Raw genomic sequence first — 56,222 nt, 5'->3', positions numbered from 1 at the left:
GGAGGGGGTGCGCGATGAAGTACCCGCTGCTGGCTCTGATCAAGCTGTACCAGTGGACGATCAGCCCGCTTCTGGGGCCTGTCTGCCGCTACTACCCGTCGTGTTCCCACTATGGATATACGGCGATCGACCGGCACGGTGCGATCAAGGGAACAGCGCTGACCGCATGGCGCATCCTGCGATGCAATCCGTGGTCACCCGGCGGCGTGGATCACGTACCGCCACGCAAACGTCCGCGTTGGCACGAACTGCTGCGCAGCTGTGTGCGTGGCGGCAAGGGCGGGGACTCCGCCGCCGATGTGCCTTCCGGGGGGTCGGTCTCCGAACCCCTGAGCCCGGCCACAGAGACCTCGCCCAAAGCTCAAGGAGCCTGATTAGTGGACACGATTGCCAGTCTGTTCAGCTTTATCACCACACCTGTTTCGTGGGTCATCGTCCAGTTCCACAAGCTGTACGGAGCGCTGTTCGGCGATGACACGGGGTGGGCCTGGGGCCTGTCCATCGTGTCCCTGGTCGTCCTGATCCGGATCTGCCTGATCCCGCTGTTCGTCAAGCAGATCAAGTCGACCCGGAACATGCAGGTGCTCCAGCCGAAGATGAAGGCGATCCAGGAGCGCTACAAGAACGACAAGCAGCGTCAGTCCGAAGAGATGATGAAGCTGTACAAGGAGACGGGTACCAACCCGCTCTCCTCGTGTCTTCCCATCCTGGCGCAGTCCCCGTTCTTCTTCGCCCTCTACCACGTGCTCTCGGCCATCGCCTCGGGCAAGACGATCGGCGTCATCGACCAGCCGCTGCTGGACAGCGCCCGTCAGGCGCACATCTTCGGCGCTCCGCTGGCCGCGAAGTTCATGGACAGCGAAGAGAAGGTCCAGGCGCTCGGCGCCTCGCTGACCGACGTCCGCGTCGTGACCGCGATCATGATCGTGATGATGTCCGCCTCGCAGTTCTTCACGCAGCGCCAGCTGATGACGAAGAACGTCGACCTCACGGTCAAGACCCCGTACATGCAGCAGCAGAAGATGCTGATGTACATCTTCCCGGTCATCTTCGCCGTCATGGGCATCAACTTCCCCGTCGGTGTCCTCGTCTACTGGCTCACCACGAACGTCTGGACCATGGGTCAGCAGATGTACGTGATCAACCAGAACCCGACACCGGGCAGCAAGGCGCAGGACCAGTACCTGGGCCGGCTGCTGAAGAGCGTGACCTCTCATGGCGAGGTGCGCGGCAGGACGCGGCGCAACACCGTGAAGCGGATCGTTGCCAAGGGGACCGACCGCAACGACATCGAGCGCAAGTTCATCACCGGTCTGGCCAAGCTGGGTCTCGCCGCCCAGGACGACGGTACGGTCGCGAAGAGCGAAGCCGCTGTCCTCGAGGCCGAGGGCGGTACTGCGGCCAAGCGGCAGCAGCCCAAGCGCCAGACCAAGGCGAAGCGTCACACCACTGCCACGCATCCCGGCACGGCGAAGGACTCCGGCTCGGAATCCAAGACGTCGCTGGAGAAGCGGGACGCATCGCAGGACGACAAGCCGAAGCCGGCGGGCAAGCCCGCCGCGTCCGGCTCCTCACGCCAAGCCAAGTCCGGACAGCGCAAGGGCCCGCAGCGGCCCAAGCACCCGTCCAAGAAGTAAGAAGGAGTCCATCCGTGACGGAAGGCACCACCACCACGGCCGCTGAGGGCAGCGACACTCTGACCCGCCTCGAGCAGGAGGGGGAGATCGCGGCTGATTACCTCGAAGGCCTGCTCGACATCGCCGACCTCGACGGCGATATCGACATGGATGTGGAAGCGGACCGGGCCGCAGTCTCGATCATCAGCGACTCGGCGCGTGACCTGCAGAAGCTTGTGGGCCGCGACGGTGAGGTGCTGGAGGCGCTTCAGGAGCTGACGCGCCTGGCCGTTCACCGTGAGACCGGTGACCGTAGCCGTCTGATGCTGGACATCGCCGGTTTCCGTGCCAAGAAGCGTGAGGTTCTGGCCGCGCTGGGTGCCAAGGCCGCGGATGAGGTCAAGAGCTCGGGCGAGCCGGTGAAGCTGGAGCCGATGACGCCGTTCGAACGCAAGGTCGTGCATGACGCGATCGCGGCAGCAGGTCTGCGCAGCGAGTCCGAGGGCGAGGAGCCGCAGCGCTTCGTCGTCGTTCTCCCGGCCTGACCGGATCCTTGTACGATCGGCCCCGTCTGTTCGCAGGCGGGGCCGATCTTTGTCAGCCTGATAGTCAGCGTGCTAGTGCGGTACGGAAGGACGGTCCCCGTGACGGAGGAAGCAGAGCTCCCTCAGGCGCCCAAGGAGGCGCAGGCGGTATTCGGTGAGTTCTTTCCAGAGGCTGTCAGGTACGCGGAGCTGCTCGCGGACGCGGGCGTCAAGCGAGGACTGATCGGTCCCCGCGAGGTGCCCCGCCTGTGGGAGCGCCACCTGCTGAACTGTGCGGTGCTCTCTGAGGTGGTTCCCGCAGGTGTCACAGTGTGCGATGTGGGCTCGGGGGCCGGCCTTCCCGGCATCCCGTTGGCACTGGTACGCCCCGACCTGAAGATCACGCTGCTCGAGCCGCTGCTGCGCCGAACGAACTTCCTTCAGGAGGTCGTCGAGCTTCTCGGGCTGGATCATGTGACGGTCGTCCGCGGCCGGGCCGAAGAGGTGCTGGGGACGCTACAGCCCGTTCACGTGGTGACGGCCAGGGCCGTGGCCCCGCTGGACCGGCTGGCCGGATGGGGAGTGCCTCTGCTCCGCCCGTACGGAGAGATGCTCGCGCTCAAGGGAGGCACGGCCGAGGAGGAGATCCAGGGAGCTCGTGCCGCCCTGAGCAAGCTGGGAGTGGTGGAGACCGAGGTACTCCACGTCGGTGAAGGCCTGGTCGATCCTGCGTCCACAGTGGTGCGCGTGGTGGTCGGGGAGAGTCCGGGCGGTGTGAGGTTCGCCGCAAAGCGAGCCAAGGCTGCCAGGGTGGGCCGGACGCGACGGCGCCGATGAGTGAGGGGTGGGCCCGCCACCCTTTATTCATTTTCATGCACGTGAGGGTTCTTTGTGCTGATGCTCCATGCAAGCAGCGATATGCGCCGCCTGCGGAGTGTCGGGACCCTGCCGCTGTACTGCAGGGGCATCGTGTTTCACGTGAAACGTCGCTCTCTGCTGCAGGGAATCATCGGCCGCGGTCGTGCGGCTGCCGCGCCGCGCGACCGCAAGCCCGCACGGGCTACCGAGTTGTCCACAGAACCGGATTCATCCACAGAACAGTCGGCCTCGCTGGTTCGTGACCCCGAAAGCATGGCAGGCTCTGTTCATTGCGAGCCTGAAGTCGAGGAGAGTGAATCCTTGCGGTCCGACGCCAACATCGCGGGACCGATGACCGATCCGGTCCCCGGTCCCCGTACCGAGTCCCTGGGGGAAGGTGTTTCACGTGAAACACCGCCACCGATGGACGACACACCTATTGGTCGTGCCGCTCAGCTGGCGGTCGAGGCCCTCGGCCGCGCCGGTGAGGGGCTCCCACGACCCGACCGGACGCGCGTCATGGTCGTGGCCAACCAGAAAGGCGGCGTGGGCAAGACGACCTCGACGGTCAACCTTGCCGCCTCGCTTGCACTGCACGGTGCGCGTGTCCTGGTGGTGGACCTCGACCCGCAGGGAAATGCCTCCACGGCTCTGGGGATCGACCATCACGCGGAAGTCCCCTCCATCTACGACGTCCTGGTGGAGGGCATGCCACTCTCCGAGGTGGTCCAGCCGGTGCCGGACGTCGAAGGTCTCTTCTGTGCGCCGGCGACCATCGATCTCGCCGGTGCGGAGATCGAGCTGGTGTCGTTGGTCGCGAGGGAGAGCCGACTGCAGCGGGCGATCCAGGCGTATGACCAGCCACTGGACTACATCCTCATCGACTGCCCGCCCTCGCTCGGTCTGCTGACGGTCAATGCCCTCGTGGCTGGAGCAGAGGTGCTCATTCCGATCCAGTGCGAGTACTACGCACTGGAGGGCCTCGGTCAGCTGCTTCGCAACGTCGACCTGGTCCGGGGGCACCTGAACCCTGACCTTCACGTTTCGACGATCCTGCTCACCATGTACGACGGCCGAACCAGGCTTGCTTCACAGGTGGCGGAGGAGGTGCGCAGCCACTTCGGCAAGGAGGTGCTGCGCACCAGCATCCCGCGCTCCGTGCGCATCTCGGAGGCCCCGAGCTACGGGCAGACCGTCTTGACGTACGATCCGGGCTCCAGCGGGTCCCTGTCCTACCTCGAGGCGGCCCGTGAGATCGCGCTGAGAGGCGTCGGAGTGCATTACGAGGCCCAGCACGCTCCGGCGGGCGAGCCTGCCCACACGGGCGTACAGAACAATCAGCAGAGCCATTCGGAGGGCATGCAGTGAGCGAGCGTCGTAGAGGGCTGGGACGTGGGCTCGGTGCTCTGATTCCCGCAGCTCCGCAGGAGAAGCAGATCGCGGGCTCAGCATCCGGTACGCAGGCGGTGGGTGCGCCCCCCGTCATGACGGCCGAGCGTGGGGTGGCGGCTGCGAAATTGACCGCGCTCCCCTCCGGAGCGGTGGTACCGGAGCCGAGTTCGCCAGTCGGGGACCTGGAACCCGCCACCGGACAGACCGATGCCGCCGGGGCGTACTTCGCTGAGATCCCCCTCGCATGGATCACGCCCAACCCCAGGCAGCCTCGCGAGGTTTTCGACGAGGACGCTCTGGCAGAGCTGGTCACCTCCATCAAGGAGGTCGGTCTCCTCCAGCCCGTCGTCGTGCGCAAGGTTGCCGAGGACCGCTTCGAGCTCATCATGGGTGAGCGCCGTTGGAGGGCATGCGGCGAAGCCGGTCTGGAGCGCATCCCGGCCATCGTTCGTGCGACCGATGACGAGAAGCTGCTCCTCGACGCACTCCTGGAGAACCTGCACCGGGCTCAGCTGAATCCCTTGGAGGAGGCGGCGGCGTACGACCAGCTGCTGAAGGACTTCAAGTGCACTCATGATCAGCTGGCCGACCGGATCGGCCGGTCCCGTCCCCAGGTGTCGAACACGCTGCGTCTGCTGCGGCTGTCTCCGCCGGTGCAGCGCAGGGTCGCGGCGGGGGTCATCTCGGCCGGTCATGCGAGGGCCCTGCTGTCTGTGGACGACTCCGAGGAACAGGATCGGCTGGCTCACCGCATCGTGGCCGAAGGGCTGTCGGTGCGTGCGGTCGAGGAGATCGTGAATCTTCTCGGATCCGAGCCCACGAGTTCCGCCAAGCCTCGTGGGCCCAGGGCCGGCGGCAGGGTCGCACCAGCTCTGACTGATCTTGCCTCGCGCCTTTCCGACCGGTTCGAGACGCGAGTAAAGGTCGATCTCGGGCAGAAGAAGGGAAAGATCGTCGTCGAGTTCGCCTCGATGGAGGATCTGGACCGCATTCTCGGCAGCCTTGCTCCTGGGGAGGGACGCGTGCTGGAACAGAGCATCGAGGAAGAGCAGGCTGAGGCCGACGAGGCCTGACACTGCTGGACGGCAAGGGGCGGGTCGAGTTCCGGGAAGTTCTCCGAAACTCGGCCCGCCCTTTGCCGTCTCTCGGTGTCCCCATCACCTCTGGGTGGATACGATGCGATCTGGTATGGCGTATCCACCACCGTGATCCACCGCAGAGGAGGCGGGGGCCGTGCGATCAGTGAATCGCAGCCACCTGGTATCAGTCGGGTTGGGGCTTGGTGCTGTCGGGGGGTTCGTCGGCAGCCTGTTCCGAGAACGGAGTGCGCTGGCAGCCGCACGCGATGCGGCGGGCGAAGGAAGTGAGGAACCGCCTACATGGGGCGTCGGCTCGTACCGCTCACACTGGACAACCTTCCGGATCTCCCCAGACGTTGCCGCTCGTGTGTCTTCTGGGAACTTGACCCGGTCAGCGGGGAAGCTGCGATAAAGGCGGGCAGGCCCGAACTTGAGAAGGAAGCCTGGATCTCCGCCGTGCTACTGGAGTGGGGCTCCTGCGGGCGGGTCGTCTACGTGGACGATGTCGCCGCCGGCTTCGTTCTCTATGCACCACCTGCGTACGTTCCCCGGGCCATGGCCTTCCCCACCAGTCCCGTATCCCCCGATGCCGTGCAGTTGATGACCTCGTTGATTGTGCCGGGTTTCCAGGGGCAGGGGTTGGGCCGTGTGATGGTGCAGACAGTCGCCAAGGACCTGCTTCGACGCGGCGTCAGGGCGATCGAGGCTTTCGGCGACGCGCGGTGGAAGGAGCCGGCCTGTGTCCTGCCGGCGGATCACTTGCTCGCGGTCGGCTTCAAGACGGTGCGCCCTCACCCCATGTATCCGCGGCTGAGGCTTGAGCTGCGCACGACGCTCTCCTGGAAGGAAGATGTCGAGCTGGCATTGGACCGGCTGCTGGGTGCAGTGCAGAAGGAGCCGGCGCTGCGGCCTCTCTGACTCCTGCGGATGATGGCTGCGGAGCATGAAAAACGGGCCCATCCCGAAGGATGGGCCCGTTTCACGTGAAACAGTCAGTCGCTACTTCTGCCCGATGAAGTTCTCGAGGTCGCGAAGAATGGCGGCCTTCGGCTTGGCGCCGACGATGGTCTTGGCAACCTCGCCGCCCTGGTACACGTTGAGCGTCGGGATCGACATCACGCCGTACTTCGCCGCCGTGGCCGGGTTCTCGTCGATGTTGAGCTTGACGATCTCGATCTCGTCGCCGTGCTCAGCCGCGATGGCCTCCAGCGAAGGCGCGATCTGGCGGCACGGGCCGCACCAGGCAGCCCAGAAGTCCACCAGTACGGGCTTCTCGTTCTTCAGGACGTCCTCATCGAAGGAGTCGTCGGTCACGTTCTTCAGGGCGCCGGCCACGGCGGCCTCCTTAACTATGCAGGGGTGTGGGGTTCAGGGGGAGCAGTCAGACTGCCGGGGTCTTCTCCGGCTCGGCGAGCTGCTGGTCGGAGAGCGCGGCCAGGAATCGCTCTGCGTCGAGAGCTGCCGAGCAACCGGTCCCGGCGGCCGTGATGGCCTGTCGGTAGGTGTGGTCGACGACGTCGCCGGCGCCGAAGACACCCTTCAGGTTGGTGCGCGTCGAGGGGGCCTCGACCTTGAGGTAGCCCTCGTCATCCAGGTCGAGCTGGCCCTTGAAGAGCTCGGTGCGGGGGTCGTGGCCGACAGCGATGAACAGGCCGGTCACGGGAAGCTCGGAGGTCTCGCCCGTCTTGGTGTTGCGCAGGGTGAGACTGGAGAGCTTCTGATCGCCGTGGACCGTGGCGACCTCGCTGTCCCATGCGAACTTGATCTTCGGGTCGGCGAAGGCACGCTCCTGCATCGCCTTTGAGGCTCGCAGGGAGTCGCGGCGGTGAACGATGGTGACGGACTTGGCGAACCGGGAGAGGAAGGTCGCCTCCTCCATGGCGGTGTCGCCGCCACCGATCACGGCGATGTCCTGGTCCTTGAAGAAGAAGCCGTCGCAGGTGGCACACCAGGAGACACCACGTCCGGAGAGCGCGTCCTCGTTCGGCAGGCCCAGCTTGCGGTGCTGGGATCCCGTGGTGACGATGACAGCCTTGGCGCGGTGGACCGTGCCCGCGGTGTCCGTAACGGTCTTGATCTCTCCGGAGAGGTCGACGGAGATCACGTCGTCGGGGATGAGCTCTGCACCGAAGCGCTCCGCCTGGGCGCGCATGTTGTCCATGAGCTCGGGGCCCATGATTCCGTCCTGGAAGCCCGGGAAGTTCTCCACGTCGGTGGTGTTCATCAACGCACCACCGGCGGTGACGGCACCCTCGAACACCAGCGGCTTCAGCGACGCACGAGCGGTGTACAGGGCGGCGGTGTAACCAGCCGGCCCGGAGCCGATGATGATCACATTACGGACGTCGCTCACGGGTTCTTCCTCGTCTCTGCGGACTGCCTGCTACCTACTGGGGTCGGTTCCACGACTCTCACCCCACCCAACGGATCCTAAGGGGCATGCATTCCCGATATGCCGGTCCGGCTCCCGGCAAGGCCCTCAGGGGCGTGTGTAGGAGTCGGTGAGCAGGAGTTGTCCCTTTGCCACAGGCGTGGAATCCACGCAGGCCGCGTCGACGACATAGGCCTGGACACGACCGGAATCGGTCGCGTGGGGCAGCACGACCAAGAAAGCGGCTGTTCCTTCATAGGTGCCCTCCTCCACAGCCAAGGCGGGCGCGTTCCGGCCGATTCCCTGCGTGACGCAGGGGGGAACATCCACGATCGGGGTGCGGAGGGGAGTGTGAGGGGACACTCCGTCGGGAGACGGTTCCCCGGGGGACGACTTGGTGTCCACCGAGGGTTTGCCCGAGTCGTAGCCTGGAGTCTCGGAAGCCTTTGTCTCACTCAAGAGCGTATGGACGCGGCCTTCGAGCGTGCCGTGCGAAAAGTCCCCTTGGCTCTTCTTCGCAGCACTGACCCCACGGTCGGCCATCGAGCCAGCCGAGTCCTGGGACGGCTGGAGAGACTGGAGCAGGAAAACGCTCATGCCTACGGCCGCCGCCCCGAAGGCGGTGCCGAGGATCACCGTGCGGCGCCGACGGCGGGACGGACTCCGACCGGGGCCGGTGGCACCGCGTGGACGGCCGGCTGGCCTGGGCGAGCCCGCGCTATCCGCCGGCAGATCATATGTTTCACGTGAAACAGGAATTGCCGAGTCTGGCAGCCTGGCGGCAGACACGGCCTCCGACGCCAGCGCCGCATCGATTCGGGCAGCGACGTCTTCAGGCATGGGGTCGCTCAGCGGCACTGCCGTACCCAGCAGCGAGCGGACCTCTTCCAGGGAGGCGTAGACGTCGTCGCAGTCTTCACAAGCGTCGATGTGGCGGCGGAGTACTGCCTCGCGGGATGGGGCGAGGAGGCCTTCGGTGAGGTCCGAGATCTCCGAGACGTCCGGGTGCTGAGTCGTGTCGGCTGTGGATGTCATACGAGCCCACCTCCACCCTTCACCGTTGCAGTGTCGCTGTCGCCTAGGTCTCTCGGTCCTGACGCCGGTGGGACGGATGGCTCCGGCGTCCGGTTCCTTTCCATGGAGCTGTCCTTGCTGTCCCCTCTGTTGTTGCGTAGATGAGTCAGCAAGGGGAGCAGTCTGGCCCGGCCTCGCGCGCAGCGGCTCTTCACGGTGCCGGTCGGCACGTCGAGGATGCGCGCCGCTTCGGCAACGGGGTAGGCCTGCATATCCACGAGGACGAGAGCGGCGCGCTGTTCGGCGGGCAAAGTGGCCAGTGCGGCCAGGAGCTCGCGGTGCAGATCCTGCCGTTCAGCGGGAGCCTCAGCGGATTCGTGCGGTTCCATGAGCTGATCGAGCCGATCGGTGTCGTCGACCGGCGCGGTCTTGCGTGAGGCCGCCTTGCGGGCGCGGTCAAGGCAGGCATTGACGGTGATCCTGTGCAGCCACGTGGTGACGGCGGACTGGCCTCGGAAAGTGTGGGCAGCGCGGAAGGCGGAGACAAGGGCGTCCTGCACAGCGTCTGCCGCCTCCTCGCGGTCTCCGAGGGTACGCAGGGCCACAGCCCAAAGCCGGTCACGGTGCCGCCGCACGAGCTCACCGAACGCGTCCGGGTCACCTGCGACGTGTTGGGACAGGAGGTCCTGGTCGTTGATGTCAGCAAATCTGGCGTTGTCCAACGGTGAGCCCCCTCCCCTGGTGCTGTCAGCTCGTGATCTTGATGTCCGAGATCTTGCCCCTGTAGTTACCGTCGTCGCTCAGAGGCAGCTTGGTCAGCCAGACCAGAACGTACCGCGCCTGGACCGGCTTGTCGGGCTTGAGGGACACCTTTGTTCCGGATCCCTTCGCGACCTCGGTGAAACCGTCCGGCAGAGCAGGAACGGATGACGCCTTGGTCGTCCTCAGTTCTGCGGAGGTACTGCCACCGAGGAAGGACACCTCGACGTTGCCGACCTGCTGGACTTCGCCGAGGTCGAGAACGACTCCGACGCCTTCCTTGAGCCGTCCGAAGTCGGCGCTGTAGTAGCCGTCCGTGTTCCAGTAGGAGCTCGAGTCCCCGTCGTAGATGTTCTTTATCGAGGCGGGCTTCTCGGAGCCGTCCATGCCGAGCGGGTCGTAATCCTGAGCCCCTGCGACAGCGACGGGCTTGTCGGATTCGACGGCGTTGTTGTCGTCGCCCCCGTTATCGGCGGTCTGTGTCGGGGTCGGCTCCCCGGAGTCGTTGCCCCGGTTGATGACGGTCTCCGCCAGCTGCCAGCTGCCGAGGCCCAGCGCCGCGATGAGCAGCGCGGACACGGCCCACTTGAGGGCCCTCCCCGTGCGGCTCTGGAGCGGGGGCGGAGGCACAGGGATGACAGGCTGGGTGACAGAGCTGGGGCGCGCCGACGGGCGTCCGTACGTGCCCTGCTGATAGGTCGTGCGCTGGTACTCCGGCGGCGCGGTGAACGCGGGCTCCGGGGGGAGGACGCGCGGCATGGCTGCGACGGCCTTCGCCAGTTCATCCGGGGTGGTGCACGGCTGTTCCTGCCGTGACGCGGTGGCTCCGTCATTGGCAAGCGCGCGCATGGCGAGTTCGGACAGCCCGCGGTGGACGCCGGCCCGCACCTGGTCCGGGGGAATCAGGCCCAGGTCCTTGGGCAGCCCGGACAGTCCGTAGGCGTCGCTTTCGTAGGGCCAGCGCCGGGTCAGGGCGGCATAGAGGAGTGCGCCGATGGCCTCGGTGTCCGTGCGTAGGGGCTTGTCGGCGGTGATGCCGCGCAGCGCGGCGTTCACTGCCAGACCGCGGATCCGGTACTGGCCGGTCGAGGTGCGGAGTACGGCGCCGGGTGTCAGGCGCAGATGTGCGAGCCCTTCGCGGTGTGCGGCGGACATGGCCTGCGAGATCTGGCTCACGAGCTGGTAGGCGTCGTGAGCTTCCAGAGGGCCGCCAGCCAGCAGAGCCGTGAGCTCGGTGGCATCGGGGAGCCATTCGTGGACGACGTAGACGAGGTCGCCCTCCTCCACGGCGTCCAGGACCTGGACGAAGCGCGGGTCACCGAGCAGCGCGGAGGAGCGGGCCGCGGCCAGCACCGAGCGGGCGCGCGGGTGATCGGCGGTCAGTAGATGCACACCCACCGCGCGCCGCAGTTTTTCGTCGACAGCGCGCCAGCTGCTGAATCCGTCCAGCCGGGTGACGCACTCCTCGAGGCGGTAGCGCCGGGCCAGCTTGTGACCGCTGTGCAGGTCGGGTGACGCCGGTACGGCGTCCGAGCCGTCATCCCGGCTCGCCTCGTCGTGCGGGCTTGCGCCCCCTGCGTCCTGGGTATGTGCCGTTCCGTCGGTCGTGGCCGCGTCCGCCTTGGCGGTCAGCGGCTCGTCGCCGCTGTTGTCGGCCACGTCGACAGCAGCCGTGCTACGTTCCGCCACCGTCGTTCCTGCCTCCCCATCCGTTGCGCGATGCCAGCCAGCTCTGCACAGTCACGCCAATTGTGCCCACACTCCGGCGCTATGCACGACACGCGGTGTCCAGCGATGGTTGTGCGGCTCGCAGCGCATTCAGCGGCCGAGCCGTCCCCGGACCATGCCGACCATGCCGTTGAGCTCCTCGATTCGCATCTTCTTCGCAGCGACGAAGAAGATGCCCAGCAGGACGACGCTGCCACAGACCAGTGCCACCACCGAACCGCCGGCACCGTCGCCGAGGGCCGTCAGGAGAGCGAAGCCCACGCCGCCGCCGACCACTGCCGCGGGGACCGCGGCCAGGCAGAGTCGGGCGTAGGTACGCACCACACGGGCGCCGTCGAGATCGCCGCCGAGCCGGTTGCTCAGCCGGCGCCAGGCGATGCCGACGCCGACCGCGTAGGCCAGCCCGTAGGAGGCCGCCATACCCACGACTGCCCACTGGGCCGGAAGAATCACGTAGCAGAGGGCGGAGGCCGCGGCATTGACCGCCGCGACGATGACCGTGTTGTAGAAGGGGGTGCGGGTGTCCTCGTACGCATAGAAGCCGCGCAGCACGACGTACTGCACGGAGTACGGGATGAGGCCGAGGCCGAACGCCATCAGGATGAAGCCCATGGACCGTGCGGCCTCGGTGCCGCTGGAGGCGTAGAGCAGGGTGCACATCGGCAGACCGAGGGCGAGGAACGTGAAGGCGACCGGAACGATGGCCACGGCCGAGTTGCGCAGCCCCTGCGAGATGTCGTCGCGGACGGCCCCGGGGTCGTTGTCGTGGGCGGCGCGTGAGATGCGGGGCAGCAGGGCGGCCATGACCGAGACGGTGATGATGGCCTGCGGCATGCCCCAGATCAGCTGGGCATTGGAGTAGGCGAGGAAGCCTGAGCCGTCCTTGTCCGCGAGCTTTCCCGCGGAGGTCGCCAGCTGGGTGACGACCAGCACGCCCGCCTGGTTGGCCAGGACGAACAGGACCGTCCACTTGGCGAGCTTGATGGTCTTGCCGAGTCCGTGGCCCTTCCAGTCGAAGCGGGGCCGGAACCGGAAACCCGCCTCGCGGAGATACGGGATCATGGCCAGGGACTGGACCACCAGGCCGAGCAGGGTGCCGATGCCCAGGAGCCGGACACCCTCCGGCGGGATCGTCTCCACGCCCATCCGGGATTCGGCCGAGGTGCCGTAGACCCAGATGAACAGGCCGAAGGTGAAGATCATGACAATGTTGTTGAGGACCGGGGTCCACATCATCGCCCCGAATTTTCCACGGGCGTTGAGGATCTGACCCATCACCACATGGACGCCCATGAAGAAGATCGTCGGCAGGCAGTAACGGGCGAAGGTGACCGCCACCGTGTCCGCCGCCGGATCGTTCGCGATCGTGCGCGACATGAGGTGCACCAGCTGTGGTGCTGCGAACACGGCGATCACGACGATCAGGCCGAGCGCGACCATGACGAGCGTCAGCAGTCGGTTGGCGTACGCCTCACCCCCGTCCTCGTCGTCCTTCATGGACCGGACGAGCTGGGGGACGAAGACCGAGTTCAGCCCACCGCCCACGGTGAGGATGTAGATCATCGTCGGCAGGGTGTACGCGATGGTGAAGCTGTCACCGAGCATCGCCGCGCCCAGCGCCGCGGTGATCACGAGGCTGCGGACGAAGCCCGTGAGCCGGGACACCATGGTGCCCGCCGCCATCAGCGCACTGGACTTCAGTATCCCGGCGGCCCTGCCGCCGGACTTCGGCGGAACGGGTGCCGGAGCCGCTTCGGGCTCGGCAGGAGGACCGGGAGGCCGGCCTGACCCTTCCTGGTCACGGAAGAGGTGAGCGAAGGCGTCCTGCTCCCCACGGCCGTCGGAAGCCTGCGTGACCAAGTCGTCCACGCCTACGTACTGAGTGGTCGCGGCGTTGTCGCCGTAAGGAAGATGCCGGGAGGGGCCTGCGGGCTCCGGTGGCGGCGTCTGGGCCCAGATACGGGGGTCGGGTGCGTACTGGGCCGCGGGAGGCTGCTGGTAGAGGGCCGGGGGCTCCTGATAGGTGCCCGGGGGCGGGGGCGGATGCGAGGCGCGGTCGTAGAGTGCCTCGGCCACCGGATCCTGCGCGGCGAGGTCCTGGGAACGGTACGGATCGTGCTCGTACGCGTGCTGCAGGTAGGGGTCGGGTGTCTCCCCGCCCTGACCGGCGCCCGGTGGCACCGGCGGACCGCTGGAAGGACCAGCTCCGCCCGCGCCCTGGCCGCGGTCACCGTCGTACGGCGCGTTCATCGAAACCCCACCTTATTGTCCCCGGCCGAGAGGCCACGACAGACATCGCTCAACGGTCCACTTTCTCACCCGGGCCTGAAGGGTTACCGCTTTCCGGACCGGTGTCCGGTGCAGGGTCACTCGGCTGCTCGGGTTCGCCGTCGCCGTTCTCCGCCGCGCTGCCGGCGACGGTGCGCTTGCGGTGGGTGTACATCCTGATGCCCGCCAGGACCAGCAGCAGCAGTCCGCCGGCGATCACCAGAAGCACTGTCGGTGTGACTTCCGAGACCTTCACCGTGAAGGTCATCGCTTCGCCGTACGGAGCGCCGTCCTCGGTGAACAGCCGGGCAGTGACCTGTGCCTGTCCGTTGGCATTGGCCGAGGCGTCGAATTTCACGGACTGGCTGTGTCCGCCCGCGATCTCGACAGGCTGTTCGGCTACCGCACCGCCGTCGTTGAGCTTGAGCCGGGCGGCGTTGCCCGACGTCAGACGGAGTACGAGGTGATCCACATCCTGAACCAGTTTGTTCTGCACGGTCACCGGAATCGTGGCGCTGCGCCCGGACAGGGTCACATCCGACTTCGAGATCAGCTTGACCTCATTGGTGAGGCCCTGCAGATAGGTGCGGACCGCGTCACGGTACCGCTGGGCCTCCAGTGGCTTTCCGCGCCATGACGCCGACACGGAGCGGTTGATCGCGTTTCCGAAGGGTGTGACCACCCGGTCCGGCTGCGTGAGGATGACCTGGAAACTGTTGAGCGAGTCCTGTGTCGTCCTGATGTCCTGGAACGCCTGGGTGGGCAGCTCCTGGCTTCGCAGCTTCTTCGGGTACTGGGAGGCCCCGGGCACCTTGGTGGTGGCCCGCGCGTCGGGCTTCTGGTCGGCTGCCGCCGTCAGGCCGAGCGGCTGTGTCCAGTGTTCGGTTGTCAGGGCCTGCAGGGCGCGCGCCATGGTCTGTGCCTGGGCGGCGGTGGGAGTCCGCTGCGGGGCGACGACGATGCTGCGCTCGTTGTCGGGGGTCTGCTCCGTCAATGTCAGCGTCTGTGCCAGGAATTTCTGGACGGCGAGTGTCGAGGCGCCGGCCTTGGCCATGTCACCGGTGAACGCGGTGGAAAGCCGGTGGTCGGCGACGACGGCGGTGGTGCCACCGCCGATCGGCCTGGCCGAGGTCGGTGTGTAGGGCAGCCCGCTGGTTTCCTTGAGGCTGTCGCTGCGGGCGATCACCTTGTGCGCGCCGGCCGAGGTGGCCACGTCGACGACCGAGGGATCGATCGCACCCTCCACCGGCCAGGCGAAGTCGGTGGACGGCTTCACGTGAAGGACGGTTTCCACCGTCGTGCCCGCGACCTCGGTCGCCGTCTGCAGATGGCTGAGGGCACCCGAGACGTTCTTGCCGCGGTGAGCGATGGACGCGAGATCGGGGTCGGCGAACGGCAGGGCCACCACCTTCCCGTCCTTCACGGCCGCCTGCAGATCCGTGAGCCATTTCTTGGCGATGGCCTGGTTCTTCCCCGCGACCGTGGTGCCACCGACTTTGACGCGGTAGTTCTTCGTCATGGCGTCGACAGAGGCCAGCAGGTCCGGATCGATCACCCATGTCACGGGGAGCTGCCGCCCCAGTGAAACCAGCTGTTCCAGGCGGCCGCCCGGAGCGAGCTCAAGAGCCAGGTCGTCATCGGCGAATACAGGAGTCTGCTGTTCGTCGGAGCCTGTCTCGGCGGTGACGTGTGCCGATGCGATCAGCGGCCAGAGGAAGGTGAGCTTGGTCTTGCTCTTGGTGTCCTCCGGCTGCCACGGCAGGAAGGTCCGCTGGATACCGAGCACCTGGTCGTAGGGGTAGTCGGTGGTCCGGCCGGTCAGGGATACCCCGAGCTGGTAGACGCCCTCGGCGTCCAGTTCCAGCTTGTCCACCGGAACGGAGAGGGTGAAGTCCTGGCTGACCCCGGACGCGAGCTCGGGAACCTTCAGCGTGTACGCGCCGCCGAGCTTGGCCGGGTCACTGCCTGACAGGTATCCGGTGCGCTTGGAGGCCTCGTCGACAGCACCTCTGCCGGACAACTGCGGCCCGACACGCAGGTCGACCTCGGCGTCCGTGACCGCCTTCTTGCCCTTGTTGGTCAGGGTGCCGGAGACGGTGAGCGTGTCGCCTTCGACCGGTGCGCTGGGAGCGAGCGTGTCCAGGGACACGTCGACGGTGCGTGAGCCGGTGGGGACCTTGGTCGCTTCCTGGGCCAGGGCCGAGGGCGTTGCGGGACCGGCGAGGAGGCCGGCGATCAGCGGTGCCCCGACGATCAAGGAGGCTGTGCGCCGGAGCCACCGGCGGGCAGGGGAGGGATTCATCCCCTGAAAGTCTGCCGCCTCGGCCACGCGTATCCGTCCCTCGTCGTCGTCAGCTGGTGCCGGCTCTGCCGGTCTCTGCGTCCCCGCATGGTAACGATGTGCCGGACGCCTGAGTGCCGGGGACCGTGCCACATGATCGGGAGAGTCTCGCAGGGCGGCAAGAAACGATGACGCCCGGGCCGGTCGGTGCACGTACCCTTTTCTGTTGTGCCGAACGCCAACGAAGACAGCCCCCGTGCACTGAGTCAGGTGCAGCACCGCGCAGTCAGTGAACTGCTGCGGGTGTCCCCCGTCGCCGATGACCTCGCTCTCCGATTTCAGGAGGCCGGCTTCGGCCTTGCCCTGGTGGGTGGGTCGGTCCGTGATGCGTTGCTCGGCAGGCTCGGAAACGACCTGGACTTCACGACCGACGCCCGCCCGGAGGACGTGCTCAAGATCGTCCGGCCCTGGGCCGACTCGGTCTGGGAGGTCGGAATCGCGTTCGGCACCGTCGGCTCGCAGAAGGACGGCTACCAGATCGAGGTCACGACCTACCGGTCGGAGGCGTACGACAGAACCTCGCGCAAGCCTGAGGTCTCCTACGGTGACTCGATCGAGGAAGACCTCGTACGACGTGACTTCACGGTCAACGCCATGGCCGTCGCCCTGCCGCAGAAGGAATTCATCGACCCGCACGGCGGCCTCGATGACCTGGCGCAGCGTGTACTGCGCACCCCGGGCACGCCCGAGGCGTCCTTCTCCGACGATCCGCTGCGCATGCTGCGTGCCGCACGTTTTGCGGCGCAGCTGGACTTCGAGGTGGCCCCCGACGTGGTGAAGGCCATGACGGACATGGCGGGACGCATCGAGATCGTCTCGGCCGAGCGAGTTCGGGAGGAGCTCAACAAACTGCTGCTCTCCGGTCACCCCCGCAAGGGACTGGGGCTTCTCGTGGACACGGGCCTGGCCGACCGGGTGCTGCCCGAGCTCCCCGCGCTGCGTCTGGAAAGTGACGAGCATCACCGTCACAAGGATGTCTATGAGCACTCCCTGACGGTCCTGGAGCAGGCCATCGATCTGGAGGAGGGCGGTGCGGACCTCGTGCTGCGTCTCGCGGCCCTGCTCCATGACGTCGGGAAGCCGAGGACGCGGCGCTTCGAGAAGGACGGCCGTGTCTCCTTCCACCATCACGAAGTGGTGGGAGCCAAGATGGCCAAGAAGCGGATGACCGAGCTCAAGTACTCCAACGACATGGTCAAGGACGTCTCGAAGCTGGTGGAACTGCATCTGCGCTTCCACGGCTACGGCGACGGAGAATGGACCGACTCCGCGGTACGCAGGTATGTGCGGGATGCGGGACCGTTGTTGAGCCGGCTGCACAAGCTGACACGCTCCGACTGCACGACGCGGAACAAGCGCAAGGCGAACGCCTTGTCGCGCACCTACGACGGGCTCGAGGAGCGCATCGCGCAACTGCAGGAGCAGGAGGAGCTGGAGGCGATCCGGCCCGACCTGGACGGCAACGAGATCATGCGGGTCCTGGGTGTGGAGCCCGGGCCTGTGATCGGCAAGGCTTACTCGTTCCTGCTGGAGCTACGTCTCGAGAACGGCCCGATGGAGTACGACGCCGCGGTCGCGGCGCTCAAGGAGTGGTGGGCCGCGCAGGGCTGAGGTTGTCTGCCGGCTCGGCGAACAGGGGGCCGAGGGGCCCGTCGTGTTTCACGTGAAACACGACGGTGCGCCGGGAAGTGATCCACGGCTGGCCGATGAGGGGCGTTGTTTCACGTGAAACAACGCCCCTCATTCCTTGATGTGGGTGTGCCGGAGCGCGATGCTCACACGCCGTCGGCGAAGCATGGCCACCGAGGCAATGGCGTAGAGGGCTGCCACGGTGAGCACCACGACGACGGAGCGCCCGTCAGGGGGAAGCGCGAGGGCTGACATTCCCGCGGCGGCGACGAAGGCGACGTTGAACAGCACGTCATAGAGCGAGAAGACCCGGCCGCGGTAGGCGTCGTCCACGGAGGTCTGTACCTCGGTGTCCGTCGCGATCTTTGCTCCCTGGGTCACGAGCCCGAGAACGAAGGCCGCCGCCAGCATCGGGGTGAGGGCGAACGGGAGCCCCAGCGCCGGTTCCAATAGGGCCGCGGCTCCGGCGCAGCCGGCCAGCCAGCCGTACCGTCCGAAGCGTCCGACTGCCCATGGGGACAACAGGGCCGCCACGAAGTAGCCGGCAGCGGAAGCGCCGAGTGCGAGGCCGAGAAGGGCCAGGCCGTCTGCCTCGTTGTCGGACCAGGCGTAGCGGCACAGCATCAGCACCATCACGGTCAGCGCTCCGTAGCAGAAGCGCATCACGGTCATGGCGACCAGCGCGTGAGCCGCGTCCCTCCGCTCGGCCAGATGGCGCAGTCCTGCGACGAGCCCCTGCGCGGTAGTGGTGAGGGCCTTTCGGAGCGGCACATGGTGCAGGGCCTGATCCGGCCCGAGGAGGGTGCGGGGCAAGGCCAGAGAGACCAGCGCCGAGAGGAGGTAGAGGGCCGCGCCCAACAGGACCACGGCGGCGTCGGATCCTTCCGTCAGCAGCCGGACGGCCAGGGCAAGGCCTCCGCCCGCAGTGGCGGCCAGCGTGCCGGCCGTCGGGGAGAGGGAGTTGGCAAGGACGAGCCGTTCGGTGTCGACGACGCGAGGGAGGGCTGCCGACAGTCCCGCCAGCACGAAACGGTTGACGGCGGTGACGCAGAGGGCGGAGGCGTAGAACAGCCAGTCCGGAACGGAGCTCAGGAGCAACACGGCCGTGCTGCAGGCCAGAGCGGCGCGCAGCAGGTTCCCGTACAGGAAGACCTGGCGTCGGGGCCAGCGGTCGAGCAGGACCCCGGCGAACGGGCCGATCAATGAGTATGGGAGCAGCAGCACAGCCATGGCGGACGCGATGGCACCCGGCGTTGTCTGCTTCTCCGGTGAGAAGACGACGTAGGTGGCGAGCGCGACCTGGTAGACGCCATCGGCCGACTGGGAGAGAAGCCGTACAGCGAGCAGGCGACGGAAGTTCCGAAGGCGCAGGAGTACGCCTAGATCACGCACGACAGGCATGTGCGCAAGGGTCACACATGTGGGGGGTCTCCGGGCGGATTGCCCGAGGACCCCCCACATGGAGATGCGTCACTGAAACAGTGACCGGCGGGATCAGCGCTCGACGTCGCCGTTGATGAACTTCTCGACGTTCTCGCGGGCCTCGTCGTCGAAGTACTGGACCGGCGGGGACTTCATGAAGTACGAGGAAGCCGAGAGGATGGGGCCGCCGATGCCACGGTCCTTGGCGATCTTCGCGGCGCGCACGGCGTCGATGATGACACCGGCGGAGTTCGGAGAGTCCCAGACCTCGAGCTTGTACTCCAGGTTCAGCGGAACGTCACCGAATGCACGGCCCTCGAGACGCACGTACGCCCACTTGCGGTCGTCCAGCCAGGCCACGTAGTCCGACGGGCCGATGTGGACGTTGTCCGCACCGAGCTCGCGGTCGCGGATCTGCGAGGTGACGGCCTGCGTCTTCGAGATCTTCTTGGACTCCAGGCGCTCACGCTCGAGCATGTTCTTGAAGTCCATGTTGCCGCCGACGTTCAGCTGCATCGTGCGGTCAAGGATGACGCCCCGGTCCTCGAAGAGCTTCGCCATCACACGGTGCGTGATGGTGGCGCCGACCTGGGACTTGATGTCGTCGCCGACGATCGGGACACCGGCCTCGGTGAACTTGTCCGCCCACTCCTTGGTGCCGGCGATGAACACCGGGAGGGCGTTGACGAAAGCGACCTTGGCGTCGATGGCGCACTGCGCGTAGAACTTCGCAGCAACCTCGGAACCCACGGGCAGGTAGCAGACGAGTACGTCGACCTGCTTGTCCTTGAGGATCTGGACGATGTCGACCGGGGTGTCGGCGGACTCCTCGATCGTCTCGCGGTAGTACTTGCCCAGACCGTCGTGGGTGTGGCCGCGCTGAACGGTCACGCCGGTGTTCGGCACGTCGGCGATCTTGATGGTGTTGTTCTCGCTGGCGCCGATGGCGTCCGCGAGGTCGAGGCCGACCTTCTTCGCGTCGACGTCGAAGGCGGCGACGAACTCGACGTCGCTCACGTGGTACTCGCCGAACTGAACGTGCATCAGGCCGGGCACCTTGCCGGCCGGATCGGCGTCCTTGTAGTACTCGACGCCCTGCACCAGCGAGGCGGCGCAGTTGCCCACGCCGACGATGGCTACGCGAACCGAACCCATGCCGATTGCTCCCTGTGTGTTCTCGGTGTTCCCCGATGACGCCTTGCGGATCTGCGGGGATGTCACTTGGTGTCGTCGGACGGATCCGGCCGGTTGTCGTCCCGGTGCCGGGGCAGGCCGCCCGCTTCTCCTGATGAGTCGTGCTGATTGGAGCTCTCGGGCGAGGACCGTCGCTGATCCCGTCCCGACCGCTCGCTCTCGATGAGCTCGTTCAGCCAGCGCACTTCGCGCTCCACGGATTCCATGCCGTGTCGCTGCAGCTCAAGCGTGTAGTCGTCGAGTCGTTCACGGGTGCGGGCGAGTGAGGCGCGCATCTTTTCGAGGCGCTCCTCCAGCCTGCTGCGGCGTCCTTCGAGCACGCGCATCCGTACCTCGCGCTCCGTCTGACCGAAGAAGGCGAAACGAGCCGCGAAGTGCTCGTCCTCCCAGGAGTCCGGTCCGGTGTGCGAGAGCAGTTCCTCGAAGTGCTCCTTACCTTCTGCCGTCAACCGGTAGACGATCTTGGCGCGACGCCCGCCCAGCGAGGACGTGGGAGCGACCCCAAGACCTGCTGCGGGTGGCGAGGCCGGAACACTGCCCGGTTCCTCGATCAACCAGCCGTTGGCGACCAGCGTCTTGAGGCAGGGGTAGAGGGTGCCGTAGCTGAAGGCGCGGAAGATTCCCAGCGACGTGTTGAGGCGCTTGCGCAGCTCATAGCCGTGCATGGGGGACTCGCGGAGCAGGCCGAGCACGGCAAATTCGAGGATGCCGGAGCGTCTGCTCACCTTCGCCTCCCCCTCCGCCTGGTGCTTCCGCAGGCTGCTGAGCCCACCTTATGCCGTGCTGATGTATCGACTCGATACATCAGCACGATAGATCGACTCGTGATGTTCGACAAGAGGACGGTTCGTGAGCGGCGTCACATCCCCGATTCATAGCGAGTGACTTGCGTAATTTGGGGTGAAGTTCGGTCCCCAGAGGTTTTTGGCCGTGCGTAGTCTGTGCGGCATGCAGACCACCGGGAACCGTGAGGCGCCGTCGAGCGTCAGTAATCGCGGACTGCCGGATGTACTGCGGGTGAGCCTTCCGCAGGGCTTGTCCGCAATTCGGGGGGACCGGATCTCAACTGCCGCTTCCAGGCGCTCTCGCCTGCCCGAGGAGTAGTCGTTCGATGAGCGAGCACCGTCGCAAAACGCCGCAACCGCAAGGTGGCGGGCGTGCAGCGGCCAGACGAGCCGCCCAACAGCCTGCTGGACGCCGTACCGATGCGTCACGCAGGGTAACTTCGTCATCACCTTCCGGTGCGCACGGGGAGGAGCCTGCCTACGGCAGCCGTGCCGAGGCCCGTCGCGCCGCCCAGCGCGGCGGAGGCAGGCGGCGGGGAGGTGGCGACAGCAACGGTCATGAAGGCCGTGGCCGGGGTCGCGCCGATTCCGGAAATAAGCGCTTCGTCGACTACCCGCGGGCCGGCAAGTACGGCTACCGCCGCTGGGTTCCGTCGTGGCGGCTGGTCTCCGGTCTGTGCCTGGGCTTCCTGGGTCTCATGATGGGTGCGGCCGGCATCGCGTACGCGCTCGTGGTGCCGCCGGAGGTCAAGGACCTCGCCACCGCCCAGAACAACGTCTACTACTGGGCCGACGACACACAGATGGTCGCCACGGGCGGTTCCGTCAACCGTCAGTCGCTCGAGTTCGCCCAGATCCCGGTAGAGATGCGGAACGCCGTCATCTCGGCCGAGAACAAATCGTTCGAGGACGACAGGGGCATCGACCCCATGGGTATCGCCCGCGCCTTCTACAACATGGCGCGGGGAGGTGACACCCAGGGCGGTTCGACCATCACTCAGCAGTACGTGAAGAACTCCATGCTGACCCAGGACCAGACCCTGAGCCGGAAGTTCAAGGAACTCTTCATCACGCTCAAGGTCGGTGAGACGGTCAAGAAGAACGACGTCATGGCGGGGTACCTCAACGTCTCCTACTACGGCCGGGGTGCTTCGGGGCTTCAGGCGGCGGCACGTGCGTACTACAACAAGGACGCCACGACGCTGGACGCGAGCGAGTGCGCCTTCCTGGCGACGCTGCTCAAGGGCGCGAGCTACTACGACCCCGCGGGTGCCCCCGAGGTCGACCCGGTGAATGCCTCCGCCAAGGAGAACACCAGGCGGGCCAAGGAGCGCTGGAGCTGGATCCTCGACGAAGAGGTGAAGGACGGCCGGATGAGCGCGGCCGAGCGCGCCAAGTACAAGACGTTCCCCATGCCGGACCCGCCGCGGAAGGACGCCAAGCTCGGTGGCCAGACCGGATACCTGGTCGACCTCGCCACGAAGTACTTCCTCGCGCACAACGAGGAAGGCGTCACCGAGAAGGAACTGGCCCAGGGCGGCTACGAGATCCACACGACCTTCGAGAAGAAGAAGGTCGCAGAGCTCGAGAAGTCGATCACGAAGGTGTACAAGGCCAAGATCGACCCGGAGAAGCGTCCCGACAAGGACACGCACGTCGAGTTCGGCGGCGCGTCGGTGGACACCAAGACGGGCGCCATCGTCGCCACGTACGGCGGTCAGGACGCGACGCAGCACTACACCAACAACGCCGACGCGACCGGTGCCCAGGTCGGTTCGACGTGGAAGCCGTTCGTGCTTGCAGCGGCGATGGAGTACGGCAAGCGCAATCCCGCGCTCGGGCCCGAGCAGAGTGAGTCGGAACGCGAGCCCGTCTCGCCGAAGAGCACCTACAACGGCGACAACGAGCTGAAGATCAACGACTACGACGGTACGGTCTGGCAGAACAAAGAAGGCAAGGAGTGGCTCCAGACCAACGACGGGGACAAGGACTACGGAGACATCAGCCTCCGTTACGCCATGCAGGAGTCCGCCAACTCCCCGTTCGTCCAGCTCGGTATGGATGTCGGCACGGACAAGGTGAAGCAGGCCGCCATGGCCGCGGGTCTGCGTGACGACAACTACATGGCGAACTCGACGGTGCCCTCGTTCTCCATCGGTACGTCCTCACCGAGTGCCATCCGGATGGCCGGTTCGTATGCCACCTTCGCCACCAGTGGACAGCAGCGGGAGCCCTTCTCGGTCACCGAGGTCAAGCACAAGGGCGAGGTCATCTATCAGCACAAGACGGTGACGAAGCCGGCGTTCCCGAGCATCATCGCGGACAACGTCACCGATGTGCTGAAGAACGTCGTCGAGAACGGAACGGGTACGCCCGCCCAGCTTCCAGGACGTGATGTGGCCGGTAAGACGGGCACCACGGACGGCAACAAGTCGGCCTGGTTCGTCGGTTACACCCCGCAGCTGTCGACGGCCGTCAGCATGTTCCGGATGGACGACGACGAGACGAAGAAGAACCGCCAGTTCCTGGAGATGTACGGGACCGGCGGTGAGAAGTCGATCCACGGTGCCTCGTTCCCCGCGCAGATCTGGCACGACTACATGGCCGAAGCCGTGAAGGGCACGAAGGTCGTGAGGTTCCCGAAGGCGGAGCCGTACGGCGAAACACTGTTCGGCGGCGGCGCGGTCAGCCCCAGCCCGACGCCGAGTCCGGCGCCGGAACCTTCGGAGTCGACCGAAGAGTCCGAGTCGCCGTCCCCCTCACCGTCGTCCCCGTCCCCCTCACCGAGTGAGTCGTCATGTGCGCCGCTCGACTGGGAGTGCAACAACGGCAACCAGAACGGTGGGACGACCGACGGCAACGACACCGGAGGGACCACGGACGGATCCACCGACGGTGGCACCGACGCCGGGACCACGGACGGCGGAACGAACACCGGGACGTCCGAGGGAACGACCGAAGGTACGACTGAGGGCGAAGAGAACGACCGCGGCGGGATCTTCGGCGGCGGCGGGTAGCACCGTCCAGGGCGGCGCGTGACGCCACCGCCGTCCGGAGGCCCCGTCCAGGGGCCCGCCCGACACGCATGACGAGGGCCGTCGGCACCTGCCAGGTGCCGACGGCCCTTTGTGTGTCCGGGACACGGGCCACGCCCGCACACAGCGCCGTACGGCAGGATGTGCGGCATGCCAAGCGCAGAAGACACGAGCGTGCACCAGGAGCCGTCCGTCGTACCGCCCACGCGACAGGACGAGATCGCCTCAGCGGGCAGTGAGCTGATCGGCGGTCCCGTGGGCCGCTGGGCACGGTACGGATCGGGGCCGCTCACACCGGTGCGTGTCATCGTGCTCGTGGCGATCGGGATGTTCGCGCTCGGCATGGTGCAGAAGATCCCCTGCTACGACTGGGCGTGGTTCCGCGGCACCAGTTCGCAGTACACGCACGCGTGCTACTCCGACATCCCGCACCTCTACGTCGGGCGCGGTTTCGCCGACGGCCTCGTGCCGTACGTCGACCGGCTCAGCGGTGACATGGCGTACCTCGAGTACCCGGTGCTGACCGGTGTCTTCATGCAGGTCGCGTCCTGGCTGACGCTGACTCCGTCCTCGGATCCCGTGCAGCAGCGGGAGCAGATGTACTGGATGGTCAACGCCGGCATGCTGATGATCTGCGCTGTGATCATCGCGGTGTGTGTGGCCCGTACACATCGCCGCCGCCCCTGGGACGGGCTCCTGGTCGCCCTCGCCCCGGCGGCCGCGCTCACCGCGACGATCAACTGGGATCTGCTGGCCGTCGCGCTGACAGCCGGGGCGATGCTCATGTGGTCCCGTGGCAGGAACCTCACCTTCGGCATCCTCATCGGTCTTGCCACCGCCGCCAAGCTCTACCCCGTGCTGGTCCTCGGGCCTCTGCTGGTGCTGTGCTGGCGCGCCGGGAAGTGGCGGGAGTACGGGGTGGCCCTCTTCGGCGCGGCGGCGGCATGGCTGCTGGTGAACCTTCCGGTGATGGCGTACGCCCCGGAGGGGTGGAAGAAGTTCTACACGTTCAGCCAGGAACGGCAGATCGACTACGGCTCGTTCTGGCTGATCATCACCCAGCGCACCGGCCGGCCCATCGACGTGAGCACGGTGAACACGGCCTCGGTGCTGCTGATGATCGTGCTGTGTGCGGGAATCGCGGGGCTGGCGCTGACAGCCCGGCACCGGCCGCGCTTCGCCCAGTTGGCGTTCCTGGTGGTGGCCGCCTTCATCCTGACCAACAAGGTCTACTCACCGCAGTACGTGCTCTGGCTGATCCCTCTGGCCGCGCTGGCCAGGCCCCGCTGGCGGGACTTCCTCGTGTGGCAGGCCTGCGAGGTCATGTACTTCCTGGGGATCTGGTTCTACCTCGCGTACACGACGAGCGGCGACAAGCACCAGGGGCTGCCGCAGGAGGGCTACCAGGTCGCGGTCGCCCTGCATCTGCTGGGAACGCTCTACCTCTGCGCCGTGATCGTCAGGGACATCCTGCGGCCGGACCGGGATCCCGTACGACGTGACGGGTCCGACGATCCTTCGGGCGGGGTGCTCGACGGGGCGCCGGACCGGGTGGCGCTCCTGCAGGTGCGCCATGATCCGGCCCGGCACGCGCCACCCGCGGTCGAAGGACCGCGGGTGGAGTGGGGTACGGCGGGCAGGGCGGCGTCCGACTGAGCGAAGGCCCGGCCTACCGGTCCACGAGGCGGTCGAACTGGGTGGTGGTGTGGCGCAGATGGGCCACCAGTTCGTCGCCGACCCTCGGCTCCTGGGCGTCCGAGGGGACGAAGAGGATCGACACCTGCATGTGCGGCGGCTCGGCGAACCAGCGCTGCTTGCCCGCCCAGACGAACGGCGACAGGTTGCGGTTGACCGTGGCCAGCCCGGCGCGTGCGACGCCCTTGGCACGCGGCATCACCCCGTGCAGGGCCTTGGGCGCCTCCAGGCCGACACCGTGGGAGGTCCCCCCGGCGACGACCACCAGCCACCCGTCGGACGCGGCCTTCTGCTGGCGGTAGCCGAAACGGTCCCCCTTGGCGACGCGCGTGACGTCGAGCACCGCGCCGCGGTACTCCGTCGCCTCGTGGTCGCCGAGCCAGAGCCGCGTGCCGATGCGTGCGCGGAAGAGGGTCTGCGGGAACTGCTGCCGCAGACGCGCCAGTTCCTCGGCCCGCAGATGGCTGACGAACATCGTGTGCAGGGGCAGCCGGGCGGCGCGCAGCCGGTCCATCCAGGCGATGACCTCCTCGACCGCGTCCGAACCGTCCGTGCGGTCGAGCGGCAGGTGCAGCGCGAAACCCTCCAGGCGTACGTCCTCGATGGCCGCGTGCAGCTGGCCGAGCTCCTCCTCCTTCACACCGTGGCGCTTCATCGAGCTCATGCACTCGATGACCACGCGCGCGCCCACCAGGGCGTGCACGCCGTCCACGGAGGAGACGGAACGGATGACGCGATCGGGCAGCGGTACCGGCTCCTCGCCCCGGCGGAAGGGCGTGAGTACCAGCAGGTCGCCGCTGAACCAGTCCTTGATGCGAGCGGCCTCGTACGTGGTCCCGACGGCCAGCGTGTCGGACCCGAAACGGATCGCCTCATCGGCCAGCCGCTCGTGGCCGAAGCCGTATCCGTTGCCCTTGCAGACGGGGACGAGACCGGGGAACTGGTCCAGCACGGACTTCTGGTGCGCCCGCCAGCGCGCGGTGTCGACGTAGAGGGAGAGCGCCATGGCCGGCCCGGAACCTTTCTGGTGGCTGCGGTGTGAGTGATCGAGGGGAAGGGCTGATGAAGAGTGGTCGGATACGGTCAGCGACGCGACATGTACATGTCGAGCGCCTTGTGCAGCAGCTTGTTGAGGGGGAAGTCCCATTCGCCGACGTACTCGACGGCTTCCCCGCCGGTGCCGACCTTGAACTGGATCAGGCCGAAGAGGTGGTCCGTCTCGTCCAGCGAGTCGCTGATGCCGCGCAGGTCGTAGACGGTCGCGCCCATCGCGTACGAGTCGCGGAGCATCCGCCACTGCATGGCGTTGGACGGACGGACCTCGCGGCCGATGTTGTCCGAGGCGCCGTAGGAGTACCAGACGTGCCCGCCGACGACGAGCATCGTGGCAGCCGACAGGTTCACGCCGTTGTGCCGGGCGAAGTACAGCCGCATGCGGTTGGGGTCCTCGGAGTTGAGGACCGACCACATGCGCTGGAAGTACGAGAGCGGGCGCGGCCGGAAGTGGTCGCGCACAGCGGTGATCTCGTACAGGCGCTGCCACTCGGCGAGGTCCTCGTAACCGCCCTGGACCACCTCGACGCCGGCCTTGTCGGCCTTCTTGATGTTGCGCCGCCAGAGCTGGTTGAAGCCCTTGAGCACGTCCTCGAGGGAACGGTTCGCCAGTGGCACCTGGAAGACGTAGCGGGGCTGTACGTCACCGAAACCGGCGCCGCCGTCCTCGCCCTGCTGCCAGCCCATCTTCCGCAGCCGGTCCGAGACCTCGAAGGCGCGCGGCTCGATGTGGCTGGCCTCGACGTCGCGCAGGCGCTTCACGTCGGGGTCCTGAATGCCTGACTTGATGGCTGCCGAGTCCCAGCGGCGGATGACCACGGGCGGTCCCATCTTCACCGAGAAGGCGCCCTGCTGCTTCAGGTGCGCGAGCATCGGCTGGAGCCAGTCGTCGAGATTCGGGGCGTACCAGTTGATGACCGGGCCCTCGGGGAGATAGGCCAGGTAGCGCTTGATCTTGGGCAGTTGGCGGTACAGCACCAGTCCGGCGCCGACCATCTCGCCGTTCTTGTCGAACCATCCCAGGTTCTCCGAACGCCATTCGGTCTTCACGTCAGCCCACGCCGGGACCTGGCAGTGACTGGCCGAGGGCAGGTTCTGGACGTACGCCAGATGCTGCTCTCGGCTGATGGTCCTCAGGGTCAGGCTCATGCGGGGCGCTCCTCGGCAGGTGTGTCCCCATCGGTCAGGGGCTCCGGCTCTCGCGCCGAAGCCTACTGTGACCGAGGGGCGCCCGGTCTGGCCCGTCCGGACCGGACCGGACGCCACCCGCGCGGGATCGCCCGGCTGTGTACTGCGTGGGGCGGCGGACCTGGTCCGCCGCGGCTTGGCCGGCCTGCTCTGCCGGTCAGGTGACTACGCCGCCGAAGAGCCCGCCGTGGGCCATGCCGAGGTAGAAACCGACGGCGGACGCGCCGATCCCGACGATCAGACCGAACCGCTCCCAGGTGGTCCTGGAGATGTACTGGCCGTATGCGCCGGTCAGGATGCCGATCAGTCCTGCCCAGGAGCTGAGCAGATGCAGGCTGTGGAACATCGCCGTCACGAACGCGAGGACGCCGAGGACCCCGGTCACCACCATCAGCGCGTCCTGCAGCGGATGCGGCTTGCCGTCCGTCGCGAAGAGGGATCCGGTGGCAGGGCGGGCCTTGGCCGTCCGGCGGGGAGCGGGCCTGCTGCCGGCAGGGCGGATTGTCTGGGCCATGGAGTACCTCCTGGCGAGAAGGGCGGTGCAATGTAGCGCCTCTCACACCGCATCTGTCTCGATTGTGCGCCCTGAACACCGGATTTCAACCGGAAGCCGGTCTGCGGGTACTCTGTACGGTCTGCACCGGTGTCTGCCTTGAGTCAGCACTGCGGCTCCCCTCGATCATCGAAGACGGGCGTTGTCAGTGGTGGCTGTTTTACTCGGAGACACTGTTGCTTACGCATCACGACCCTCCTGCCACGGAACGACCGTGGCCGCTGAGTCCAAAGGAGGTGGGTTCCACATGCGTCACTACGAGGTGATGGTCATCCTCGACCCCGATCTCGAGGAGCGAGCAGTCTCCCCGTTGATCGAGAACTTCCTCTCCGTCGTCCGTGAGGGCAACGGAAAGGTCGAGAAGGTCGACACCTGGGGCCGTCGTCGTCTCTCTTACGAGATCAAGAAGAAGCCTGAGGGCATCTACTCGGTCATCGACCTGCAGGCCGAGCCTGCGGTCGTCAAGGAGCTCGACCGACAGATGAACCTGAACGAGTCGGTCCTCCGGACCAAGGTCCTCCGTCCCGAGACCCACTGAGCATCTAGCTCAGTGGTCATCGGGTTCGAGTAGCAAGCAGCCAGAAGCAATCCCCGCCGAGAGGTTCACCCATGGCAGGCGAGACCGTCATCACGGTCGTCGGCAATCTCGTCGACGACCCCGAGCTGCGCTTCACCCCGTCCGGTGCGGCGGTCGCGAAGTTCCGTGTCGCGTCCACTCCCCGCATCTTCGACCGGCAGACCAATGAGTGGAAGGACGGCGAAGGCCTGTTCCTCACCTGCTCGGTCTGGCGTCAGGCGGCGGAGAACGTCGCGGAGTCGCTCCAGCGAGGCATGCGCGTCGTCGTGCAGGGCCGGCTGAAGCAGCGGTCCTACGAGGACCGTGAGGGCGTCAAGCGCACGGTCTACGAGCTGGATGTCGAAGAAGTCGGCCCCAGCCTGAAGAACGCCACGGCCAAGGTCACCAAGACCACAGGTCGCGGTGGCCAGGGCGGCGGTGGTGGCCAGGGTGGATACGGCGGTGCCCAGCAGGGCGGCGGCAACTGGGGCGGCGGTCCCGGTGGCGGTGGCCAGCAGGGCGGCGGCGGTGCTCCCGCCGACGACCCGTGGGCCTCAAGCCCTCCGGCCGGCGGCCAGCAGGGCGGTGCCCAGCAGGGCGGCGGGGGTGGCTGGGGCGGAAGCTCCGGCGGCTCCGGCGGTTCCGGCGGCGGCTACTCGGACGAGCCTCCCTTCTAGGGCTGCTCGTACCCCACTTCTTGATCACACAGGAGAAACACCATGGCGAAGCCGCCTGTGCGCAAGCCTAAGAAGAAGGTCTGCGCGTTCTGCAAGGACAAGACCCAGTACGTGGACTACAAGGACACGAACATGCTGCGGAAGTTCATTTCCGACCGCGGCAAGATCCGTGCCCGCCGCGTCACCGGCAACTGCACGCAGCACCAGCGTGACGTCGCCACGGCAGTCAAGAACAGCCGTGAGATGGCGCTGCTGCCCTACACGTCCACCGCGCGATAAGGGAAGGGTGACCGAATCATGAAGATCATCCTCACCCACGAGGTCACTGGCCTCGGTGCCGCCGGCGACGTCGTGGACGTCAAGGACGGGTACGCCCGTAACTACCTGGTTCCGCGTGGCTTCGCCATCCGCTGGACCAAGGGTGGCGAGAAGGACGTGGCGCAGATCCGCCGCGCCCGCAAGATCCACGAGATCGCGACGATCGAGCAGGCCAACGAGATCAAGGCCAAGCTCGAGACCGTGAAGGTCCGTCTGGCTGTTCGCTCCGGCGACGCCGGCCGCCTCTTCGGTTCCGTCACCCCGGCTGACATCGCCTCGGCGATCAAGTCTGCCGGTGGTCCGGACGTCGACAAGCGTCGCGTCGAGCTCGGCTCGCCGATCAAGACGCTCGGCGGATACCAGGTGTCCGTCCGTCTGCACCCCGAGGTTGCCGCGAAGCTCGGTATCGAGGTCGTTGCTGCCTAAGGGCACAGCTCAGCAGAGCTAGGTGAAGGGCCGCACCCCCTGGGACGCACAGCGTCCCCCTGGGTGCGGCCCTTCGTCGTTTCACGTGAAACCGGGCTCTGTGAGGTGATGGCCGGTCGGGTGGCAGCCGGGTGAGCTTCAGCGCGTGGCGCCGGTCACGATCCAGCGGCCGGACCGCATGCGCATCCACAGCGTCAGCAGTCTGACCGTCATCATCAGCGTCATCGCGCCCCAGAGTGCGGTGAGACCTCCTCCGAAGCTGGGGACGAGGAGAGCGACCGGGGCGAAGACGGCCAAGGTCAGGACCATGGCCCAGGCGAGATAGCGGCCGTCACCTGCTCCCATCAGTACGCCGTCGAGCACGAAGACCACTCCGGAGACCGGCTGGGAGAGAGCTACGACCAGAAGTGACGGCAGCAAGGTGTCCTGTACGGAGGTGTCGCCCGTGAACAGCGGGACGAAGAGTGGCCTGGCGAGCACGATCGCCACCCCCAGAACGACCCCGGAAGCGATCCCCCACTGCACCATTCGACGGCATGCCTCGCGGGCACCCTTGGCATCGTTCGCCCCCAAGTAGCGGCCGATGATGGCTTGCCCGGCGATGGCGATCGCGTCGAGCGCGAAGGCCGTAAGGCTCCAGAGCGACAGGATGATCTGGTGTGCGGCGAGGTCTGTGTCGCCGAGGCGGGCCGCGACGGCGGTGGCGATCATCAGGACCGCCCGCAGTGAGAGCGTGCGGACCAGCAGGGGCACGCCCGCCTGGGCGCTGGCCCGGATGCCTGCGGAGTCAGGACGCAGCGATGCCCCGTGCCGTCGGGCTCCGCGGACCACGACGATCAGATAGGCGAGGGCCATGCTGACCTGGGCGATGACGGTTCCCCACGCGGATCCTGCGATCCCCAGCCCGGCGCCGTAGACGAGCCCTGCGTTGAGGGCGCCGTTGGCCGCGAATCCACCGATGGCGACGTAGAGCGGCGTCCGGGTGTCCTGCAGTCCACGCAGTACTCCCGTCGCTGCGAGCACCACGAGCATCGCGGGGATGCCGAGGCTGGAGATCCGCAGGTACGTGGTGGCGTACGGGGCCGCGGTGTCGGACGCTCCGAAGGCATTGACCAGCCACGGCGCGAGGGGGAGCGTGACGGCGATGACAGCGGCACCGATCAGCAGAGCGAGCCAGATACCGTCCATTCCCTGGCGGATGGCGGACGCCAGATCTCCTGCACCGACCTGGCGGGCGACCGCGGCTGTGGTGGCGTAGGCGAGAAAGACGAAGACGCTCACCGCAGTCGTCAGCAGGGCCGCTGCGACCGCCAGACCGGCCAGTTGCGGAGTGCCCAGGTGGCCGACGATCGCACTGTCGACCATGACGAAAAGCGGCTCGGCGACGAGCGCGCCGAAGGCCGGAACGGCGAGTGCGATGATCTCGCGGTCGTGCCGGCGGCGGGAGGGCGGCTGGGCCGTGGACGCCTGGATCATGGAGACCAATCTAATCTTCCACAGGTAATAGATGCAATGCTGCTGAGTCCCTTACGTGTCTCAGGTTTTCGGGTTCGGTGGAAGGTCGATTCCGGTGATCTTGAGCTGAGGGCGAAAGTTTTTCTCCCCCACAGTCGGTGGATTGCAAAACGCCAGGTCAGGGGCATCTTCAGTGGTCGCGTATGAGTTTGTCCACAGTGCTGTCCCCCGGTCCGTGCACAGGATCCGATGAGTTCTCCACAGCATCTGGTCGGTCGTCCACATGCCCTGTGGATAACCAGATTGGCTGACGCTGCGGACCGGCCTACCGTGGTGCGGCGCCCGCACTCCGTTCCGGCTTGGAAGCCCGCAGAACTTGACGCGCCGGAACCGGAGTCGGGCGTCTTGTTTGTCGGTGCCGTGCCGTAAGAAAGAGTGGCACGGCTAGGTCCGCGTAGCGGACGGGAGGAGGTGGCCCGGTGAGCATTCCCGAGCCTTTGGACGATCCCTGGGCCGATGTCGGTCCCAGTGACCGTCTGCACGTCTCCCGTCAGCGCCGTGGAGAGGGCAAGGGGCGCGACGAACAGCACGAGCGAGGCCGGGAGGGCGGCTGGGACGGCGGCTCGTCCGGCTTCGAGCGGGTGCCCCCGCAGGACCTCGACGCCGAGCAGTCCGTCCTCGGCGGCATGCTGCTCTCCAAGGACGCCATCGCGGACGTCGTCGAGATCATCAAGGGGCACGACTTCTACCGTCCGGCCCACGAGACCGTCTACACGGCGATCCTCGACCTCTATGCGAAGGGCGAGCCGGCCGACCCGATCACGGTGGCGGCCGAGCTGGTCAAGCGCGGCGAGATCACCAAAGTCGGCGGAGCCCCGTATCTGCACACGCTGGTGCAGTCCGTACCGACCGCGGCCAACGCTTCGTACTACGCGGAGATCGTCCACGAGCGGGCCGTGCTGCGGCGTCTCGTCGAGGCCGGCACGAAGATCACCCAGATGGGATACGCGGCCGACGGCGACGTCGACGAGATCGTCAACTCGGCGCAGGCGGAGATCTACGCCGTCACTGAACAGCGCACCAGCGAGGACTACCTCCCGCTCGGCGACATCATGGAAGGTGCTCTCGACGAGATCGAGGCCATCGGTTCCCGCAGCGGTGAGATGACCGGTGTGCCGACCGGATTCACGGACCTCGACGCCCTGACCAATGGCCTGCACCCCGGCCAGATGATCGTCATCGCGGCCCGCCCCGCCATGGGTAAGTCCACGCTGGCCCTGGACTTCGCCCGCGCCTGCTCGATCAAGAGCAACCTCCCGAGCGTGATCTTCTCCCTGGAAATGGGGCGCAACGAGATCGCGATGCGCCTCCTGTCCGCAGAGGCCCGGGTGGCCCTCCACCACATGCGTTCCGGCACGATGACCGACGAGGACTGGACACGGCTCGCCCGCCGGATGCCGGACGTGTCGGCCGCGCCGCTCTACATCGACGACTCCCCGAACCTCTCGATGATGGAGATCCGTGCGAAGTGCCGTCGCCTCAAGCAGCGCAACGACCTCAAGCTGGTGGTCATCGACTATCTGCAGCTGATGCAGTCCGGCGGGGCCAAACGGGCTGAAAGCCGTCAGCAGGAGGTTTCGGACATGTCTCGAAACCTCAAGCTCCTCGCCAAGGAGCTGGAGCTTCCCGTCATCGCCCTGTCCCAGCTGAACCGTGGACCCGAACAGCGCACGGACAAGAAGCCGATGGTCTCCGACCTTCGAGAGTCCGGCTCCATCGAGCAGGACGCCGACATGGTGATCCTGCTGCACCGCGAGGACGCGTACGAGAAGGAGTCGCCGCGCGCGGGCGAGGCGGACCTGATCGTGGCGAAGCACCGTAACGGTCCGACGGCGACGATCACCGTGGCCTTCCAGGGGCACTACTCACGCTTCGTGGACATGGCCCAGACCTGACGCGGGCATGTTGTAGGCGACTCTCCTCGTGTCGACGGGGGTGTCGAGGAGAACCGCCCCCGGGAGGCCTCGGGTATCTCCCGGCTGTCGCGGGTATCGCCGTGGCGTACGTTCCGCTGGTACAGCGGGCAGCGGCACTACTCGGGTACGTACTGGTCGGCGACGGTACGCGATCACGTGATCTACGAGTCGAGGCTGTCCGCCTCACGCCGCCACCACAGCCGTCGGACTCGCTGTAGCCGTACAGATCCTTGACGGGTCCGATGGCCGGAGCCGTGCTGCCGGGCCTGACCAGGACAGGCACCGATGGGGCTCAGTCCTTGATGCCCGACGACATCGCCCCCTGCGGAGGAGAAGGCACCAGCACGACACTGAGATCGGTACAGCTCTCCAGTCTGACTTCGAGCCGGACGACGACGGCCGTTTCCCGAACTCGCCCGGGAAACGGGGATGAGCACGAGCCGGATACGCAGGCAAGCACAGAAGTTCGGCATCCGACTCCGACGAACCGGCGGGGCCGGCCACGCCGCCGTCCTTCGAGCCGAAGCCCGCGCCGCAACCGGACCCACGTTTCTACGCCCCGTGCTCACCGGAAGTCATGCACGCCGGCGACTGGCCCGATGTGCCGCAGAGATCAAATACGACACCCTCACCGAGGCTGCTGTCTGCACGGCCACGTGGTCACCGGTCTCCACGGTGAGCCAGGTGCTGCTCTTGGGCCGGCCGTCCTCGGGAGAGTGCTGCACATCACCGGCCACTCCGCGTGATCCCAGGCGTTCCTCGTTCTCGGTGAACCAGGCACGGAGCACCTGCGGAAACTCGTCCATGTTCCCGTCATCCCCCCGGTGCTCTTCGAGCTCCTTCGGTGTCCGGCGCTCCGCCAGAACCAGAGCCTTCCACAGTGCCCACCCACAGGCCCACACCCGCACTGTTCTGCCGACGGTTAAAACCGGCCCGATCGGGCTCGACGATCACTACAGTCCGGTCTCATGACGATGGTCACCACGCGCACGGTCGAATACCCCGCCGACGGCCTGACGATGATCGGGCACCTCGCGCTCCCCGCCGGCCTCGACCGCCGGCCCGCGGTCCTGATCGGGCCCGAGGGGCCGGGCCTGAACGACTTCCAGCGCCGCCGAGCCGACGCCCTCGCCGAACTGGGGTACGTGGCGCTGGCCTTCGACCTCCACGGCGGGCGCTGGTTCACCGACCCACAGGAGATGCTGGAGCGCGTGACTCCCCTGCTCGCCGACCCCGACCGGCTGCGGGGTATAGGCCATGCGGCCCTCGATGTGCTGCGCGCCGAACCGCGGACCGACCCCGACCGGATCGCCGCCATCGGCTACGGCACCGGGGGCGCGATCGCACTGGAACTCGGGCGCGACGGCGTCGACCTGCGCGCGATCGGAACGGTCAACGCACTGACCACGGGCCGACCGGGCGAGGCGGCACGCATCCGTTGCCCCGTGTGGGCCGGGGTCGGATCGGAGGACCCGATCATGCCTGCTGAGCAACGGGACGCCTTCGCCGCCGAGATGCAGGCCGCAGGCGTCGACTGGCGCCTCGTGGTCTACGGCGGAGCCCTGCATGCCTTCCACCACCCGTCGGTGGACCAGGCCGTGCTCCCCGGCGTCGGCTACCACCCGCAGCACGCGCAGCGATCCTGGCGTGACATCGTCGGGGTGCTCGCCGAGTGCCTGCCCGTAACGGAGTGAGCTGGAACTCCGGGACCGCGGAGCCGGCCCCGAGGCGGAGAGCTTCCCGGCCGGCGCCCGGCCTCCTTCCAGCCGAGCCGCCCGCAGGAAGGGCTCCAGCCCCACTCGTACGCGTGGTGCCAGGTGCAGCTCCTTCAAGGCCTGTCTCCCGCAGGGCGAGCGCGCGTCGGCGCGCGCAGGGCGCTTGACGAGATCCAGCACATGTGTGGGTTCTCAGCCTCTGTTTCATACGCCGATGCTGTGACCTGCATGTCCTTTGGCTTTCTCACGTCGTGTCAGGCCTTCTCCCTCTCACCTCCGTGGCATTTCCTCGGCCTGCGGCTGCCACTGCCCATGCCTCAGTCGGCCCGGACGACTCCGGCTCCAGGCTGCGCTCCGTGCGGCGGGTGACGGACGTCTGCGCTGTCGAGGGGAAATCGCCTGTTCATCGCCCAGACGGCCAGCGCGCAGACCGCGAATCCTGCCCCGAGGAGGCTGGAGCCTGCCCAGCCATGGATGGTGAAGATGGCGGTGGTCGCGGCGGCGCCAAGGGCGGAGCCAAGCGAGTAGAAGACCATATAGCCGCCAATGACGCTGCTGGTGCGATCCGGGTGCGCGGTGGTGAGCAGGTGCTGGTTACTCACATGTACGGCCTGGACCGCGAAGTCAAGGGCCACGATTCCGACGATGAGGAGCCCCAGTGTCCCCGGCAGCTGCGCGATGGCTGCCCACGAAAGGACGAGCAGCGTGAGCGCGAGGCCAGCGACCTGAGTCGTCCGTCCTGCATCCGCCCACCGTCCCGCGCGTGCAGCGCCGAGGGCGCCGGCAATTCCCGCGATGCCGAACAATCCGATCTGGCTTGCGTTCAGATGCCAGGGTGCGTCCGCAAGCGGCAGTGACAGCCCACTCCACAGCGTTCCGAAGGATGCGAACAAGAAGAACGCGATGAACCCGCGCGTCAGCAGGAGGCGCTGTCCGAAGAGTCCGCCGAGTGAACCGACGGCCTGCCTGTACCCCGCAGGTCTGCGGTGACGGTCTTCCGTCGGCAGTGCGACGAGAACGAGAGCCGCGAGCCCGAGCGACAGCACCGCCAGCACGGCATAGATACTCCGCCAGCCCCACACTTCGGCGAGCGTGCCGGTGACAACCCGTGCGCCCAGGATGCCGACGACAACGCCCGAGGTCACGACACCAATGTTCCGACCTCGTTCGGCAGGCGGCGAGACCGATGCGGCGTAGGCCACGGTGGTCTGTACGACGACCGCGAACAGCCCCGCCACTGTGAGCCCCGCGAACGCCATCCATCCGGCGGACGCAAAGGCCGTCAGGATCATGCCAGTTGCGGTGATCGTCAAGTGCACGGCGATGAGCCGCCGCCTGTTGACGACCACATCGCCGAGCGGCACCAGAAGCACCAGCCCCGCCAGGTAGCCGAACTGACCGGTCGCCACGATCCACCCTGTGTGCGCTGCCGGCACACCGAGATCCCGTCCCATCGGCTCCAGAACCGGCTGCGCGGCATAGATGCCGGCCACCGCGACGCCACACACCGCCGCGAGCAGTAGCCGCCGCCACACGCCCATCGCACCCCAACCCCAATCAGTAGCGAATTGCAACTGTTTCGACGGTAGGACATGCTGGTTTCAATCCGCAACTCATTGGGAGGTGTCATGCCGCGCACCACCACGCGCGCCCCGAAGCCCGACTGGACCGACCCCGACTGTCCCGTCGCCCGCACACTCGACCTCGTCGGCGACAGATGGAGCCTTCTCGTCATCCGCGACGCGATGGACGGGGCGCGATCGTTCACCGAGTTTCAGCGACGTACCGGCATCGCCCGCAACATCCTCACCGAGCGCCTGCGCAAGCTCACCGCTTACGGGCTCCTCGCCCAGCGCACCGCGCCATCGGGCCGCCGTCAGGAATACGTACTCACCGACGCCGGCCGCGACCTCTTCTCCGTCATTCTCACTCTGCGGCAGTGGGGAGAACGCCACGCCTTCGCCCCCGGCGAGGCGCACTCCACCTTGGTCGACGAGCACGGCACCCCTGTGCCGGAAATCGTGCCGACCAGCGCCGACGGCACCCCCCTCGACACCGGTACCACGCACGTTCAGAAGATCCGGTAGAAGGCAAGACTTCGACGTGTTCGGTGCTCTGTACCAGTCGAGTCCAGCAGCGATGAGTCCTGTCGTCGGACCGAGTCGCCACCCTGAGGGGCGGTGTCCTGTGTGAAACAGAGTGAGTGGACGGGCACGGTCCCAAAGCTGTCGGTTCCACAGGATGCCCGCGCTCAGCTCTGGTGATCAGAGAGGCGCCCAGTTGCGCCTCCAGCATGGCTGCGACGTGTTCACGGCCAACAGGCTGGTGCGGAAGGGGGATCCATGCGGAAGCTCACATGCTTCGTCGCTTGCTCGATCGACGGTTTCATCGGAGATCCGAGCGGTGACGCCTCATCGATGATGGCCCTCGTCAGTGAGGAAATGGTAGGAGAACGTGCGCACCTTCGGCAACGGGGTGCTGATGAGGACGTACCGCCGCAAGGGCTGATCCCAACAGCTCGGGCGAGGCAGCTCCGGCGAAGGGCGGCCCGGCGGCTTCCACATGCGTTCGTCAGGCGATGGGGCGCGGGTCATCCTTGGGCATGACCTCTTCCGAGATTCTGCTTCCCAGCACCCGCCGAGCACTGCTGCACCGCGTTGCCACCGCACAGTCCGAAGGCCGGGCCCCGTCCCTCGTCGCCGCGGTGCAGCGGGACGGGCAGGTCGCCTGGACCGGTGCACGCAGCTGTGTGGACGGGCATGAACCCGATGGGGACACGCAGTTCAGGATCGGCTCCCTCACCAAGACGTTCACAGCTGTGCTGGTGATGCGCCTGCGCGACGAAGGGCTCCTGGATCTGGGCGATCCCCTGGAGAAGCATCTTCAGGACACGGGTGCCGGACAGGTGACCGTGTATCAACTGCTCGGCCACAGCGCAGGGCTGGGCGCGGAGACGCCCGCCCCCTGGTGGGAGCGGACGCCGGGCACCACGCGTCCGGAACTGGCGGATGTGCTCGGCGACAGGCCGTTGATCACCCCGTCCGGCCACCGGCACCACTACTCGAACCCGGGTTACACCCTGCTCGGCTCCCTCATCGAGAGGCTGCGTGGTGACTCCTGGGCCGAGGTGCTGCGCCGCGAGATCCTGGAACCTCTGGGAATGGACCGTACGAGTCCGCAGGCGACGGCCCCGCATGCGGGTGGCTGGGCGGTCCACCCGTGGGCCGACGTCATGCTGCCCGAGCCGGCCGAGGACCTGGGTCTGATGGCGTCGGCCGGACAGCTCTGGTCGACCACCACCGATCTTCTCCGCTTCGCGGCCTTCCTGGGGCAGGGGGATGACCGCGTGCTGTGCGCGTCCTCGGTCGCGGAGATGCGCGCTCCCGCTGCTCCGCCCGAGGCAGGCGACTGGGCCGGCACGTACGGCCTCGGTCTTCAAGCCGTACGGTGCGGGGAACGTACGCTCCTGGGCCACGGAGGATCGCTGCCCGGCTTCCTGGCCACGCTGTGGTTCAGCGTCGAGGACGACGTGGCGGCCGTGGTGCTCTCGAATGCCACCTCCGGCCCGCTGACCGGGACGGTCGCCGCGGAACTCCTGCTGATCGTCGCCGACGCGGAGCCGAGGATCCCGGAGCCCTGGCGCCCGCTGCCCGAGGTCGACGAAGAACTGCTGGCGCTGACCGGCCCTTGGTACTGGGGCACTCAGGTCCACGCCCTGAAACTGCTCGCGGACAGGGGGCTCGAGTTGCAGCCGTTGCGGGGCGCCGGTCGTGCCGCTCGGTTCCGAGCACGTCCCGACGGGACCTGGACGGGGCTCAACGGTTACTACGCGGGGGAGACGCTCAGGGTGGTGCGGGCCGAGGACGGCACGGTGGATCACCTCGACCTGGGCTCGTTCGTCTTCACACGGCAGCCGTACGACCGCAGCGCGGCCATTCCCGGTGGCGTGGACGAGGGCGGTTGGCGAGGGCTCGCCACCTGAGGAGCCAGGGTCGGCGTTTCACGTGAAACGTGAAGCGCGAAGCGCCGACCCGGGACCGCGTCGGCTCAGCACTGCCCGACTGCCCGGCGGCGCACGGGTCAGGCCGTCAGCTCGCGCTCCAGGGGCGTACGGAAACGCGGGGTGATCCGGGTGTCACCCGCCCATGCGGACAGCCGGGCCGCCTCTGCCTCGATGAGCTGCGAGGTCTCCCGGCCCACGTCGGACAACAACCGCCACACGATCTCGCCATTCGCGCGCTGCGCCCAGCCACCCACGATGCCACCGTTCCACCAGGCCGTGGGTCCGACGTTCCCTGCGCGGTCGAAAAGCGCGGCACGGTGATCGGTGGGCAGCTGGAAACCACGGTCGGCCCAGCCCATCGCGCTGGGGTCGAGACCGGGCAGCAGAGCCGCCCAAGGCTCCGGAGCAGGTTCGGCGGCGAGGTCTCCCGGAGCGGCCCAGCCGACCGCCCCGCTGTCGAGCAGAACCTCCTCTGCGCCTACGGCAGCCAAGGCCGCACGCGTCTCACGGACGCCCCAGCCGGTCCACCACTTCAGATCGGCTTCGGCCGCGGGGCCGTACGAGTGGAGCCAGCGCCTGGCCACTTCCGCCCTGGCCGTCGCGGGGTCCGACGCGGGCCAGGGCTCGGCGGCCGTCCAGCGGAACTGGCTGGACGTCCACGAACCGCGTGGCCGGTCGCGCCGGATGCGCCCGTCGGCGGCCAGCACCCGGATCACCCGGGAGGCGACACCCTGCTCGGTCTCCTGCTTGGTCCCGGGGAAGACGGTGATCTTCGTACGCAGCGCGGGCACGGCGGCAGAGAGCTCGCTCCCCGTGGCACGACCTCGCGCGGTCAGAGCGGCGAGCGTCAGGCGCTCGGTGTCGGCGAGCCACCGTTCGTCCAGCCCGTTGCCGTCCTCCCGCAGATGGGTGAGGAGTCGCCGGCGTTCTTTGGCCGCCACGGCCCGTGCGCTCGACGCGTCGACGGCAGGTGCGACCTCCGTGGACATGGTGAACAGCGTGTTCCGCATGGAGAGCAGCCGCACCAGTGAGACGTCCTCGTAGAGCGCGCGCTCCACCACTCCGATCCCGGGGTCGTTCAGTCGCGCGCAGACGGAGAGGTAGACCGTGGCGGCATCGGTCGCGTGCAGGGCGACGACGGCGTCGGCCACCGCGACGACGGAACCGGACCGCACGGACGGGGCCAGCAGATGCCGTCGGCCGAGCCTGATCCTGCGCTGCTCGTCATCGATGCGGTACACGTGATGCCTCCCGGAGTGCGGAGCTTCCCGGCGCTCTACGGTTCAGAGCCGGAACTCACGGTTCAGAGCCGGAACTCACGGTTCAGAGCCGGAACTCACGGTTCAGAGGGTGAGTTTGAACCCCACATGGCTTGCGGTGAAGCCCAGCCGCTCGTAGAAACGGTGGGCGTCGGTACGCGTGGCGTCCGAGGTCAGCTGCACCAACTGGCATCCCTGGCGCCTGGATTCATCGACTGCCCACTGGATCAACTGGGTGCCGAGGCCGCTGCCGCGCTCCTCCGCGTGGACGCGGACACCCTCGACGACGGAACGGGTCGCACCACGTCGGGACAGCCCGGGAACGATCGTGAGCTGAAGGGTCCCCACGACGCGGTCCTCGCGCACGGCCACGACCAGATGGTGATTCGGATCGTCGGCAAGCCGTCGGTAGGCGGCGTGATACGGGGCGAGATCGTGCGGAGACTCGCGCCGCGCACCCAGCGGGTCGTCGGCGAGCATGGCCACGATGGCGGGAATGTCGGTGGGTGCTGCGGGACGTATGCCGAGATCGCTCATGATCGGCAGACTACGCAAACCCACCGGTTCAGGCGGGGACCTTCAGCGCCTCGACCGTCCGGACCAGTGGGGCGAGCTCCGGGTTCTCGGCAGCCTCGTCGAGGGCGGCTCGGAGCGCGGTGTCGTTGGTCGGTCTGGCTTCTTTCAGCAGCGTGAGACCCGCCTCGGTGACGTCCGTGTAGATGCCCCGCCGGTCCGTGTCGCACAGGTACCGGGTGAGCAGCCCACGGTCTTCGAGCCGGGTGACCAGTCGGGTGGTGGCGCTCTGGCTCAGCACCACGGCGTCCGCCACCTGCTTCATCTGCAGATGACCGCCCGTGCCGCTGTGCTGGCGGCTCAGGACGTCGAGCAGGGAGAACTCGCGCGCGCTCAGGTTGTGGTGGGACTGCAGGGCTCGTTCGATGCGGGCCTCGATCTTCCCGTGGAGCAGGGAGAGGGCGCACCAGCTCTGTGCGAGGGCTGTCAGTGCGGGATCTGTCGCTGTCATGGGTCTCTCCTCCGTACGGGAGCTGCGTACCTCAAGGATAGGGCACGTGCGCAATAGCCCGCGCTTGCAATTAACGAGCGTCTGCAATTATTGTGAACGCTCGTAAGGCGCAGACGCAATCTTTTGGAAGGTGACACTCATGCCGCTCGCGCTCCTCGCCCTCGCCATTGGGGCATTCGGTATCGGCACCACCGAGTTCGTGATCATGGGGTTGCTTCCCGATGTCGCGGCCGACTTCCAGGTCTCGATCCCGACCGCAGGATTCCTGGTGACGGGCTACGCCCTGGGTGTGGTCCTGGGTGCCCCCCTGATGACCATCCTGGGTACGCGGGTGACCAGAAAGCGGATGCTGATGCTCCTGATGGGGCTCTTCATCGTGGGGAACGTGGTGTCCGCACTCGCCCCGGTCTTCGGCGTGATGCTCGCCGGACGGGTGATCGCCTCACTCGCCCATGGAGCCTTCTTCGGCATCGGATCGGTCGTGGCCGCGGGTCTGGTCGCTCCGGAGAAGAAGGCCGGTGCCATCGCCATGATGTTCACCGGGCTCACCGTGGCCAACGTCGTCGGGGTGCCCCTGGGGACCTTCATCGGCCAGAACGTCGGTTGGCGCGTCACGTTCTTCGTCGTCGCGGGACTGGGCGTGCTGGGCCTTCTCGGGGTGGCCAAGCTCGTCCCCGAGCAGCCGAAGCCCCAGGGAGTGCGTATCCGCCACGAGCTGGCCGCATTCCGCAATGTCCAAGTGCTGCTCGCCATGGCGATGACGGTTCTGGGCTTCGGCGGCGTCTTCGCGGCGATCACCTACATCACCCCGATGATGACGGAGACCGCCGGTTTCGCGACGTCATCCGTGACCTGGCTGCTGGTCCTCTTCGGGCTCGGTATGGTCGGCGGGAACCTGCTCGGCGGCAAGTTCGCCGACCGTCATCTGATGCCGATGCTGTACGTGTCCCTCGGCGCGCTCGCCGTGGTCCTGGCCCTGTTCACGCTGACCGCGCACAACAAGATCGCCGCTGCGGTGACCGTCGTCCTCATCGGGGCTCTCGGTTTCGCGACCGTACCGCCGCTGCAGAAGCGAGTCCTCGACCAGGCCGCCGGCGCGCCCACCCTGGCCTCGGCCGTCAACATCGGGGCCTTCAACCTCGGGAACGCGCTCGCCGCCTGGCTCGGCGGCATCGTCATCTCGGCCGGGTTCGGATACACCGCGCCCAACTGGGTCGGCGCCGGGCTGGCCGCCTCGGCGCTGCTTCTGGCAGTGGTCTCCGGTGTGCTGGAGCGCCGGACGGTCACCGGTGGCCGGCTGGTTGCCGCGCACCTTCCCGGTCCTGCCGCAGGCGTCGGCCCCGACGAGTCGGTCCCCACGGCTTCAGCACCGATATCGCGGTGATGAAGAGATACGTGGCCGTGGCCACCGAGGGTGCGATGACCAGATCGATGTCTGTCGCTCCCCGGGGCCACGGCCTCGTTGATGCCGGGGCGGAGCGAGAAGACCAACAGCCCCGCGGTGACCAGGGTCAGCCAGAACTTCGGCCGAGTGCCAGCAGCCCCACGGTGAGGCCCAGCCAGCTCACGAACACCGCTACGTGAGCGACGAGGATGCTTCGGCGAACAGTGCGCTTGAGTGGTTTCACGTGAAACACGGTGCCAAGCGCGGAGCACCTGGTCATCTGACTGCGGGAGTATCCCCGGCTACCGGCCTCGGCGTACGTGGTGTGCCCGGCCTACTCGCCATAGGCCGGACACAGGGCTCCGGGCCTCAGCTCAGATCGGGCGCGTGCATCGCCCTCACGCCCTCGATGTTGGCGTCCAGATAGTGCCGGAGTGACAGAGGTACGAGGTGTACAGCCGCGATTCCGACGCGGCTGAAGGGCACCCGGACAACCTCGTACTCCCCGCAGGGTTCGTCGATCTCCGGCCCGTGCCGACGCGACAGGTCCATCGAAGCCAGCCGGCAGACGAAGAAGTGCTGCACCTTTACGCCCTTGATCCCGCCGCCGACGATGTGCTCGACGGTATCGACGAAGCAGGGCACCACGTCAATGATCTTGGCGCCGAGCTCCTCGTCGACCTCGCGGTGCAGCGCGTCGACAACGGTGGTGTCTTCCGGCTCGACGCCGCCACCCGGCGTGACCCAGTACGGATCGACACCTGGTTTGGTGCGCTTGATCAGGATCAGGTCATCGCCGTCGAGCAGGACGGCGCGTGCCGTGCGCTTGACCACAGGACGTTCGGTCATGGCAAGAGAGTGGCCCAGGAAACACGATCTGAAACTCCTGTCGGCCGACCGGTCACCAGTCCACGGCAGCACGCAGCAGCCACTCGTGCGCCCGCGCAATGTGTGGCAGGCCGAGCGTGCCGGTCCTCGCGATGAGGAAGTACGTGCGCAGCGGCGGTACCGGAGGGTCGAGCAGCGCCACGACTTCACCTCGCTCCAGCGCGTTCTCGCAGAGATAGCGAGGCAGTACGGCGAGGCCGGCGCCCGCCGCCGCGCACTCCAGTACCGCGCGGAGATCCGGCGCGATCACGGCGGCGGAAGCGGCGGGGCGGCTGTCGAAGACTGTCGCCCAGTACCGGGAGACCAGGGGGAGGCTCTCGTGCACCTCGACCACCGGAAACTGCTCCAGCAGTACGGGACCCTTGTGCCGCAGCGCCCCGGGCCCCAGACGCCCTGCCCAGCGGGGCGCGGCGACCAGGACGTGCTCCTCGTCGCAGAGGGTGGTCGATGTCAGCAGTCCACCGCGCGGACGGGCGGTGGCGATGGCCAGATCATGGTGTCCGGCCGCCAGCCCTTCCAGCGTGTCCTCGGTATGCGCGACGAAGGTACTGCGTAACGCGAGCCCCCGGGAGATCAGTGGGGTGAGAGCGGGCAGCGCCCGTACGGAAGTGAACTCGGGAGGCCCGGCCAGGTGCAGTGTCCTTACCCCCGACTCCTCGTCGAGGCCCACCTCGACGATGTCGACCAGGGCGTCCAGATGAGGAGCGGCCCGGTGGGCGAGCTCGTCGCCGATGGTGGTGGGGGTCACTCCACGGGCCCTGCGCAGGAAGAGCGGGCGGCCCAGCTGCCGCTCCAGGGTACGTATCTGGGAGGTGACGGCGGGCTGGGACAGTCCGAGCAGGGCGGCGGCCCGGGTGAATGATCCGGCCCGGTGCACCGTGACGAACGTGCGCAGCAGGGCCAGGTCCATGTCCGCCCCCTGCCCCTCTCCACGTTCGCGGACGCTGCGCCGTCCCGCACCGTCTCCGGCAACCGCTCCCACTATAAATATGTCGATAGGTCGCTGTCGCTACTGTGATTGGACACTGACGCAGAGTCAACTAACCTTGTTCAGACGGTTCTCGGCGCGCAAGAACCGGGGCGGTCCGAGTCATGAGGGGGGAGGCTCGGACCGCTCGTCCCGTGCAGGACCGGCCCGGTGGACGGGGACGCCCGTCCCGGACCGGTCCTGCACGGGACCGTGTGAGGAGCGTTCAGCGCGCGGACTCGTCCAGCGCGCGTTCCACGTCCGCCAGCAGGTCCTCGGGATCCTCGGCGCCGACGGAGAACCGCACGAAGCCCTCAGGCACCGCGTCCCCGCCCCAGCGGGCCCGGCGCTCGGCGGTGGAGCGTACGCCGCCGAAGCTCGTCGCGTCGTCGACCAGGCGCAGCCCGGCCAGGAAGCGCTCCGCTGTGTCCTTGTCCGCCAGGACGAACGAGACCACGGAGCCGAAGCGCCGCATCTGCCGGACGGCAGTCGGGTACGAGGGATCGCCGGGCAGCCCCGGGTACCGGAGCCCGGTCACGTCCGCGCGTTCGGTGAGCGCCTCGGCGAGTGTCAGCGCGGTCGCGCACTGGCGGTCGATCCGCAGCTGCAGCGTGGCCAGCGAACGGTGGGCGAGCCAGGCCTCCATGGGGCCGGGAATCGCGCCGGCCACCTTGCGCCAGCGTCGCACTCCGGCCGACAGCCGCAGGTCCCGGCAGCTCACATGACCGAGCAGGATGTCCCCGTGCCCGGTCATGCCCTTGGTGTCGCTGGCCACCGAGAAGTCCGCCCCCAGCTCGAGGGGACGCTGTCCGAGCGGGGTCGCCAGGGTGTTGTCCACCGCGACCAGGGCGCCCGCTGCGTGCGCGGCGTCGACGAGCCGGCGCACATCACAGACGTCCAGCCCGGGGTTGGAGGGCGTCTCGATCCACAGCAGCGTCGCCCCGTCGAGGAGCTCCAACTGGGCATCGCCCCCGGTAGGGGCGGTCCGCACCTCGACGCCGTACGCCTCCAGCTGCTCCCGCACCAGGGGGAGCGCCTGATAACCGTCGTCCGGCAGGACCACGACGTCGCCCGTGCGCGCCTGGGACAGCAGCACGGCCGAGATGGCGGCCATCCCGGAGGCGAAGACCGTGGTCTCGACCTGCTCCCCCGGTGCCTCCAGCTCGCCGATGGCGCGCTCCAGGTGGGTCCAGGTCGGATTCGTCTCCCGGCCGTAGGTATAGGGGCCGACAGGCTCACCGGACAGATGGAAGTGCGCGGCGAAGACCGGACCGGGAAGTGTGGGCTCGTACTGCTCCGGTTCGGGCAGGCCTGCCCGGACGGAACGTGTCCCGTCGCCCGTGGTGCTCATGCTCGTCGCCTCGTCTCTCTCCGGTGTCCACCGGTCCGCTCTGCACTGTGTCATCAGGGGACGGATCAGTCCTCGTCGGGGAGCACCACATTGAGCGCCCAGGAAACGACCGAGATGATCAGCCCGCCCAGGACCGCGGTCCAGAACCCGTCGACGTGGAAGCTCAGATCGACGAGGCCGGCCAGCCAGGAGGTCAGCATCAGCATCAGGGCGTTGACCACGAGCGTGATCAGTCCGAGCGTCAGGATGAACAGCGGCAGGGTGAGCAGCTTCACCACAGGTTTGACGACGAAGTTCACCAGGCCGAACAGCAGCGCCACCAGGATCAGCGTGAGCACCTTGCGCCCGGTGTTGTCACCGGTCAGCGTGATGTCCTGGAGCAGCCAGATGGCTACGGCCAGCGCACCCGCGTTGGCGATCGTCTTGACTACGAAATTCTTCATGTGTCTGATCGTGGCAGACATGATCGGTGGCGGACACCGGCGGGACAGCGGTACGGGTGCGAGGGGCGGACGGACGATGAAGGCATTCAGACTGGACGAGCTGGAGGCGGAACGTGCTGCGAACGACGGCGCCTATCTGCAGTTCATCCGGGAACGCAACATGTCCGTCGGCCTGTACGCCCTGGACGCCGGCGCGCTCGACCCCCAGCAGCCGCACCATCAGGACGAGGTGTACTTCGTCGTCAGCGGCCGTGCCTCGATCACGGTCGGCATGGAGACCACGCAGGTGGGGCGGGGGAGCGTCGTGTACGTACCGGCGGGTGCCGCCCACAAGTTCCATCACGTCACCGAGGACCTGCGGGTGATGGTGGTCTTCTCCCCGCCGGAGGGATGAGCGGTTTCACCGGAAGTCGGGCGGGGTCCGGACCCGATGTTCCCTAGGGGATCGTTCAGGGGACTTCAAGGGCTCCGGGGCCCCGCCGGCCACCCCCGCGCCTCTAGCATCGAAGCAGGGACTCACAGAGACGAGGTACAGCGATGGCGGTGCGGGAGATGTTCGCGGGGATGCCCTGGTGGGTGAAGTGGGTCGCGGTGCCTCTCATCGCGATCGTCGTGTTCGGCGGCCTGATCGCCAGCGTGGTCGGGTTCGTCATCGGACTGTTGTTCAAGGTGCTGGTGTTCGTCGTGCTCGTGGGTGGTCTGATCTTCGTCGTGCGGAAGTTCATGTCCTCGTCCGAGCGCAGCGGCTGGTAGGAACTGCGGGAGTCCCCGGGCGCGCGGTGGTACCCGGGGACGCCGGACGGGCCGCGGACGGACCGCGGACGCGATGATTAGCCCAGCTGAGCTAAGTCCACGACGAAACCTCACTCGTGACTGAACGTGCGGATACAGTGGCGTACCGCTGCCGCCAGCTGGGAAATGACGGTCCGTCACCATCCTGCCCAGTGGTTTGTGCGACCGTCCGGTCTCCGGACTCCAGGCTCGCGGCGTGCCCGTGGGGGCGGCCCCTGCGGGAGGGCTGAGAGCCCGTCACCATGCCTGGGGGTGACCTGTGACCACGGCATCGAGTACCGCTGTTCCGACGTTGATCGGTTCGGTTCAGCGGGCGTTGCGACTTATGGAGGCTGTGGGCACCCATCGGGACGGGGCGCCGGCGAAGCAGCTCGCCCGGGAGGCCGGGCTTCCCCTCCCCACTGCCTATCACCTGCTGCGAACCCTGACCCATGAGGGATATCTGCGCAGGGAGAACGGCGTCTTCCTGTTCGGGGCCGCGGCCGAGCGGCTGGGCGGAGGGCCCGCGACCCCACGTCCCGGCGTGATCGTCGACTCGCTCGCGCACTGGGCGGACGTCATCGGCGCTCCGGTGTACTGCGCCCTGTACAAGGACGGCGAGATCGAGATGATCGCCGTGGCCGATACTCCCGCCGCTCCCGCGGTGCACGAGTGGGCCTCGTTCCGTGAGACAGGCCATGCCCACGCCCTCGGGCAGTGCCTGCTCGGGCAGCTCGACGAGCGGGCGCGCGAGGACCATCTGGACCGGCATCCGGTCCGGCCGCTGACGCGTTACTCCGTGAGTGACCGTCAGACCTTCCTGAAGCGGCTGAGATTGATGAAACGTACGGAACCTGTCGTCGAACGGCAGGAGTACGCCATGGGAACGGTCTGTGCGGCGATTCCGATCACTGTCGGTTCCGCCGTGGCCGCCATGGCTGTTTCCCTCCCTCTGCACCAAGAGGAACGGTTGCTCGCCGCAGTCGAACAACTACGCTGCGAAGTGACCAGCCTCTTGCGCTCGTTCGTGTTCTCTATCAGTATCTGAAAAATCACTCCTTGTGATCCGCTATCGCGTGCACCACGATGGCGTCAATAGGGCCATGGGGGATCATTCCTGGCCAGTTTCATCTACTGCGGGGTTGAACGATGCGCGAGTCGGTTCAAGCAGAGGTCATGATGAGCTTCCTCGTCTCCGAGGAGCTCTCCTTCCGTATTCCGGTGGAGCTTCGGTACGAGGTCAGTGATCCGTACGCGATCCGGATGACCTTCCACCTGCCAGGTGACGCCCCCGTCACCTGGGCATTCGGCCGTGAGCTGCTGCTCGACGGTCTCAACAGCCCCAGTGGCGACGGCGATGTGCACATCGGCCCGACCGAACCCGAAGGGCTGTCGGATGTGCACATCCGTCTTCAGGTCGGAGCGGACCGAGCGCTCTTCAGGGCCGGCGCAGCACCGCTTGTGGCATTTCTCGACCGGACGGACAAGCTGGTGCCGTTGGGACAGGAGCACACGCTGGGTGACTTCGACGGCAATCTGGAAGAGGCGCTGGGCCGCATCCTCGCCAAGGAACAGAACGCCGGCTGAGCAGGAGGGTCCGGCTGGACACCGAGCACCGGCGGTCCGGTTCCATGCGTCCGGTCTTCCGGCTCACCCCTTGCGGCGGCGGCCCCTCCCGGTCCGTGCGGGCGCAGGAGCTCCGGCTTCCGCGCCGAGCCCCGTGCGGTCCGCGGAGACCACCAGGGCCGCGAGCACCGTCGTCACCGGAACCGAGGCGACCAGCCCGATCGACCCGACGAGCGTCCGGACGATCTCCTCCGCGACCAGTTCGCTGTTGGCCACCGTGCCTACGCTGCTCTGGGCGATCGAGAAGAGAAGCAGCAGCGGAAGCGCCGCGCCCGCGTAGGCGAGTACGAGCGTGTTGACGACCGAGGCGATGTGGTCGCGTCCGATCCGGATGCCCGCCCGGTAGAGACGGCGTACGCCCATCGTCGGATCGGCCTGGTGCAGCTCCCAGACCGCCGAGGTCTGGGTGACGGTCACGTCGTCGAGCACGCCGAGCGAGCCGATGATCACCCCGGCCAGCAGCAGGCCGCTCATGTCGATGCCCGGGTACAGACCGTGGATGAGGCCGGTGTTGTCATCCGTGTTCCCGGACAGGCTGGCCCAGCCGATGAAGAGCGAGCCCAGCAGCCCGATGAGCAGCAACGAGATGAGCGTGCCGATGACGGCCACGGAGGTTCGGGCCGTCAGTCCGTGGCAGGTGTAGAGGGCGATCAGCATGATGGCGCTCGCCCCGATCACTGCGACGACCAGTGGGTTCGATCCTTGCAGGATCGCCGGCAGGATGAAGAGGGTCAGCACGGCGAAGGAGATGGCGAGCGCGATCAGCGCCATCAGCCCGCGCAGTCTTCCCACGGCGACCACCGCGAGGGCGAAGATCCCGGCGAGCAGTGCCATCGGGAATGAGCGGTCCACATCGGTCACCGCGTACTGAAGGTCCCGGGGCGCGTCGGGGGCGTACGCCACGACCACTCCTTGGCCCTCTCGCAGTTGCCGGGGGGCATCGGGCTGGACCACCTCGACGAAGGTACGGCCCTTGTCCTTACCGGTCGTCACTTCGACCGTGGCCTTCTTGCACTCCCCCGTCTGTTCGTTGAAGGCTTCCCGCCCGGCGGCCGTGGAGGTGTCGCCGGTCGCCGGTACCTGCGAGGCGTTGACGTCCGCGCAGTCGACCGACACGACCTTCGTCACCTGCCCGTCCTGGGTCTGCCGGTCGAAGCCGACACCCGTGCGCTCATGGGCCGGGGCACCGCCGGGCCAGAACGCCACGAGGCCGACCAGGACCGCGGTCGCGAAGGGGATCAGCACGGCCGCGATGACCTTGCGCAGATGCGTGGACACGGGTGCGGCAGGACCGTGACTGTGGGAGTGGCCGTGCGCATGACTCTGCGTGCTGCCTGATGCGGGGCCGGGGGATTCGGGGGCGCTTCCGGGAGACGTCACCCGGCGATCATCCCAAGAAGAGGGGAGGCCCTCTGGCCAGCACGTCAGAGGGGAGGCTAGCGTGGAGGCACATCTGTACACGCGGGAGCTCGGAGCACCGGGCTGAGAGGGCGCTGACCTCCGTATATCCATACGGGAAACGCTGCGCCGACCGCCGAACCTGTTACCGGGTAATGCCGGCGTAGGGAGTAGGTCTCATGACCACAGCGGACGCACGCACGCCTGCCTCGAAGCAGAACGCGCAGCACGGCGCGAACGACGCCGAGGCCGGGAAGTCCATCGGCTGGCACAAGGGGTACGTCCAGGGCTCACGCCCGGATCTCCAGGTTCCGGTCCGTCAGGTGCACCTCACCAACGGCAAGGACGTGACGCTGTACGACACGTCCGGGCCGTACACCGATCCCACCATCGACACCGATGTACGTCGAGGACTCGCCCCGCTCCGGGAGAGCTGGATCACCGCCCGCGGGGACACCGAGGAGTACGCGGGCCGTCCCGCGCGCCCCGAGGACGACGGACTCAAGCACACCTCGCCGCGGGGAGGCCTGCGCAACCTCGACGCGGTCTTTCCCGGCCGCCCGCGCCGGCCCCGCCGCAGCCGCGACGGCCGGCCCGTCACGCAGCTCGCGTACGCCCGGCGGGGGGAGATCACCCCGGAGATGGAGTACGTCGCGATCCGGGAGAACGTCGAACCCGAGGTCGTGCGCGAGGAGATCGCGGCCGGCCGGGCGGTCCTCCCCGCCAACGTCAACCACCCGGAGATCGAGCCGATGATCATCGGCAAGCGCTTCCTGGTGAAGGTGAACGCCAACATCGGCAACTCCGCGGTCACCTCCTCCATCGAGGAGGAGGTGGACAAGATGACCTGGGCCACCCGGTGGGGCGCCGACACGGTCATGGACCTCTCCACCGGCCGCAACATCCACACCACCCGCGAGTGGGTCCTGCGCAACTCCCCGGTGCCGATCGGCACCGTCCCCCTCTACCAGGCACTCGAGAAGGTCGACGGCCGGGCCGAGGAGCTGACGTGGGAGATCTACAAGGACACGGTCGTCGAGCAGGCGGAGCAGGGCGTCGACTACATGACGGTGCACGCCGGCGTCCGGCTGCCGTACGTCCCGCTGACGGCCCGTCGCAAGACCGGCATCGTCTCGCGCGGCGGGTCCATCATGGCGGCCTGGTGCCTGGCGCACCACAAGGAGTCGTTCCTGTACGAGAACTTCGAGGAGCTCTGCGAGCTCCTCGCGGCCTACGACGTGACGTACTCGCTCGGTGACGGGCTGCGTCCCGGGTCCATCGCCGACGCCAACGACGAGGCGCAGTTCGCCGAGCTCCGTACGCTCGGCGAGCTCAACACCGTCGCCAAGCGGTTCGGTGTCCAGACGATGATCGAGGGCCCGGGGCACGTCCCGATGCACAAGATCAAGGAGAACATCGATCTTCAGCAGGAGATCTGCGAGGAGGCCCCGTTCTACACGCTGGGCCCCCTGACCACGGACGTCGCTCCCGCGTACGACCACATCACCTCGGGCATCGGTGCGGCGATGATCGCCTGGTGGGGGACCGCGATGCTCTGTTACGTCACGCCCAAGGAGCACCTGGGCCTGCCGAACCGTGACGACGTGAAGACCGGTGTCATCACGTACAAGATCGCCGCTCACGCGGCGGACCTCGCCAAGGGCCATCCCGGGGCGCAGGACTGGGACGACGCCCTTTCGGACGCCCGGTTCGAATTCCGCTGGGAGGACCAGTTCAACCTGGCGCTCGACCCCGACACCGCGCGGGAGTTCCACGACGAGACACTGCCGGCCGAACCGGCGAAGACGGCGCACTTCTGCTCGATGTGCGGCCCCAAGTTCTGCTCGATGAAGATCAGCAGAAGCATCACGGAGCAGTTCGCCCCTGACCTGGTCTCCTCCGCCTCGGACGAGGAGATCGAGGCGGGGATGCTGGAGAAGTCCAAGGAGTTCGCGGCGAGCGGGAACCGGGTGTACCTGCCACTGGCCGACTGACCAGGCGTACCGACCGCGTCCTCCGAGGCCCTGGCGATGACGGCCAGGGCCTCGCTGCGCGTCGTAACGGAAGAGACAAGATCGCGCCTGGCGTCATCAGGATCCCTACCCTGCCTGACATGGATGGGATCGATGTGGCCAATGGCGCTGTCGGCGCCGTACTCGGGATGCTGTGTGCGGTGCTGTTCCAACAGCCCTTACAGGACGGCTGGTTCAAGCTGCGCACCCGTTCTGCGCGCGCGCTGCGCAGCCGGAGGCGGCGGGAGGAATCCAGTCCTGCGTGGAGAACCTTCTCCATGGGGCCTCTTCACACCTCCGCCCTGATTGTCGAAGGGGACGGCGAGTCCTCCATACCCGCCGAAGCCGTCTACATCCACGTACTGGACGGGGAGATCGAGCTGCCTTCGGACATGGCCGGCTGGCGGACCGAAGTCGAGGCGGAGAGCACGCGGTTGCGGGCGGAGAATCGGACTCCGGTGTGGAACGGTCCTCGATACGCCGTCGAATCGTTCGGTATCTCCCGTACTGCTCTCGACGAGCAGCCCGAAGTTCATCTGCGGCTACGCCCGACGGATTACTACACTTTTCTCGCGGCTCAGCAGCTCGACCGGCGCCTGGCTGACGGAACAAGCCCGCGCTCCCGCTATCTCGACCCGGATGATCCACTGCAGGCACCCGCGTTTCTGCAGTGCAGTTTCGGCGTGAATATCGCTGTGGTGACTGCCGATGACATGCTCGTCGTGAGCCGTCGCAGCGACCGGGTCCGTATGGCTCCAGGTGTCTGGAACTCCTCCGTGAACGAGGGCTTGTCACGGCACATCGACTCCTCCGGCAGGAGCGCCCCCGACCTCTACGCGGTCGGCCGACGCGGCATGCGGGAGGAACTGTCCATCGAACCGCACGAGTACTCACTGGAACTGCTCGCCTTCGTGCTGGACACCGACAAGCGCCACTGGAGCGCCCACTTCTATGCCAGATTGAAGGACATGTCTCGCGACGGTCTGCAAACACGTATGAGCAGAGGAGTCGCGGATCGATGGGAACATCAGACCATCGACTATGTGCCCTTCCGCCCCGCGGCAGTGGTCACGTACATGCTGCGCGCCGATCGCATTCACCGGTGGGCCCCACTCGCGCCGTCGCTCTTCCACCTTGCGCTGGTGCATGTCTACAGCCGTACGTCGGTCGAAAGAGCAGTGGCACAGATCGTTCGGCGCGCGTAGACAGGCCCTGCCGTGCCCGGCCGGATCACTCCGGCCGGTGCTCGGGCCCGCCGAAGTCCGGGCTGGTGAAGTCGGGGCTGGTGAAGGTCGGGCGCGGGCCGGCCGAGGGGCCGTCCTCCGGACCGGAGAAGTCCGGTCTGCTGTAGCCGATCTTCGGAATCCGGTTGGCCGAACGGTGCGGCGTCCGCGAGGCGGGGCCCGCGGTCGGGTCGGCCAGCGCGTCCCGGAGGAAGGGCAGGATGCCGCGTTCCAGCAGGGCGTGGCGCCAGGCCTCCCGGGCGCGCGCGACGTCCTCCGGCAGTTCCTCCTCCTCGTCCATGGCGGGCAGCGCGGTGGCGCCGTTGCGCAGGGCGGTGACGAGGAGTCCCACCGCGGCGACGAGGATCGCCGCGGCGGCGACGGCCGCGAAGAACCACCCGGCGGCGACCATGGTTGCGGCGAAGGCCGGGGCGGGGCTGAGGGCCTTCAGGGGGTAGCCGATCAGCAGGAAGATCAGGGCGGCCGTACCCGCGAGGACGGGCGCCAGCACGGAGATCACCGCGAGCGTGCCGGCGCCCATGGGGTCGGCTTCGTTCTCGGCGGGCCCGACGGATGCCTGGGCATCCGGGTCGCCCGGTTCGCGCAGCTCGCCGCGGACCTTCACATAGTGGTCGTACTCGGTGGCCGCCGCCGCCGTGATCAGGGGCGTGGCGTCGAGTGCCATCGTCCGGAGCTGTTCCGGGTTGAGCTGATCGCCGACACCGTCCAGATCCGGTCGTTCGTGAGCATGGCGCAGTGCGTCGGCCAGGATCCGCTCGTACTCGGGGCGGTCCTCGGCCAGCAGGTGCGGAGCGCTTTTCATGTGCATCCCCCGATGCTCCGTAGGGCCTGATCGACCGTAGGGGCGGGCGATCGGGCGGAAACGGAGGAGAGCCTGCTACTGATACGCCGATGGTAGAACGCCTACGGCATGGGGTGACAGGGGGTTTCCGTAAATAGGCCCAGCCGCCGACGGTGTCGGGTCGTGATGCGTCTTCCCCGACGACCGTCAGTCATGCAACGGAAGTTGGACGACCAACAGCTTTCCGGCCATGGTCACTCCGCCGTCCATGGCGATGGCCAGACCTTCCGCGTAGACGTGCGGACCGTCCACCACAGGCCGGGCCGCGTCCTCGCCCTCCTCCGATCCGACCTCGCCGAGCAGATACGGAATGGGACTGTGGCCGTGGACGACGCGCCGCCCGCCGTACGTCGACATCAGCGCGCGGACGGCCTCCGCGCCCCCCTCGTCACGGAAGGCGAACCGCTTGGTGAGCTTGCGGAAGAGGTCCCAGCACTCATCGGCGTCATTCCGCGTGAGAATGGCGTGGACCGTGTCGTTGACGTCCTCGATGGTGGATCCGTAGTCGAGGTAGGCCGTCGTGTCGGAGTGCATCAGCAGGTGCCCGTCCTCCTCGACGACCGCGTCGAGCCGGGCCATCCACTGGAGGTGGACGTCCTGCAGCCGCTCCATGTCCGTCTTCTGACCACCGTTGAGCAGCCAGGCGGCCTGGAAGGTCGCGGTTCCGGCGCCTGAGTTCACCGGGGTGTCGCCGAACCTCTTGGCGCCGAGCAGCAGCAGTTCGTGGTTGCCCATGAGCGCCTTGCAGTAACCGCCGGCCGCGGCGGCCTCCGCGGAGAGGCGCATGACGAGATCGATGACGCCGATGCCGTCCGGACCGCGGTCGGTGAAGTCGCCGAGGAACCAGAGCCTGGCGTCGGCCGCCGCCCAGCGGCCGTCGGCGTCGACGAGGCCCTGCTCACGCAGTGCGGCCAGGAGCTCGTCCAGGTAGCCGTGGACGTCTCCGACGACGTACAGCGGACCGCGGCCGGATTCGCCGACGGTCCGGGCTTCCGGGACGGTCTGCACCTGGACGGTGTCACCGCGGTTGATCACGGGCAGGTCCCGCTCGGTGGGGGTGTACCCCTCCGGCGGCTCGTCGCCCACCGCTACGTTGCCTGGGTGCGGCAAAGGCGCGTTCATCGGCACCTGCGCATACGGCGGTACGCGGAAGTCACGCAACGTCGCTGTCCGCACTACGGGTTCCTGACCGGCCCCCTGAGTCATCGACCCCTCCACCACCGTCGCGCCTCCGTACACCTGACGGGCCCTGCCTGGTAGAGGTGGTCCGCGGTGTCGTGCGCCCATCATAGGAATGCGGATCGTGCTGTGTGACGCACCAGGGGTGGTGAATCCGTGCTCACACCTGGTTCATCGGCCGTTTGGTCCGGATTAATCCGATCAG

The 56,222-nt window shown here is 67.4% G+C and carries 53 protein-coding genes, 2 pseudogenes and 1 riboswitch (2 of these 56 cut by a window edge); of the genes and pseudogenes, 27 read left to right on the top strand and 28 right to left on the bottom strand.

Annotated features, from left to right (window positions below):
• From rnpA to ACFYQ5_RS00490, 8 genes are all read left to right on the top strand, one after another.
• On the top strand, positions 1-18 hold the 3' end of the coding sequence (gene rnpA / locus ACFYQ5_RS00525) for a ribonuclease P protein component (protein WP_099173276.1). 354 nt of this gene lie to the left of the window's left edge; only the last 18 of its 372 coding nucleotides appear in the window; its start codon lies off the left edge, out of view; the stop codon is at positions 16-18.
• Positions 15-374, top strand: coding sequence for a membrane protein insertion efficiency factor YidD (gene yidD, locus ACFYQ5_RS00520; RefSeq protein WP_356430091.1), 360 nt, complete (start codon positions 15-17; stop codon positions 372-374). The genes rnpA and yidD overlap by 4 nt, the downstream gene beginning before the upstream one ends.
• A 3-nt stretch (positions 375-377) precedes the next feature.
• A complete protein-coding gene (gene yidC / locus ACFYQ5_RS00515; RefSeq protein WP_389190973.1) occupies positions 378-1,637 on the top strand; it encodes a membrane protein insertase YidC in 1,260 nt (419 codons plus the stop codon).
• Positions 1,638-1,651: 14 nt separating this feature from the next.
• Complete coding sequence (locus ACFYQ5_RS00510; protein WP_389190971.1) at positions 1,652-2,161, top strand: protein jag; 510 nt, start codon at positions 1,652-1,654, stop codon at positions 2,159-2,161.
• A 99-nt stretch (positions 2,162-2,260) separates the two neighbouring features.
• On the top strand, positions 2,261-2,977 hold the full coding sequence (gene rsmG / locus ACFYQ5_RS00505; protein WP_351275220.1) for a 16S rRNA (guanine(527)-N(7))-methyltransferase RsmG: 717 nt from the start codon (positions 2,261-2,263) through the stop codon (positions 2,975-2,977).
• 294 nt (positions 2,978-3,271) lie between these two features.
• Positions 3,272-4,366, top strand: coding sequence for a ParA family protein (locus ACFYQ5_RS00500; protein WP_389191917.1), 1,095 nt, complete (start codon positions 3,272-3,274; stop codon positions 4,364-4,366).
• Entirely contained in the window at positions 4,363-5,463 is a 1,101-nt protein-coding gene (locus tag ACFYQ5_RS00495; protein WP_389190969.1) for a ParB/RepB/Spo0J family partition protein, read from the top strand. Before ACFYQ5_RS00500 ends, ACFYQ5_RS00495 begins: the two co-directional genes overlap by 4 nt.
• Before the next feature lie 306 nt (positions 5,464-5,769).
• The gene (locus ACFYQ5_RS00490; RefSeq protein WP_389190967.1) at positions 5,770-6,387 is read left to right on the top strand and encodes a GNAT family N-acetyltransferase; all 618 of its coding nucleotides are present in this window, start codon (positions 5,770-5,772) and stop codon (positions 6,385-6,387) included.
• Positions 6,388-6,468: 81 nt separating this feature from the next.
• Here the strand turns inward: ACFYQ5_RS00490 and trxA are convergent, their stop codons facing one another.
• The 7 genes from trxA to ACFYQ5_RS00455 form a co-directional block, all read right to left on the bottom strand.
• A complete protein-coding gene (trxA, locus tag ACFYQ5_RS00485) occupies positions 6,469-6,804 on the bottom strand; it encodes a thioredoxin (RefSeq protein WP_389190965.1) in 336 nt (111 codons plus the stop codon).
• A 46-nt stretch (positions 6,805-6,850) separates the two neighbouring features.
• On the bottom strand, positions 6,851-7,822 hold the full coding sequence (gene trxB, locus ACFYQ5_RS00480; protein WP_389190963.1) for a thioredoxin-disulfide reductase: 972 nt from the start codon (positions 7,820-7,822) through the stop codon (positions 6,851-6,853).
• Positions 7,823-7,948: 126 nt separating this feature from the next.
• On the bottom strand, positions 7,949-8,875 hold the full coding sequence (locus tag ACFYQ5_RS00475; protein WP_389190961.1) for an anti-sigma factor family protein: 927 nt from the start codon (positions 8,873-8,875) through the stop codon (positions 7,949-7,951).
• A complete protein-coding gene (gene sigM, locus ACFYQ5_RS00470; protein ID WP_389190959.1) occupies positions 8,872-9,576 on the bottom strand; it encodes an RNA polymerase sigma factor SigM in 705 nt (234 codons plus the stop codon). The genes ACFYQ5_RS00475 and sigM overlap by 4 nt, the downstream gene beginning before the upstream one ends.
• Before the next feature lie 25 nt (positions 9,577-9,601).
• Positions 9,602-11,302, bottom strand: coding sequence for a serine/threonine protein kinase (locus ACFYQ5_RS00465; RefSeq protein WP_389190957.1), 1,701 nt, complete (start codon positions 11,300-11,302; stop codon positions 9,602-9,604).
• Between the two features lie 129 nt (positions 11,303-11,431).
• On the bottom strand, positions 11,432-13,591 hold the full coding sequence (gene murJ, locus ACFYQ5_RS00460; RefSeq protein ID WP_389190955.1) for a murein biosynthesis integral membrane protein MurJ: 2,160 nt from the start codon (positions 13,589-13,591) through the stop codon (positions 11,432-11,434).
• Positions 13,592-13,640: 49 nt separating this feature from the next.
• On the bottom strand, positions 13,641-15,938 hold the full coding sequence (locus tag ACFYQ5_RS00455) for a DUF6049 family protein (RefSeq protein WP_389190953.1): 2,298 nt from the start codon (positions 15,936-15,938) through the stop codon (positions 13,641-13,643).
• Between the two features lie 180 nt (positions 15,939-16,118).
• On the opposite strand from ACFYQ5_RS00455, the gene ACFYQ5_RS00450 reads away from it, so the two are divergent.
• Positions 16,119-17,561 (top strand): CCA tRNA nucleotidyltransferase, encoded by a 1,443-nt coding sequence (locus tag ACFYQ5_RS00450; protein ID WP_389190951.1) that lies wholly within the window; start codon positions 16,119-16,121, stop codon positions 17,559-17,561.
• A gap of 129 nt (positions 17,562-17,690) precedes the next feature.
• On the opposite strand, the gene ACFYQ5_RS00445 is transcribed toward ACFYQ5_RS00450, so the two are convergent.
• From ACFYQ5_RS00445 to ACFYQ5_RS00435, 3 genes are all read right to left on the bottom strand, one after another.
• Positions 17,691-18,980 carry an MFS transporter gene (locus tag ACFYQ5_RS00445; protein WP_389190949.1) on the bottom strand — a complete coding sequence of 430 codons (1,290 nt, stop codon included), beginning with the start codon at positions 18,978-18,980 and terminating at the stop codon, positions 17,691-17,693.
• Between the two features lie 93 nt (positions 18,981-19,073).
• The gene (locus ACFYQ5_RS00440; RefSeq protein WP_389190948.1) at positions 19,074-20,156 is read right to left on the bottom strand and encodes an inositol-3-phosphate synthase; all 1,083 of its coding nucleotides are present in this window, start codon (positions 20,154-20,156) and stop codon (positions 19,074-19,076) included.
• A 62-nt stretch (positions 20,157-20,218) separates the two neighbouring features.
• Positions 20,219-20,920, bottom strand: coding sequence for a helix-turn-helix transcriptional regulator (locus ACFYQ5_RS00435; protein ID WP_389190946.1), 702 nt, complete (start codon positions 20,918-20,920; stop codon positions 20,219-20,221).
• Between the two features lie 386 nt (positions 20,921-21,306).
• On the opposite strand from ACFYQ5_RS00435, the gene ACFYQ5_RS00430 reads away from it, so the two are divergent.
• Together ACFYQ5_RS00430 and ACFYQ5_RS00425 are read left to right on the top strand one after the other, a co-directional pair.
• Entirely contained in the window at positions 21,307-23,997 is a 2,691-nt protein-coding gene (locus ACFYQ5_RS00430) for a transglycosylase domain-containing protein (protein WP_389190944.1), read from the top strand.
• A gap of 168 nt (positions 23,998-24,165) precedes the next feature.
• A complete protein-coding gene (locus ACFYQ5_RS00425) occupies positions 24,166-25,671 on the top strand; it encodes a glycosyltransferase family 87 protein (RefSeq protein WP_389190942.1) in 1,506 nt (501 codons plus the stop codon).
• A 13-nt stretch (positions 25,672-25,684) separates the two neighbouring features.
• Here ACFYQ5_RS00425 and ACFYQ5_RS00420 read toward each other — a convergent pair whose 3' ends face one another.
• The 3 genes from ACFYQ5_RS00420 to ACFYQ5_RS00410 form a co-directional block, all read right to left on the bottom strand.
• Entirely contained in the window at positions 25,685-26,716 is a 1,032-nt protein-coding gene (locus ACFYQ5_RS00420; protein WP_389190940.1) for an alanine racemase, read from the bottom strand.
• A 77-nt stretch (positions 26,717-26,793) separates the two neighbouring features.
• Entirely contained in the window at positions 26,794-27,912 is a 1,119-nt protein-coding gene (locus ACFYQ5_RS00415; RefSeq protein WP_389190938.1) for a lipid II:glycine glycyltransferase FemX, read from the bottom strand.
• A gap of 196 nt (positions 27,913-28,108) precedes the next feature.
• Entirely contained in the window at positions 28,109-28,465 is a 357-nt protein-coding gene (locus tag ACFYQ5_RS00410) for a hypothetical protein (protein WP_389190936.1), read from the bottom strand.
• A 286-nt stretch (positions 28,466-28,751) separates the two neighbouring features.
• Here ACFYQ5_RS00410 and rpsF point away from each other — a divergent pair, with 286 nt between their 5' ends.
• The 4 genes from rpsF (at position 28,752) to rplI (ending at position 30,481) form a co-directional block, all read left to right on the top strand.
• Complete coding sequence (rpsF, locus tag ACFYQ5_RS00405) at positions 28,752-29,042, top strand: 30S ribosomal protein S6 (protein ID WP_006604399.1); 291 nt, start codon at positions 28,752-28,754, stop codon at positions 29,040-29,042.
• Between the two features lie 71 nt (positions 29,043-29,113).
• Entirely contained in the window at positions 29,114-29,737 is a 624-nt protein-coding gene (locus tag ACFYQ5_RS00400; protein WP_389190934.1) for a single-stranded DNA-binding protein, read from the top strand.
• Between the two features lie 42 nt (positions 29,738-29,779).
• Complete coding sequence (gene rpsR, locus ACFYQ5_RS00395) at positions 29,780-30,016, top strand: 30S ribosomal protein S18 (protein WP_003967857.1); 237 nt, start codon at positions 29,780-29,782, stop codon at positions 30,014-30,016.
• Positions 30,017-30,034: 18 nt separating this feature from the next.
• Positions 30,035-30,481, top strand: a complete 447-nt coding sequence (gene rplI / locus ACFYQ5_RS00390; protein ID WP_362927550.1) for a 50S ribosomal protein L9 — start codon at positions 30,035-30,037, stop codon at positions 30,479-30,481.
• A gap of 138 nt (positions 30,482-30,619) precedes the next feature.
• Here rplI and ACFYQ5_RS00385 read toward each other — a convergent pair whose 3' ends face one another.
• Positions 30,620-31,957: an MATE family efflux transporter gene (locus ACFYQ5_RS00385; protein ID WP_389190932.1), complete on the bottom strand. Its 1,338-nt coding sequence runs from the start codon at positions 31,955-31,957 to the stop codon at positions 30,620-30,622.
• Positions 31,958-32,433: 476 nt separating this feature from the next.
• Between ACFYQ5_RS00385 and dnaB the strand changes: the two genes are divergently transcribed.
• Positions 32,434-33,891, top strand: a complete 1,458-nt coding sequence (dnaB, locus tag ACFYQ5_RS00380) for a replicative DNA helicase (RefSeq protein ID WP_389191914.1) — start codon at positions 32,434-32,436, stop codon at positions 33,889-33,891.
• A 596-nt stretch (positions 33,892-34,487) separates the two neighbouring features.
• Here the strand turns inward: dnaB and ACFYQ5_RS00375 are convergent.
• A complete protein-coding gene (locus tag ACFYQ5_RS00375; RefSeq protein ID WP_389190930.1) occupies positions 34,488-34,718 on the bottom strand; it encodes a hypothetical protein in 231 nt (76 codons plus the stop codon).
• Between the two features lie 162 nt (positions 34,719-34,880).
• Here ACFYQ5_RS00375 and ACFYQ5_RS00370 point away from each other — a divergent pair, with 162 nt between their 5' ends.
• Positions 34,881-35,606 (top strand): dienelactone hydrolase family protein, encoded by a 726-nt coding sequence (locus ACFYQ5_RS00370; RefSeq protein WP_389190928.1) that lies wholly within the window; start codon positions 34,881-34,883, stop codon positions 35,604-35,606.
• Between the two features lie 338 nt (positions 35,607-35,944).
• Here ACFYQ5_RS00370 and ACFYQ5_RS00365 read toward each other — a convergent pair whose 3' ends face one another.
• Positions 35,945-37,168, bottom strand: a complete 1,224-nt coding sequence (locus ACFYQ5_RS00365) for an MFS transporter (protein ID WP_389190926.1) — start codon at positions 37,166-37,168, stop codon at positions 35,945-35,947.
• 87 nt (positions 37,169-37,255) lie between these two features.
• Here ACFYQ5_RS00365 and ACFYQ5_RS00360 point away from each other — a divergent pair, with 87 nt between their 5' ends.
• From ACFYQ5_RS00360 to ACFYQ5_RS00350, 3 genes and pseudogenes are all read left to right on the top strand, one after another.
• Positions 37,256-37,714 (top strand): winged helix-turn-helix transcriptional regulator, encoded by a 459-nt coding sequence (locus ACFYQ5_RS00360; protein WP_389190924.1) that lies wholly within the window; start codon positions 37,256-37,258, stop codon positions 37,712-37,714.
• A gap of 255 nt (positions 37,715-37,969) precedes the next feature.
• Positions 37,970-38,074 (top strand): annotated as a pseudogene (locus ACFYQ5_RS00355) (dihydrofolate reductase); the annotation flags it as partial.
• A 155-nt stretch (positions 38,075-38,229) separates the two neighbouring features.
• Positions 38,230-39,609, top strand: coding sequence for a serine hydrolase domain-containing protein (locus ACFYQ5_RS00350; RefSeq protein WP_389190922.1), 1,380 nt, complete (start codon positions 38,230-38,232; stop codon positions 39,607-39,609).
• A gap of 98 nt (positions 39,610-39,707) precedes the next feature.
• Here the strand turns inward: ACFYQ5_RS00350 and ACFYQ5_RS00345 are convergent, their stop codons facing one another.
• The 3 genes from ACFYQ5_RS00345 to ACFYQ5_RS00335 all read right to left on the bottom strand — a co-directional run bounded on the left by ACFYQ5_RS00345 (position 39,708) and on the right by ACFYQ5_RS00335 (position 41,913).
• Entirely contained in the window at positions 39,708-40,871 is a 1,164-nt protein-coding gene (locus ACFYQ5_RS00345) for a winged helix DNA-binding domain-containing protein (RefSeq protein ID WP_389190920.1), read from the bottom strand.
• Positions 40,872-40,973: 102 nt separating this feature from the next.
• Positions 40,974-41,426 carry a GNAT family N-acetyltransferase gene (locus ACFYQ5_RS00340; RefSeq protein WP_389190918.1) on the bottom strand — a complete coding sequence of 151 codons (453 nt, stop codon included), beginning with the start codon at positions 41,424-41,426 and terminating at the stop codon, positions 40,974-40,976.
• 28 nt (positions 41,427-41,454) lie between these two features.
• Positions 41,455-41,913, bottom strand: coding sequence for a MarR family winged helix-turn-helix transcriptional regulator (locus tag ACFYQ5_RS00335; RefSeq protein WP_389190916.1), 459 nt, complete (start codon positions 41,911-41,913; stop codon positions 41,455-41,457).
• Between the two features lie 139 nt (positions 41,914-42,052).
• Here ACFYQ5_RS00335 and ACFYQ5_RS00330 point away from each other — a divergent pair, with 139 nt between their 5' ends.
• Positions 42,053-43,297 (top strand): MFS transporter, encoded by a 1,245-nt coding sequence (locus ACFYQ5_RS00330; RefSeq protein WP_389190914.1) that lies wholly within the window; start codon positions 42,053-42,055, stop codon positions 43,295-43,297.
• Here the strand turns inward: ACFYQ5_RS00330 and ACFYQ5_RS00325 are convergent.
• From ACFYQ5_RS00325 to ACFYQ5_RS00305, 5 genes and pseudogenes are all read right to left on the bottom strand, one after another.
• Positions 43,197-43,541, bottom strand: a pseudogene (locus ACFYQ5_RS00325) (hypothetical protein). The gene ACFYQ5_RS00330 and the pseudogene ACFYQ5_RS00325 sit on opposite strands and share 101 nt — an antisense overlap.
• A gap of 125 nt (positions 43,542-43,666) precedes the next feature.
• Positions 43,667-44,146 (bottom strand): NUDIX domain-containing protein, encoded by a 480-nt coding sequence (locus ACFYQ5_RS00320; protein ID WP_389190912.1) that lies wholly within the window; start codon positions 44,144-44,146, stop codon positions 43,667-43,669.
• 52 nt (positions 44,147-44,198) lie between these two features.
• A complete protein-coding gene (locus ACFYQ5_RS00315; RefSeq protein WP_389190911.1) occupies positions 44,199-45,095 on the bottom strand; it encodes a LysR family transcriptional regulator in 897 nt (298 codons plus the stop codon).
• Positions 45,096-45,378: 283 nt separating this feature from the next.
• Positions 45,379-46,503, bottom strand: coding sequence for a cystathionine gamma-lyase (locus ACFYQ5_RS00310; RefSeq protein ID WP_389190910.1), 1,125 nt, complete (start codon positions 46,501-46,503; stop codon positions 45,379-45,381).
• A 65-nt stretch (positions 46,504-46,568) separates the two neighbouring features.
• On the bottom strand, positions 46,569-46,946 hold the full coding sequence (locus tag ACFYQ5_RS00305; RefSeq protein WP_389190908.1) for a phage holin family protein: 378 nt from the start codon (positions 46,944-46,946) through the stop codon (positions 46,569-46,571).
• 76 nt (positions 46,947-47,022) lie between these two features.
• On the opposite strand from ACFYQ5_RS00305, the gene ACFYQ5_RS00300 reads away from it, so the two are divergent.
• From ACFYQ5_RS00300 to ACFYQ5_RS00285, 4 genes are all read left to right on the top strand, one after another.
• Positions 47,023-47,340, top strand: a complete 318-nt coding sequence (locus tag ACFYQ5_RS00300) for a cupin domain-containing protein (protein WP_389190906.1) — start codon at positions 47,023-47,025, stop codon at positions 47,338-47,340.
• A 149-nt stretch (positions 47,341-47,489) separates the two neighbouring features.
• On the top strand, positions 47,490-47,699 hold the full coding sequence (locus ACFYQ5_RS00295; RefSeq protein WP_389191911.1) for a DUF5326 family protein: 210 nt from the start codon (positions 47,490-47,492) through the stop codon (positions 47,697-47,699).
• 298 nt (positions 47,700-47,997) lie between these two features.
• Complete coding sequence (locus ACFYQ5_RS00290) at positions 47,998-48,765, top strand: IclR family transcriptional regulator (RefSeq protein ID WP_389190904.1); 768 nt, start codon at positions 47,998-48,000, stop codon at positions 48,763-48,765.
• 101 nt (positions 48,766-48,866) lie between these two features.
• Positions 48,867-49,304 carry an SsgA family sporulation/cell division regulator gene (locus ACFYQ5_RS00285; RefSeq protein WP_389190902.1) on the top strand — a complete coding sequence of 146 codons (438 nt, stop codon included), beginning with the start codon at positions 48,867-48,869 and terminating at the stop codon, positions 49,302-49,304.
• Between the two features lie 63 nt (positions 49,305-49,367).
• Here the strand turns inward: ACFYQ5_RS00285 and ACFYQ5_RS00280 are convergent, their stop codons facing one another.
• Complete coding sequence (locus tag ACFYQ5_RS00280; protein ID WP_389190900.1) at positions 49,368-50,723, bottom strand: YibE/F family protein; 1,356 nt, start codon at positions 50,721-50,723, stop codon at positions 49,368-49,370.
• 71 nt (positions 50,724-50,794) lie between these two features.
• Positions 50,795-50,928, top strand: a riboswitch (TPP riboswitch).
• Here ACFYQ5_RS00280 and thiC point away from each other — a divergent pair.
• Positions 50,921-52,735 (top strand): phosphomethylpyrimidine synthase ThiC, encoded by a 1,815-nt coding sequence (gene thiC / locus ACFYQ5_RS00275; protein WP_389190898.1) that lies wholly within the window; start codon positions 50,921-50,923, stop codon positions 52,733-52,735. Its footprint overlaps the riboswitch before it by 8 nt.
• Before the next feature lie 119 nt (positions 52,736-52,854).
• Positions 52,855-53,958 carry a hypothetical protein gene (locus tag ACFYQ5_RS00270; protein WP_389190896.1) on the top strand — a complete coding sequence of 368 codons (1,104 nt, stop codon included), beginning with the start codon at positions 52,855-52,857 and terminating at the stop codon, positions 53,956-53,958.
• 25 nt (positions 53,959-53,983) lie between these two features.
• Here the strand turns inward: ACFYQ5_RS00270 and ACFYQ5_RS00265 are convergent, their stop codons facing one another.
• The 3 genes from ACFYQ5_RS00265 to ACFYQ5_RS00255 all read right to left on the bottom strand — a co-directional run.
• Positions 53,984-54,805, bottom strand: coding sequence for a hypothetical protein (locus tag ACFYQ5_RS00265; RefSeq protein ID WP_389190894.1), 822 nt, complete (start codon positions 54,803-54,805; stop codon positions 53,984-53,986).
• Positions 54,806-54,985: 180 nt separating this feature from the next.
• Entirely contained in the window at positions 54,986-56,044 is a 1,059-nt protein-coding gene (locus ACFYQ5_RS00260; protein WP_389190892.1) for a metallophosphoesterase, read from the bottom strand.
• A gap of 174 nt (positions 56,045-56,218) precedes the next feature.
• On the bottom strand, positions 56,219-56,222 hold the 3' end of the coding sequence (locus tag ACFYQ5_RS00255) for a LacI family DNA-binding transcriptional regulator (RefSeq protein ID WP_389190890.1). 1,109 nt of this gene lie beyond the right edge of the window; the window shows 4 of its 1,113 coding nt (coding positions 1,110-1,113); the start codon falls outside the window, past its right edge — the gene reads right to left on this strand; its stop codon occupies positions 56,219-56,221.

The organism is Streptomyces sp. NPDC005794 (assembly GCF_042871445.1).
Lineage (GTDB): Bacteria > Actinomycetota > Actinomycetes > Streptomycetales > Streptomycetaceae > Streptomyces.
Note: the sequence above shows the minus strand (reverse complement) of the source record. Positions and strands in the feature narration are given on the sequence as shown.

What these genes read in the sequence shown, in the direction of transcription:
- ACFYQ5_RS00385 (WP_389190932.1), bottom strand. Translation starts at nt 31,957, where the DNA reads ATGATCCAGGCGTCCACGGCCCAGCCGCCCTCCCGCCGCCGGCACGAC.
- ACFYQ5_RS00270 (WP_389190896.1), top strand. Translation starts at nt 52,855, where the DNA reads ATGGATGGGATCGATGTGGCCAATGGCGCTGTCGGCGCCGTACTCGGG.
- ACFYQ5_RS00330 (WP_389190914.1), top strand. Translation starts at nt 42,053, where the DNA reads ATGCCGCTCGCGCTCCTCGCCCTCGCCATTGGGGCATTCGGTATCGGC.
- ACFYQ5_RS00315 (WP_389190911.1), bottom strand. Translation starts at nt 45,095, where the DNA reads ATGGACCTGGCCCTGCTGCGCACGTTCGTCACGGTGCACCGGGCCGGA.
- ACFYQ5_RS00260 (WP_389190892.1), bottom strand. Translation starts at nt 56,044, where the DNA reads ATGACTCAGGGGGCCGGTCAGGAACCCGTAGTGCGGACAGCGACGTTG.
- ACFYQ5_RS00340 (WP_389190918.1), bottom strand. Translation starts at nt 41,426, where the DNA reads ATGAGCGATCTCGGCATACGTCCCGCAGCACCCACCGACATTCCCGCC.
- ACFYQ5_RS00305 (WP_389190908.1), bottom strand. Translation starts at nt 46,946, where the DNA reads ATGAAGAATTTCGTAGTCAAGACGATCGCCAACGCGGGTGCGCTGGCC.
- ACFYQ5_RS00430 (WP_389190944.1), top strand. Translation starts at nt 21,307, where the DNA reads ATGAGCGAGCACCGTCGCAAAACGCCGCAACCGCAAGGTGGCGGGCGT.
- rpsR (WP_003967857.1), top strand. Translation starts at nt 29,780, where the DNA reads ATGGCGAAGCCGCCTGTGCGCAAGCCTAAGAAGAAGGTCTGCGCGTTC.
- ACFYQ5_RS00500 (WP_389191917.1), top strand. Translation starts at nt 3,272, where the DNA reads ATGGCAGGCTCTGTTCATTGCGAGCCTGAAGTCGAGGAGAGTGAATCC.
- ACFYQ5_RS00475 (WP_389190961.1), bottom strand. Translation starts at nt 8,875, where the DNA reads ATGACATCCACAGCCGACACGACTCAGCACCCGGACGTCTCGGAGATC.
- ACFYQ5_RS00360 (WP_389190924.1), top strand. Translation starts at nt 37,256, where the DNA reads ATGCCGCGCACCACCACGCGCGCCCCGAAGCCCGACTGGACCGACCCC.
- ACFYQ5_RS00425 (WP_389190942.1), top strand. Translation starts at nt 24,166, where the DNA reads ATGCCAAGCGCAGAAGACACGAGCGTGCACCAGGAGCCGTCCGTCGTA.
- ACFYQ5_RS00400 (WP_389190934.1), top strand. Translation starts at nt 29,114, where the DNA reads ATGGCAGGCGAGACCGTCATCACGGTCGTCGGCAATCTCGTCGACGAC.
- rplI (WP_362927550.1), top strand. Translation starts at nt 30,035, where the DNA reads ATGAAGATCATCCTCACCCACGAGGTCACTGGCCTCGGTGCCGCCGGC.
- ACFYQ5_RS00285 (WP_389190902.1), top strand. Translation starts at nt 48,867, where the DNA reads ATGCGCGAGTCGGTTCAAGCAGAGGTCATGATGAGCTTCCTCGTCTCC.
- ACFYQ5_RS00445 (WP_389190949.1), bottom strand. Translation starts at nt 18,980, where the DNA reads ATGCCTGTCGTGCGTGATCTAGGCGTACTCCTGCGCCTTCGGAACTTC.
- ACFYQ5_RS00310 (WP_389190910.1), bottom strand. Translation starts at nt 46,503, where the DNA reads ATGAGCACCACGGGCGACGGGACACGTTCCGTCCGGGCAGGCCTGCCC.
- ACFYQ5_RS00300 (WP_389190906.1), top strand. Translation starts at nt 47,023, where the DNA reads ATGAAGGCATTCAGACTGGACGAGCTGGAGGCGGAACGTGCTGCGAAC.
- ACFYQ5_RS00490 (WP_389190967.1), top strand. Translation starts at nt 5,770, where the DNA reads ATGGGGCGTCGGCTCGTACCGCTCACACTGGACAACCTTCCGGATCTC.
- ACFYQ5_RS00410 (WP_389190936.1), bottom strand. Translation starts at nt 28,465, where the DNA reads ATGGCCCAGACAATCCGCCCTGCCGGCAGCAGGCCCGCTCCCCGCCGG.
- ACFYQ5_RS00415 (WP_389190938.1), bottom strand. Translation starts at nt 27,912, where the DNA reads ATGAGCCTGACCCTGAGGACCATCAGCCGAGAGCAGCATCTGGCGTAC.
- murJ (WP_389190955.1), bottom strand. Translation starts at nt 13,591, where the DNA reads ATGAACGCGCCGTACGACGGTGACCGCGGCCAGGGCGCGGGCGGAGCT.
- thiC (WP_389190898.1), top strand. Translation starts at nt 50,921, where the DNA reads ATGACCACAGCGGACGCACGCACGCCTGCCTCGAAGCAGAACGCGCAG.
- ACFYQ5_RS00420 (WP_389190940.1), bottom strand. Translation starts at nt 26,716, where the DNA reads ATGGCGCTCTCCCTCTACGTCGACACCGCGCGCTGGCGGGCGCACCAG.
- ACFYQ5_RS00365 (WP_389190926.1), bottom strand. Translation starts at nt 37,168, where the DNA reads ATGGGCGTGTGGCGGCGGCTACTGCTCGCGGCGGTGTGTGGCGTCGCG.
- ACFYQ5_RS00335 (WP_389190916.1), bottom strand. Translation starts at nt 41,913, where the DNA reads ATGACAGCGACAGATCCCGCACTGACAGCCCTCGCACAGAGCTGGTGC.
- ACFYQ5_RS00320 (WP_389190912.1), bottom strand. Translation starts at nt 44,146, where the DNA reads ATGACCGAACGTCCTGTGGTCAAGCGCACGGCACGCGCCGTCCTGCTC.
- ACFYQ5_RS00370 (WP_389190928.1), top strand. Translation starts at nt 34,881, where the DNA reads ATGACGATGGTCACCACGCGCACGGTCGAATACCCCGCCGACGGCCTG.
- ACFYQ5_RS00440 (WP_389190948.1), bottom strand. Translation starts at nt 20,156, where the DNA reads ATGGGTTCGGTTCGCGTAGCCATCGTCGGCGTGGGCAACTGCGCCGCC.
- ACFYQ5_RS00265 (WP_389190894.1), bottom strand. Translation starts at nt 54,805, where the DNA reads ATGCACATGAAAAGCGCTCCGCACCTGCTGGCCGAGGACCGCCCCGAG.
- ACFYQ5_RS00350 (WP_389190922.1), top strand. Translation starts at nt 38,230, where the DNA reads ATGACCTCTTCCGAGATTCTGCTTCCCAGCACCCGCCGAGCACTGCTG.
- yidD (WP_356430091.1), top strand. Translation starts at nt 15, where the DNA reads ATGAAGTACCCGCTGCTGGCTCTGATCAAGCTGTACCAGTGGACGATC.
- rpsF (WP_006604399.1), top strand. Translation starts at nt 28,752, where the DNA reads ATGCGTCACTACGAGGTGATGGTCATCCTCGACCCCGATCTCGAGGAG.
- ACFYQ5_RS00375 (WP_389190930.1), bottom strand. Translation starts at nt 34,718, where the DNA reads ATGGACGAGTTTCCGCAGGTGCTCCGTGCCTGGTTCACCGAGAACGAG.